Origin of the sequence: Parafrankia discariae (assembly GCF_000373365.1) — a bacterium.
GTDB classification, from domain to species: Bacteria; Actinomycetota; Actinomycetes; order Frankiales; family Frankiaceae; genus Parafrankia; species Parafrankia discariae.
On sequence record NZ_KB891148.1, the window covers coordinates 70,160 to 127,830 of the forward strand.

At 72.4% G+C, this 57,671-nt stretch carries 46 protein-coding genes and 7 pseudogenes (1 of these 53 cut by a window edge); 30 read left to right on the forward strand and 23 right to left on the reverse strand.

All coding sequences use genetic code 11. The features are described 5' to 3' along the window. From B056_RS43525 to B056_RS35725, 4 genes and pseudogenes are all read left to right on the forward strand, one after another. Positions 1–327, forward strand: a pseudogene (locus B056_RS43525) (hypothetical protein); the annotation flags it as partial. Positions 328–635: 308 nt separating this feature from the next. Beyond that, the gene (locus B056_RS0107945; RefSeq protein ID WP_018501350.1) at positions 636–1,958 is read left to right on the forward strand and encodes a glycosyltransferase; all 1,323 of its coding nucleotides are present in this window, start codon (positions 636–638) and stop codon (positions 1,956–1,958) included. 208 nt (positions 1,959–2,166) lie between these two features. Then, positions 2,167–2,943, forward strand: coding sequence for an SDR family NAD(P)-dependent oxidoreductase (locus B056_RS0107950; RefSeq protein WP_018501351.1), 777 nt, complete (start codon positions 2,167–2,169; stop codon positions 2,941–2,943). 13 nt (positions 2,944–2,956) lie between these two features. Continuing rightward, positions 2,957–3,952, forward strand: a pseudogene (locus tag B056_RS35725) (thiolase family protein). A gap of 32 nt (positions 3,953–3,984) precedes the next feature. On the opposite strand, the pseudogene B056_RS35730 reads toward B056_RS35725, so the two are convergent. Further along, a pseudogene (locus B056_RS35730) lies at positions 3,985–4,792 on the reverse strand (AMP-binding enzyme); the annotation flags it as partial. Here B056_RS35730 and B056_RS43530 point away from each other — a divergent pair. After that, positions 4,766–5,014 (forward strand): annotated as a pseudogene (locus B056_RS43530) (enoyl-CoA hydratase-related protein); the annotation flags it as partial. The pseudogenes B056_RS35730 and B056_RS43530 overlap by 27 nt on opposite strands. A gap of 64 nt (positions 5,015–5,078) precedes the next feature. Here B056_RS43530 and B056_RS44215 read toward each other — a convergent pair. From B056_RS44215 to B056_RS35745, 4 genes and pseudogenes are all read right to left on the reverse strand, one after another. Further along, on the reverse strand, positions 5,079–5,375 hold the full coding sequence (locus B056_RS44215; protein WP_018501354.1) for an SDR family oxidoreductase: 297 nt from the start codon (positions 5,373–5,375) through the stop codon (positions 5,079–5,081). Next, on the reverse strand, positions 5,279–5,674 hold the full coding sequence (locus B056_RS44220) for a Rossmann-fold NAD(P)-binding domain-containing protein (protein WP_230202892.1): 396 nt from the start codon (positions 5,672–5,674) through the stop codon (positions 5,279–5,281). The genes B056_RS44215 and B056_RS44220 overlap by 97 nt, the downstream gene beginning before the upstream one ends. Then, the gene (locus tag B056_RS35740; RefSeq protein WP_018501355.1) at positions 5,671–6,399 is read right to left on the reverse strand and encodes a hypothetical protein; all 729 of its coding nucleotides are present in this window, start codon (positions 6,397–6,399) and stop codon (positions 5,671–5,673) included. The genes B056_RS44220 and B056_RS35740 overlap by 4 nt, the downstream gene beginning before the upstream one ends. Beyond that, positions 6,396–7,462 (reverse strand): annotated as a pseudogene (locus tag B056_RS35745) (TIGR03857 family LLM class F420-dependent oxidoreductase). The gene B056_RS35740 and the pseudogene B056_RS35745 overlap by 4 nt, the downstream one beginning before the upstream one ends. Positions 7,463–7,575: 113 nt before the next feature. Between B056_RS35745 and B056_RS40415 the strand changes: the two are divergent. Further along, positions 7,576–8,217 carry a TetR/AcrR family transcriptional regulator gene (locus B056_RS40415; protein WP_018501356.1) on the forward strand — a complete coding sequence of 214 codons (642 nt, stop codon included), beginning with the start codon at positions 7,576–7,578 and terminating at the stop codon, positions 8,215–8,217. Positions 8,218–8,686: 469 nt separating this feature from the next. Here B056_RS40415 and fabG read toward each other — a convergent pair whose 3' ends face one another. The 3 genes and pseudogenes from fabG to B056_RS45710 all read right to left on the reverse strand — a co-directional run. Beyond that, entirely contained in the window at positions 8,687–9,448 is a 762-nt protein-coding gene (gene fabG, locus B056_RS0108000; RefSeq protein WP_018501358.1) for a 3-oxoacyl-ACP reductase FabG, read from the reverse strand. An 87-nt stretch (positions 9,449–9,535) separates the two neighbouring features. Further along, a pseudogene (locus tag B056_RS44225) lies at positions 9,536–9,886 on the reverse strand (acetate--CoA ligase family protein); the annotation flags it as partial. A gap of 172 nt (positions 9,887–10,058) precedes the next feature. Beyond that, positions 10,059–10,406: pseudogene (locus B056_RS45710) on the reverse strand (hypothetical protein); the annotation flags it as partial. Between B056_RS45710 and B056_RS44235 the strand changes: the two are divergent. Both B056_RS44235 and B056_RS0108015 read left to right on the forward strand, forming a co-directional pair. Further along, positions 10,405–10,689, forward strand: a complete 285-nt coding sequence (locus B056_RS44235) for a hypothetical protein (RefSeq protein ID WP_018501361.1) — start codon at positions 10,405–10,407, stop codon at positions 10,687–10,689. The pseudogene B056_RS45710 and the gene B056_RS44235 sit on opposite strands and share 2 nt — an antisense overlap. Positions 10,690–10,827: 138 nt before the next feature. Then, a complete protein-coding gene (locus tag B056_RS0108015; RefSeq protein ID WP_018501362.1) occupies positions 10,828–12,051 on the forward strand; it encodes an RtcB family protein in 1,224 nt (407 codons plus the stop codon). A 52-nt stretch (positions 12,052–12,103) separates the two neighbouring features. On the opposite strand, the gene B056_RS0108020 is transcribed toward B056_RS0108015, so the two are convergent. Continuing rightward, entirely contained in the window at positions 12,104–12,757 is a 654-nt protein-coding gene (locus B056_RS0108020; protein ID WP_020572384.1) for a TetR/AcrR family transcriptional regulator, read from the reverse strand. 1,648 nt (positions 12,758–14,405) lie between these two features. Here B056_RS0108020 and B056_RS0108025 point away from each other — a divergent pair. The 5 genes from B056_RS0108025 (at position 14,406) to B056_RS0108045 (ending at position 20,735) form a co-directional block, all read left to right on the forward strand. Continuing rightward, positions 14,406–15,359, forward strand: a complete 954-nt coding sequence (locus B056_RS0108025) for an ABC transporter permease (protein WP_026239452.1) — start codon at positions 14,406–14,408, stop codon at positions 15,357–15,359. Next, positions 15,356–16,255 carry an ABC transporter permease gene (locus B056_RS0108030; protein ID WP_018501365.1) on the forward strand — a complete coding sequence of 300 codons (900 nt, stop codon included), beginning with the start codon at positions 15,356–15,358 and terminating at the stop codon, positions 16,253–16,255. Before B056_RS0108025 ends, B056_RS0108030 begins: the two co-directional genes overlap by 4 nt. Positions 16,256–16,430: 175 nt before the next feature. Continuing rightward, complete coding sequence (locus tag B056_RS0108035; protein WP_026239453.1) at positions 16,431–17,999, forward strand: ABC transporter substrate-binding protein; 1,569 nt, start codon at positions 16,431–16,433, stop codon at positions 17,997–17,999. A gap of 38 nt (positions 18,000–18,037) precedes the next feature. Beyond that, the gene (locus tag B056_RS0108040) at positions 18,038–19,051 is read left to right on the forward strand and encodes an ABC transporter ATP-binding protein (protein WP_020572385.1); all 1,014 of its coding nucleotides are present in this window, start codon (positions 18,038–18,040) and stop codon (positions 19,049–19,051) included. Next, entirely contained in the window at positions 19,032–20,735 is a 1,704-nt protein-coding gene (locus B056_RS0108045) for an ABC transporter ATP-binding protein (protein ID WP_018501368.1), read from the forward strand. The genes B056_RS0108040 and B056_RS0108045 overlap by 20 nt, the downstream gene beginning before the upstream one ends. A 147-nt stretch (positions 20,736–20,882) precedes the next feature. On the opposite strand, the gene B056_RS0108050 is transcribed toward B056_RS0108045, so the two are convergent. Together B056_RS0108050 and B056_RS0108055 are read right to left on the reverse strand one after the other, a co-directional pair. Beyond that, positions 20,883–21,548: a nitroreductase family protein gene (locus B056_RS0108050; protein WP_018501369.1), complete on the reverse strand. Its 666-nt coding sequence runs from the start codon at positions 21,546–21,548 to the stop codon at positions 20,883–20,885. Between the two features lie 157 nt (positions 21,549–21,705). Further along, positions 21,706–22,569 carry an alpha/beta fold hydrolase gene (locus tag B056_RS0108055; RefSeq protein WP_026239454.1) on the reverse strand — a complete coding sequence of 288 codons (864 nt, stop codon included), beginning with the start codon at positions 22,567–22,569 and terminating at the stop codon, positions 21,706–21,708. Positions 22,570–22,594: 25 nt separating this feature from the next. On the opposite strand from B056_RS0108055, the gene B056_RS0108060 reads away from it, so the two are divergent. Together B056_RS0108060 and B056_RS0108065 are read left to right on the forward strand one after the other, a co-directional pair. After that, complete coding sequence (locus B056_RS0108060) at positions 22,595–23,770, forward strand: amidohydrolase family protein (protein ID WP_195905857.1); 1,176 nt, start codon at positions 22,595–22,597, stop codon at positions 23,768–23,770. Between the two features lie 119 nt (positions 23,771–23,889). Then, the gene (locus tag B056_RS0108065) at positions 23,890–25,371 is read left to right on the forward strand and encodes a CoA-acylating methylmalonate-semialdehyde dehydrogenase (RefSeq protein ID WP_018501372.1); all 1,482 of its coding nucleotides are present in this window, start codon (positions 23,890–23,892) and stop codon (positions 25,369–25,371) included. A 139-nt stretch (positions 25,372–25,510) separates the two neighbouring features. Here B056_RS0108065 and B056_RS0108070 read toward each other — a convergent pair whose 3' ends face one another. Both B056_RS0108070 and B056_RS0108075 read right to left on the reverse strand, forming a co-directional pair. Then, positions 25,511–26,317, reverse strand: a complete 807-nt coding sequence (locus tag B056_RS0108070; RefSeq protein ID WP_051105574.1) for an HpcH/HpaI aldolase/citrate lyase family protein — start codon at positions 26,315–26,317, stop codon at positions 25,511–25,513. Positions 26,318–26,365: 48 nt separating this feature from the next. Next, on the reverse strand, positions 26,366–26,878 hold the full coding sequence (locus B056_RS0108075) for a MaoC family dehydratase (protein WP_018501374.1): 513 nt from the start codon (positions 26,876–26,878) through the stop codon (positions 26,366–26,368). Positions 26,879–27,281: 403 nt separating this feature from the next. Between B056_RS0108075 and B056_RS0108080 the strand changes: the two genes are divergently transcribed. From B056_RS0108080 to B056_RS0108095, 4 genes are all read left to right on the forward strand, one after another. Next, positions 27,282–28,055, forward strand: a complete 774-nt coding sequence (locus tag B056_RS0108080; RefSeq protein WP_018501375.1) for a sugar phosphate isomerase/epimerase family protein — start codon at positions 27,282–27,284, stop codon at positions 28,053–28,055. A gap of 28 nt (positions 28,056–28,083) precedes the next feature. Further along, positions 28,084–28,833, forward strand: coding sequence for a TetR/AcrR family transcriptional regulator (locus B056_RS35765; protein ID WP_035750700.1), 750 nt, complete (start codon positions 28,084–28,086; stop codon positions 28,831–28,833). Further along, positions 28,830–29,621: an SDR family NAD(P)-dependent oxidoreductase gene (locus B056_RS0108090; protein ID WP_154676909.1), complete on the forward strand. Its 792-nt coding sequence runs from the start codon at positions 28,830–28,832 to the stop codon at positions 29,619–29,621. The genes B056_RS35765 and B056_RS0108090 overlap by 4 nt, the downstream gene beginning before the upstream one ends. 85 nt (positions 29,622–29,706) lie before the next feature. Then, positions 29,707–30,390, forward strand: a complete 684-nt coding sequence (locus B056_RS0108095; RefSeq protein ID WP_018501378.1) for a class I SAM-dependent methyltransferase — start codon at positions 29,707–29,709, stop codon at positions 30,388–30,390. Between the two features lie 187 nt (positions 30,391–30,577). Here B056_RS0108095 and B056_RS0108100 read toward each other — a convergent pair whose 3' ends face one another. The 3 genes from B056_RS0108100 to B056_RS0108110 all read right to left on the reverse strand — a co-directional run bounded on the left by B056_RS0108100 (position 30,578) and on the right by B056_RS0108110 (position 32,473). Then, positions 30,578–31,723 (reverse strand): thiolase family protein, encoded by a 1,146-nt coding sequence (locus B056_RS0108100; RefSeq protein ID WP_018501379.1) that lies wholly within the window; start codon positions 31,721–31,723, stop codon positions 30,578–30,580. A 1-nt stretch (position 31,724) separates the two neighbouring features. Next, positions 31,725–32,156, reverse strand: coding sequence for a Zn-ribbon domain-containing OB-fold protein (locus tag B056_RS0108105; protein WP_026239456.1), 432 nt, complete (start codon positions 32,154–32,156; stop codon positions 31,725–31,727). 110 nt (positions 32,157–32,266) lie between these two features. Then, complete coding sequence (locus B056_RS0108110; RefSeq protein ID WP_230202886.1) at positions 32,267–32,473, reverse strand: hypothetical protein; 207 nt, start codon at positions 32,471–32,473, stop codon at positions 32,267–32,269. Between the two features lie 323 nt (positions 32,474–32,796). On the opposite strand from B056_RS0108110, the gene B056_RS0108120 reads away from it, so the two are divergent. From B056_RS0108120 to B056_RS0108170, 10 genes are all read left to right on the forward strand, one after another. Continuing rightward, complete coding sequence (locus B056_RS0108120) at positions 32,797–33,219, forward strand: TOBE domain-containing protein (protein WP_018501382.1); 423 nt, start codon at positions 32,797–32,799, stop codon at positions 33,217–33,219. A 175-nt stretch (positions 33,220–33,394) separates the two neighbouring features. Next, positions 33,395–34,231, forward strand: coding sequence for an SDR family NAD(P)-dependent oxidoreductase (locus B056_RS0108125; protein WP_018501383.1), 837 nt, complete (start codon positions 33,395–33,397; stop codon positions 34,229–34,231). After that, positions 34,231–35,625, forward strand: coding sequence for an aminotransferase class I/II-fold pyridoxal phosphate-dependent enzyme (locus B056_RS0108130; protein ID WP_018501384.1), 1,395 nt, complete (start codon positions 34,231–34,233; stop codon positions 35,623–35,625). Before B056_RS0108125 ends, B056_RS0108130 begins: the two co-directional genes overlap by 1 nt. Position 35,626: 1 nt before the next feature. After that, positions 35,627–36,625, forward strand: a complete 999-nt coding sequence (locus tag B056_RS0108135) for a diiron oxygenase (protein WP_230202887.1) — start codon at positions 35,627–35,629, stop codon at positions 36,623–36,625. A gap of 8 nt (positions 36,626–36,633) precedes the next feature. Further along, positions 36,634–37,479 carry a tryptophan 2,3-dioxygenase family protein gene (locus tag B056_RS0108140; RefSeq protein WP_018501386.1) on the forward strand — a complete coding sequence of 282 codons (846 nt, stop codon included), beginning with the start codon at positions 36,634–36,636 and terminating at the stop codon, positions 37,477–37,479. Beyond that, complete coding sequence (locus B056_RS0108145; RefSeq protein ID WP_018501387.1) at positions 37,476–38,372, forward strand: alpha/beta hydrolase; 897 nt, start codon at positions 37,476–37,478, stop codon at positions 38,370–38,372. The genes B056_RS0108140 and B056_RS0108145 overlap by 4 nt, the downstream gene beginning before the upstream one ends. Before the next feature lie 253 nt (positions 38,373–38,625). After that, on the forward strand, positions 38,626–39,198 hold the full coding sequence (locus tag B056_RS0108150) for a heme-binding beta-barrel domain-containing protein (protein WP_018501388.1): 573 nt from the start codon (positions 38,626–38,628) through the stop codon (positions 39,196–39,198). A gap of 564 nt (positions 39,199–39,762) precedes the next feature. Continuing rightward, on the forward strand, positions 39,763–41,388 hold the full coding sequence (locus tag B056_RS0108155) for a GMC oxidoreductase (RefSeq protein WP_018501389.1): 1,626 nt from the start codon (positions 39,763–39,765) through the stop codon (positions 41,386–41,388). Positions 41,389–41,540: 152 nt separating this feature from the next. Beyond that, positions 41,541–41,945: an alpha/beta hydrolase gene (locus tag B056_RS35770; protein WP_268258360.1), complete on the forward strand. Its 405-nt coding sequence runs from the start codon at positions 41,541–41,543 to the stop codon at positions 41,943–41,945. Positions 41,946–42,349: 404 nt separating this feature from the next. Continuing rightward, positions 42,350–42,880, forward strand: coding sequence for a mycothiol transferase (locus B056_RS0108170; RefSeq protein ID WP_018501392.1), 531 nt, complete (start codon positions 42,350–42,352; stop codon positions 42,878–42,880). A 27-nt stretch (positions 42,881–42,907) separates the two neighbouring features. Here the strand turns inward: B056_RS0108170 and B056_RS0108175 are convergent, their stop codons facing one another. The 5 genes from B056_RS0108175 to B056_RS0108195 all read right to left on the reverse strand — a co-directional run bounded on the left by B056_RS0108175 (position 42,908) and on the right by B056_RS0108195 (position 49,678). After that, positions 42,908–44,131 (reverse strand): cytochrome P450, encoded by a 1,224-nt coding sequence (locus B056_RS0108175; protein ID WP_035750712.1) that lies wholly within the window; start codon positions 44,129–44,131, stop codon positions 42,908–42,910. Between the two features lie 97 nt (positions 44,132–44,228). Then, the gene (locus B056_RS0108180; protein ID WP_018501394.1) at positions 44,229–45,350 is read right to left on the reverse strand and encodes an LmeA family phospholipid-binding protein; all 1,122 of its coding nucleotides are present in this window, start codon (positions 45,348–45,350) and stop codon (positions 44,229–44,231) included. Between the two features lie 34 nt (positions 45,351–45,384). Next, positions 45,385–46,584: an ABC transporter substrate-binding protein gene (locus B056_RS0108185; RefSeq protein WP_018501395.1), complete on the reverse strand. Its 1,200-nt coding sequence runs from the start codon at positions 46,582–46,584 to the stop codon at positions 45,385–45,387. A gap of 921 nt (positions 46,585–47,505) precedes the next feature. Continuing rightward, entirely contained in the window at positions 47,506–48,318 is an 813-nt protein-coding gene (locus B056_RS0108190) for an SAM-dependent methyltransferase (RefSeq protein ID WP_018501396.1), read from the reverse strand. A gap of 199 nt (positions 48,319–48,517) precedes the next feature. Then, positions 48,518–49,678 carry a hypothetical protein gene (locus B056_RS0108195; RefSeq protein ID WP_154676911.1) on the reverse strand — a complete coding sequence of 387 codons (1,161 nt, stop codon included), beginning with the start codon at positions 49,676–49,678 and terminating at the stop codon, positions 48,518–48,520. A 414-nt stretch (positions 49,679–50,092) separates the two neighbouring features. On the opposite strand from B056_RS0108195, the gene B056_RS0108200 reads away from it, so the two are divergent. Further along, positions 50,093–50,956 (forward strand): ABC transporter permease, encoded by an 864-nt coding sequence (locus B056_RS0108200; RefSeq protein WP_018501398.1) that lies wholly within the window; start codon positions 50,093–50,095, stop codon positions 50,954–50,956. Positions 50,957–50,980: 24 nt separating this feature from the next. On the opposite strand, the gene B056_RS0108205 is transcribed toward B056_RS0108200, so the two are convergent. Both B056_RS0108205 and B056_RS35775 read right to left on the reverse strand, forming a co-directional pair. Then, the gene (locus B056_RS0108205) at positions 50,981–53,278 is read right to left on the reverse strand and encodes a type I polyketide synthase (protein WP_026239458.1); all 2,298 of its coding nucleotides are present in this window, start codon (positions 53,276–53,278) and stop codon (positions 50,981–50,983) included. Positions 53,279–53,359: 81 nt separating this feature from the next. Beyond that, positions 53,360–57,671: part of a type I polyketide synthase coding region (locus tag B056_RS35775; RefSeq protein WP_035750718.1), annotated on the reverse strand (this coding region is incomplete at its 5' end). The annotated region continues 4,349 nt past the right edge of the window; the window shows 4,312 of its 8,661 annotated nt.

A 57,671-nucleotide genomic window follows, 5' to 3' on the forward strand; every position in this document is an offset into this window, starting at 1 on the left:
GGCATCCCCGGCATCCCCGGCACCCCGGGCGCACAGGGCGCACAGGGCGACCCCGGCACCCCGGGCACACCCGGTACGCAGGGCTTCCAGGGCGCCCAGGGCGCCCAGGGTCCGGGCGCCGGGGCTCAGTCCGCCGTCGTCACCGCCATCGGCACCACGTTGGCGACCGCCTCGTGCGGGGTGGGCACCTTCGCCATCGGTGGTGGAGGGTCGGCGGCCACGCCCATCCTCAGCTCGGTGCCCTTCGGTGGATCGCCGGCGAGCGGCTGGCAGGCAGCCACCACTGCGGGCGACCCGGTCACCGCCTACGCGATCTGCGCGCCGTAAGCCACAACGGGTAGGGACCTCTGTCCCGGGTTTGTCGGGACAGCGGTGATGCTGCGTGGCGGTACCCCCACCTTCGGCCGGGTGGGGGTACCGTCCCGCGTGGCTTCCTTGTCCATGACCCGGCAACCGGCAACGTCAGGGGCGAACCGGAGCCCGGCGGAAAGCCGCAGCAATGAGAAACGGGAGCCCGAAACCCATACCGGTCAGAAAACCGGTGGAGGCCACGGCCGTCCCGGAACAGGCCGCGACACCGGGTGCGCCCACCCGTCTCACCGACCACCGACAGCCCTTCGGACAGGTATCGAAAGATGACGTCACCGACACCCAAGTTCTCCGTTTTCACCCCCAGTCACCGTGCCCGTTTCCTCGACGAGTGCCTGGAAACCCTGCAAGCGCAGACCCGCTCCGACTGGGAGTGGATTGTGCTGCTGAACAGCGGCGCCCGATGGCGCCCAGAGATTCCGGACGACCGGGTCAGAGTGGAGATAGCGGACGACATCAAGGGGGTGGGCGCGGCCAAGCGCCGGGCGTGTGAACTCGCTCTTGGCGAGATCCTCGTCGAGCTGGACCATGACGACCTGCTGGCGCGGGACTGCCTGGCGGAACTGGCGAAGGCCTTCGACGAGAATCCCGAGGTCGTCTTCGCCTACAGCAACACCGCGCAGATCACGGAGAACGGGGGCCGTGACGACAGCCGGTTCGACGCGCGGCACGGTTGGCGGTTCGAGGAGACCGACGTCGACGGCCGGCGGGTCCTGCAGGCCGTCTCGATGATGCCGACTCCGCACAATGTCTCCTACATCTGGTACGCCCCCAACCACGTTCGCGCGTTCCGCCGGGAGACCTACGAGCGGATCGGCGGCTATGACGCGAGTCGCACGGTGCTGGACGACCAGGACCTCATGTGCCGCTTCTTCCAGGCCGGCGAGTTCCACCGGATACCCCGTTGCCTCTACCTGCAGCGGATACACAGTGGCAACACCCAGCGCGACGCCGAGATCAACGCCCACATCCAGCGGGAGACCATCGCGCTGTACGACAGGTACATCGAGGCCAACGCGCTGGCCTGGGCGTCCCGGCGTGGTCTGCTGGCGCTCGACCTCGGCGCGGCGCACCGCAAGCCGCCCGGCTACCTGGGGGTGGACCAGTACCCGGGCGACGGTGTCGACATCGTCGCGACGCTGCCCGAACCGCTTGACCTCCCGGACAACTCGGTCGGGCTCATCAGGGCGGTGGACTTCCTGGAGCACGTACCGGCGAAGATTCCCCTGATCAACGAGCTGTACCGGCTGCTGGCGCCGGGCGGCATGCTGCTGACCCTGACTCCCAGCTCGGACGGCCGGGGCGCCTACCAGGACCCGACACACATCTCCTACTACAACGAGAACTCGTTCTGGTACTACACCGACGAGCGGTACCGGTCCTTCGTGCCGCAGATCCGGGCCAGGTTCCAGAGCTCGCGGCTGGTCACCTACTTCCCGTCCGACTGGCACTCCACCAACAACATCTCCTACGTGGCGGCCAACATGATCGCCGTGAAGGACGGCGCCGACCGGTGCGGCGGCCCCCTGCTGTGCGCCCCCCGCAAGCCGCTGCCGGTCGAGGGAGCGACACTCGCGGACGCGAAGTAGCGCACCGCTACGGCGCCGCGGTCGAGCAGCCAGCCGACAGATATGCATCAATCTGTTGCATAAAATCGCGGGTCGCCGGTGGCGTGGACCAGGATCGGCCGCCCGCCGCACCGCGGGTCGCGCGCGCCTGGTCACGTTCACACCCGCGGGTGCGGTGCGCGCGACGGTGACCGCACCCCGGGTCCTCCCGCCCGGAAGGAGGCCTCCAGTGGATCTGAACGGCCCGTCGGCGATCGTCACCGGAGGGGCCTCCGGGCTGGGGGCCGCGACGGCCCGCCTGCTCGCCGCGCGCGGGGCGCGGGTGGTCGTCGCGGACCGTGACGACACGCGGGGCAAGACGGTCGCCGGCGAGATCGGCGGCACGTTCGCACACGTCGACGTCACCTCGACCGCCGACATCGTCGCCGCGACCGAGGCCGCGAAGGAGTCCGGGCCGATCCGCGCGCTGGTCAACTGCGCGGGGATCGGCTGGGCCGCCCGCACCATCGGCCGCGACGGAACCTACGACTCGGCCCACGGCCTCGACGCGTTCCGCCGCGTGCTCGCGGTCAACACCGTCGGCACGTTCGACTGTGTCCGGATCGTCGCCACCGCGATGGCCGGGAACGACCCGTTGGCGGACGGCGAGCGGGGCAGCATCGTCAACACCGCGTCGCTGGCCGCGTTCGACGGCCAGATCGGCCAGGCCGCCTACGCCGCGTCCAAGGGCGGGGTGGTCGCCCTGACCCTGCCGCTGGCCCGCGACCTCTCCGTCGCCGGGATCCGGGTGAACACCATCGCCCCCGGGTTGATCGACACCCCCATCTACGGAGCGGGCCCCGGCTCCGAGGAGTTCAAGGACCGACTCCGCCGGGACGTCCTCTTCCCACGCCGGCTCGGCTCGGCGGCCGAGTTCGCCTCCCTCGCGGTCGAGGTCCTGACGAACGGCTACCTGAACGCCGAGGTCATCCGGATCGACGCCGGCACCCGCTTCCGACCCAAGTAGGCAGGAGCCGATCATGATCGACGCAGTCGTCGTCTCGACCGCGCGCACCACGATCGGACGCGCCCGCAAGGGCGGCCTCGTCGGACTAAACGCCTTCGACCTCGCCGAGACCGTCGTCCCCGACGTACTGGAACGCGCCGGGATGGAGCACGTGGTCGTCGCCGGCGGCACCGAGAGCCTCAGCAACCAGATCCTCGGCTGAAGCGAGACGCCGAGGGCACCTACCGGACGTGGATGTCGGCCCCGCACCCGGAGACGCCGCAGGCGCCCGCGTTCGACATGGCGATCACCGTCGGCGAGAACACGGCGCGCGGCCGGGCTGACCCGCCGCGACGTCGACGAGTGGACGGTCTACACCCAGGGCCGGGCGCTGGCGTCCATCGACTCCGGCGCGTTCGTCGACGAGATCGTCCCGCTCGACGTCGTCCGCCCGGACGGGACGAGGATCCGTTTCGCCACCGACGAGCACCCGCGCCGCGGCACCACCCTCGACAGGCTCGCCGCGCTCCCCCTGCTGCGCCCGGACCACCCGGACCACCCGGACGCGACCGTGACCGCCGCCAACTCGGCCGGCCTCAACGACGCCGCGGCCGTGCTGGCCCTGACCAGCGACGCCTACGCCACCGCGCACGGGCTGACCCCGCTGGCCACGGTGCGGGCCTGGGCGACGGCCGGCATCGACCCGGCCCTGACCGGGCTGGCGCCGACCCGCGCGACCCCCAAGGCACTGGACCTGGCCAATCTCACCCTCGGTGACGTCGACCTGTTCGAGATCAACGAGGCGTTCTGCTCGGTCCCGGTGGCGGCCGTCCGCGCGCTCGGGATCGGCCTCGGGGTCGTCAACGTCAACGGCAGCGGTGCCAGCCTGGACCACCCGATCGCCGCCACCGGCGCCCGGATGGTCGTCACCATGGTCAACGAGCTGCGGCGGCGGGGCGGCTCGCTCGGCTGCGTGTCGATGTGCGCCGGTGGCGGCATGGGCGCCTCCATGATCATCGGGATCGGCTGACGGGCCGGGCGGCGGCGGCCAGTCCGCCGCCGTCAGGTACTCGCCGTCAGGTACTCCGAGCGCAGCGCCCCCTTGGGGAGCTTCCCCGTGGGCATCCTCGGCAGCTCGGCGCGGAACACGACCACCCAAGGCACCTTGTAGCCGGCGAGCTGCCCGCGCAGGTGCGCGCGCAGCTCCTCGGCGAGCTCGGGTGATCCGTCCACCCCGTCGGCGGGCTGCACCACCGCGCGCACGTACTCGCCCATCTCCGGGTCCGGCAGGCCGAACACCGCCACGTCCGCGACGAGCGGATGCATGATCAGCGCCGCCTCGATCTCCGCGGGGTAGCTGTTGACGCCCCCGAGATGATCGTGAAGCTCTTCCGGTCGGTCAGGAAGAGGTAGCCGTCCGGGTCGAGGTAGCCCATGTCGCCGCAGGTCGTCCAGTTCGGGTGCCGGGGGTGCCAGCTCTCCCGGGTCTTCTCCGGATCACGGTGATACTCGAACGGCGCCTCGTCCCGCTCGAAGTAGAGCAGGCCGGGCTCGCCGGTTGCCAGCTCCCGGCCGTCGTCGCAGATGTGCGGGACGCCGACCAGGGCCCGGCCCACCGATCCGGGTGCGCCAGCCAGTCGGCGGCGCCGATGTGGGTCAGCCCGCAGCCCTCCGTCCCAAAGTAGTACTCGCCCACGATCGGGCCGAGCCAGTCGATCATCCGCTGTTTGACGTCCACCGGGCACGGCCCGGCGGCGTGCACCACGCACCGCAGCGTGGACAGGTCGTACTTCGCGCGGACGTCCGCGGGCAGCTTGAGGAACCGGACGAGCATGGTCGGCACGTCGGCCACGTGGTCCCCGCGGGCACGACGCTTGCGAAGGCACGCGAGATCGCGGAGGTGATCGCCCAGAACGGCCCGCTGGCCGTGGAGGCAGTGCTGCGGACCCTGCGGGAGACCCCGGGCCTGTCGGAGAGCGAGGCCTTCGCGCACGAGAAGCCGTACGCCGACGCGGTGTTCGGGTCCGAGGACGCGAAGGAGGGCCCGCTGGCCTTCGCGCAGAAGCGCCCGGCGGTGTTCCAGCGCCGCTGACCGCGCGACGCGCCCTGGCCGGTCGGGCACCGGGCCGTCGGGCACCGACCGGGCAGGCACCGTGTCACCCGGCCAGGGCGCTCAGGTCGGCCTGGTCGGTCAGCAGGGCGGCCTGCAGACCGGCGTCCGCGGTGATGTTGACTCCGTTGAGGTAAGACGAGGCGGTCAAGCCGAGGAACGCCAGGATCCCCGCGATCTCGGCGGCCGTCGCCGGCCGCCCGTTACCCTGGGCGACGGCCCAGTCCAGCACCGGCTCGGTCATCGTCACCTTGAAGTCCGCCAGCAGCGGTGTGCTGATCGGACCCGGGCAGACGCTGTTGATGCGCAGCCCGGCCCGGGACATCGCCCGCGCGGCGACCATGGTGTAGACCTGCGTGCCTCCTTCGACAGCGCGTGCACCGGACCGTCGACCGCCGCCGCGGCCGCGCTCACCCCCGCGGCGGTCGACAGGTCGGCCTGGACGAACCGGTGCACCGCCACGGACGGCGGATTGCGGTCGATCACGGTGATGTGCGCGACGCCGAGGTGGGTGAGCACCTCGACCAGCGCGGCACCGACACCGGAGGCCGCGCCCGCCATCACCACCCGCCGGCCCCGGTAGCCGAACGGGCCGTCCGCGGGGGCCGCCGGCACGGGGGCGGGGTTCTCGGTCACGCTCACGCGTCCTCCACCAGATCGAGCGACCCGAGGTCGCGGAAGCGCTCGACGAACTCGGTGGTCGCGATCACGTGCAGTTCGCCCATGAACGCGAGCTCGGCGTCGCCGGGGCGTTCCAGCCAGAACGCCTCGGCGTCGAGCAGCTCGCTGTTCCAGAACGGCGCGTGCAGCCCGGCGAGGTTGCGGGCCGCGTCGGCCGCCTGCCGGGCGTCGCAGCCGGCGGCCAGGCTGCCCGGCCGCGCGGGGTGCGCGTCGGCGAGCACGAGAGTGAAGCTGCGGGAGTCGGGGGTGATCGCGGCCTGCCAGCAGCGCGGAGTACGCGCCCGGGAGATCCCGGCCAGCCGCGAGTAGAAGCCGACCTCCTTGCGGTAGCCGCGGCGCGCGACGTCCCGGCCGGCCGGGTCGCCCGCGACCATCTTGACCACCACACTGGCCGGGGCCGGGGCCGGCGGATCTGTGGCGGTGGCGCTCCCGGCCCGGTCGGTGGTCCGGTCGGCGGCGTACTCCAGGTGGAACCGGTAGCTCGAGCCCATCTGGCCGGTGCCGATCGGCTCGTGGCGCAGGCCGGTCACCTCGACCGCCCCGACGTCGCCGCCCCGCAGCCCCTCGGCCATCCACTCCGGGGTGATCTCCGCCGGGTCGTCGACGACGTGCGCGGGGTGGCCGATCGCCGGGATGTCGGCGCCCTCCCCGGGCGCGCGGCGGTGTTCCGTGGTCGGGTCGCTCACGCCGACCGGCCCGGGTTCGCCGGCAGCACGGACAGCCCGGCCGGTCTGATCTTCCGGTAGGCCGCCACCACGGGGACGAGCTCGGCCGGCGTCGCCCCGCGCATGATCACCCCGGTCACCCCGAGGTCGAACTGGGCCGCGACGGCGGCGGCGCACCGCTCGGCACTGCCGGTCGCGCTGGCCGCCAGCCACTTCGGTGGGATGATCGTGGCGATGTGCTCAAACTGCGCCCTCGTCGCCTTGGCGTCGATCCCGCCCTTGACCGCCCCGACCACCTCGTCGGCCCGGAACCGGGCGAGCACCGCCGGGTCCCAGCCGTTGACCCGGACCAGGATGTCGCCCCCCTGCGGGTAGGAGCCGAGCCGCCCGACGGTCCTGAGTAACCGGAGGTCCTCGGGAATCTCGTCGAGACGGTGGCGAGGACCGACCAGACCCGCACCTCCGCCGGGTCCCGGCCGGCGGCCTTCGCGCCGCGCGCGACGGCCTCGAGCGCGGCCGCGACAGCGGCGTCGGAGAAGAAGGTGTGCAGGATGACGCCGTCCATGCACCGGCCGGCCAGCTCCAGTGACCGCGGCCCGAGCGCCGCGAGCATCACCGGGATGTCCTCGTCGAAGTCGGCGTCCTGGTGCAGGTAGGGATAGGCGCCGGCCGGCCCGTCGTGCCCGAGCACCATCTCGCCGCGCCACAGCCGGCGCATCAGCCCGACGAAGTCCTCGATCTGCGCGCCGGTGACCGGGGTGAGGCCGAGCGCGGTGAACAGCCGGTCGAAACCGCGGCCCAGCCCGAGCGCGAACCTGCCACCGGTCAGGCGGTGCGCGGTGCTGGCGAAGGTCGCGGTGACGATGGGGTGACGGGTGTTGTGGTTCGTCGCGCCGGTGGTGATCCCGATCGACTCGCTGACCGCGCCGGCCGCCCCGACGAGCGTGGCGGCGTCCTTGGTGCTGAACCGCTCGGACACGAACGTCGCGCCCAGGGCGAGGCGTTCGGCGCCCCGGACCTCGTCGATCAGATCACGCGGGGTGGAGCTGTGCCCCGCGTGGGCGTAGCAGCCCAGTTCGGTCAACCTTGTCGGCCTGCGCGTACATCGTCACCTCGTCCCTGCGACGGACTTCCGTCCGCTCGGCCACCGAGATCAGATCGTGCATAAAGTATTCTCTTCGTCGCCGCCGGGCAACGGTGCCGGCGACGGCCACCGACGACCGGAGGGGGCGCCACCCCGGGCCGCGAGGAGCACCACCCCGGGTATACATTCTCGCCAGTTACTGGAATAACTGTAAATATGAGGACGGCTCCGCCGCGGCGGAATGCCCGCGGGCACCCGACGCCGGCGCCGATCTAACAAAGGTCGCCGTCCGGCTGGGGATTAACCGCCAGACGCTCTATCTTTATTTCCCCTCGCGCGACGCACTCTTCGCCGCGGTCGCCGCCGAACAAGCCGAGGCACTGGTCGCCCGGCTCTCCGCCCATCTCACCCATTTCAGCGATCCCCGCGAGGCGCTGGTGGAGACGATGCCGCACTGCGTGCGCATGCTGCCCACGGATCCGCTGCTCTCGTTCATAGCGCGGCCCGGGCGCGCCGACGCCCTCATCACCACGCCGGCCGCACCCGAGCTCAGCCTGGACGTACTGAATAGACTGCCCGTGGACCTCGGGCACCTTGACGTGACGCAACGTGCCCTGTTGGCCGAACACATGGTGCGGCTCCTTCAGTCGCTCCTGCTGGAAGAGGCGACCGGGCAACACGAGGACTGCAACCTACGCCGTTTTCTCCACGCCTGTCTCGATCACCACCTGGCCGGGCAGACCATACATAGTTAGACGCATGTATGGTCAAGCCTTCCGGCCGCCCGCCGAGGATTCACCCGGCGGAAGTCGGCCCGCACCAGCCACCCGCGGCCGGCGTGCCCGACGTCGTGTTCGGAACGACCTCGTACGCGGTTCCGGTGGCGTTCACCCGGACCATCGCGTAGCAGGCCGCGTTCCGCCCGTCTTCCTTACAGGACGACGACGACGGCGCCGCCGACAGCCCGTGCCCGTGCACCCGACGTCCGGACGGGGCAGGCCGAACCTCTCATCGACATGGCTTTCACAGTCCGCGTGGGCCTTTCGGGGCGTAAGGAATAATATATATATATATGAAATCTCATCGGATCACAGGAGATCCGCTTCCCCGAGCCGGCCCCGGTCCCCCCGGTCCGTGCGGGGCGTGCGGGGCGTGCGGGGCGCCGGTGCTGGCGGTGCGGCGGCGCCCCCGCGCGGACGCCGACCGCCCCTCAGCCGGGCCCGATCACGCCTTCGGCCCGCCGGCGACGTAGATCACCTGGCCGGACACGAATCCCGCGCCCTCGCTCACCAGGAACGAGACGGTGTGGGCGATGTCCTCGGGCTCGCCGACCCTGGCCACCGGGATCTGGGTCGCGCGGGCGGCGGCGTACTCGTCCCACGTCCGCCCGAGCCGCTCGGCCGTCGCCCGGGTCATCTCGGTCGCGATCAGGCCGGGCGCCACGGCGTTGCAGGTGATGCCGAACTTCCCGAGCTCGATCGCCACCGTCTTCGTGAACCCCTGCAGGCCGGCCTTGGCCGCCGAGTAGTTCGCCTGGCCGCGGTTGCCCAGCGCCGAGGTGCTCGAGAGGTTCACGATCCGGCCGAAGCCCGCCTCGACCATGTGCTTCTGCACGGCCCGGGTCATCAGGAAGCTGCCCCGCAGGTGCACCCCCATGACCAGGTCCCAGTCGACCTCGGTCATCTTGAACAGCAGGTTGTCCCGGGTGATCCCGGCGTTGTTCACCAGGACGGTGGGCCCGCCGAGCTCGGCGGCCACCCGCTCCACCGCGGCCGTGACCTGCTCGGGGTCGCTCACGTCGACGCCGAGCGCGAGCGCCGTCCCACCGGCGGCCACGATCGCCTCGACGGTGCCGTTCGACGCGCTCTCCTCCAGGTCGAGCGCCGCCACGGCCATGCCGTCGGCGGCCAGCCGGCGCGCCGTGGCGGCACCGATGCCGCGCGCGGCCCCCGTGACGACAGCGACGCGGTTCTGGGCAGTGGACATGCTGGTCTCCTCTCACGATGGCGTTCGTCCGTCGGGCTGACGGCGACCGGTCCGGGCCGGTCGCGCCCCGGGTCGGCAAGCAGTCTGTCAGGCGCCGACGACCAACGCGTCCACGGCGACGCCACCCTGCCCGGCCGGCAGCACGAGCAGCGGGTTGACATCGAGTTCACAAACGGCGTCACCGACGTCCACGGCGAGCCGCCGCAGGTTCATGATCACCGACATCAGGGCGTCGACGGCGCCGGGCGGCCGGCCGCGCACCCCGGCGAGCAGCCGCGCGCCGCGGGTGCGCCCGACGATGGCGCGTGCCTCCTGCTCGTCGAACGGCGGCACCCCGAACGCGACGTCGGCGAGGACCTCGGTGAGGATCCCGCCCAGGCCGAAGGTGATGGTGGGGCCGAACGGCCGCCGGTGCGACAGTCCGAGTAGCGCCCCAGCTCCCCCAGCCCGCGCACGGCGGCGGTGAACGAGGCGACGTGCGACGCCGTCCCCCGGACATCGCGTAGACGGCCACCCCGCCGTCGCCGGGCACCTTCTCGGTGTGGCAGAACATCCCGGCGATCTCGATCGCCTCGTCCAGGTCGTCCACCCGGATCAGGCCGTACTGGCGGAAGACCGCGTCGTGCACGGCGTCGGTCCCGGTGAGATGCCCGGTGTGCGCGGCGGCCATCCGCCGCCCCGCCTCGGAACGGCCGATCTTGATGACATCCTGGTGAACAACGCCGGGATCGTCCGCGACGCGGTGATCTGGAAGATGACCGAGCAGGACTTCGACGCGGTGATCCGGGTGCACGTCAAGGGGACGGGGTCGACCTGCCACCACGCCGCGGCGAAGGCCGCCATCGTGGGCATCACCCAGACCCTGGCCCTGGCCCTGGAACTGCAGCGCATCGGGGTCACCCTCAACGCGGTCGGCCCCTCCGGGCTGACCCCGCATCACGGCGTCCATCCCGGGCATGGGTTCGGCGTTCGAGCCCGACGACGTGCCGGCGGACGGCTTCGAGCCGATGGACCCCGCGAACAGCTCGCCGCTGGTCGCCTGGCTGGCCTCCGACGAGGCCGGCCACGTCACCGGCCAGGTCCCGCGCTCCATCGAGGACCGCGCCATCTGGATGCAGGGCTGGAAGGAGCGCAAGGTGATCACCGCGGGCGGCCGACGGTGGGACGCCACCCAGCTCGGCGCGGTGATCGCGCAGGACCTGTTCGAGACCCGCGGCCCCGGCATGCGCTTCCGACAGTGATCCCGGGATCCCGACGGGCCAGCGGGATCCCGACGGGCCAGCGGAAATTGGATGGCCCGCGGCGCGGAAACCGGCCATCGTTGATCTCGGCGGCACGCGGGGCACCAGCCCCGCGCCGTGACCGAGGAGTGATGCCCTGTGACCCCCGTCCACGAGCTGGCGGGAGCGACCGCGCCGATCTGGATGTGGACACCTCCCCAGGAGGTCGAAAGCGCCGCGCTCGACCAGCTCCGCACCATCGCGGAACTCCCCTACGTCCACCACCACGTCGCCGTCATGCCGGACGTCCACCTCGGCAAGGGCGCGACGGTCGGCTCGGTGATCGCGCTGCGCGACGCCGTCTCCCCGGCCGCCGTCGGCGTCGACATCGGGTGCGGGATGGCCGCGCTGCGGACCAATCTGACCGCCGCCGACCTGCCCGACGACCTCGGGCCGGCGCGGGCGGCGGTCGAGGCGGCCATCCCCGTCGGCCACCGCGGGCACACCGAGATCTCGCGGCGGGTCCGCGGCTACGCCGACCTGTGGGGAAGCTTCGACGACCTGCACCCCAAGGTCACCGGGCGCAGCGGCGGCGTCGACCGGGTGATGGCGCAGATGGGCAGCCTCGGCTCGGGCAACCACTTCGTGGAGCTCTGCCTGGACACCGAGGACGCCGTCTGGCTCATGCTGCACTCGGGTTCGCGCAACATCGGCAAGACCCTCGCCGAGGCGCACATCGCGGCCGCGAAGAAGCTCCCGCACAACACCGGCCTGCGCGACCGGGACCTCTCGGTCTTCCTCGCCGGCACCCCCGAGATGGCCGCCTACCGGCGCGACCTCACCTGGGCGCAGAGCTACGCGCGCCGCAACCGCGAGACCATGCTCGCCCTCTACGTGGACGCGCTGCGCAAGCACCTGCCCACGCTGCGGGTGCCGACCCCGCCCGAGCACGGGCCGCACGCCGCCGACACCGCCTTCGCCGCGGTCAACTGCCACCACAACTACGTCGCCGAGGAGCACCACTACGGAGCGGACGTCCTGGTCACCCGCAAGGGCGCGATCTCGGCCCGGGCCGGCGAGTACGGGATCATCCCCGGTTCGATGGGCACCCGGTCCTACATCGTCCGCGGTCTGGGGAGTCCCGAGTCCTTCCACTCCGCCGCGCACGGCGCCGGGCGGCGGATGAGCCGCAGCCGCGCCCGCCGGGAGTTCACCACCGACGACCTCATCGCCCAGACCACCGGCGTCGAGTGCCGCAAGGACCCCGGCGTCCTCGACGAGATCCCCGCCGCCTACAAGGACATCGACGCCGTCATCGCCCACCAGAGCGATCTCGTGGACGTCGCCGCCGAGCTGCACGCCGTCCTCTGTGTGAAGGGCTGACCCGACCGGCGACGGACGGCGCGCAGGCGGAGGGCGCACGGGCGGGCGCGGGTCACAGCGGTCCGCGCCCGTCCCGGACGGCGCCCCGGATCAGTTCGATCACCCAGCCGGCGACGCGGGTCGCCTGATCGGCGTCCAGCTCCCAGACTCCGATCAGGCGTTCGAAGGACGGCACGCTCCAGAAGACGTCGAGGGCGGCGGCGACCAGCTCGCACTCGGCCGGCGACCAGCCGTCCGCGGCGGCGGTCACGGCGGCGACGAGCGCGTCGCGGCGGCGCCGGTCGACGTCCGCGAACGTCGGGTCGCCGGTCGGCCCACCGCCGGTGGGGAACGCCGACAGGTAGGAGTAGACCCGGCCGATGACGTCACCGAAGGCGTCCAGGCGCAGGGTGTCGACGTCCACCCCGGCCTCCGCCTCGAGGCGGCGCATCACCGCGTCACGCAGCCCCCGCTCACTGCCGAAGGAGCGGTAGATCGTGCTCTCGTTGACCTGGGCCCGCCGGGCGACGGCACGCACGGTCAGCTCGTGCCAGTCCCAGCTCGGGAAGCCGTGGACCATCTCGGCTCCGGCCGCGACGATGCGCTCCCTGGTCCGCTCGGCCTGCTGGCGGCGCACCGGGCTGTCGTAGGAACGGCGGCCCGGCTCCGGCTGCCCGTCCTCGGACGGCACCGCCCGCCCGTCCTCGGGCGTGCGGTCGTTGCGCATCGCGACACCTGCCTCGGCCTGGGGGCTCGGCTGCCCCGGGTGGCCAGTCTGCCAGCTCTCGGCGGGACCCCGAGCCACGTGGCGTGCCCCGGTCCGGAAGCCATCACGCCTCGAAAAGTGAGCGATTACTTTTTTGGATGGCCAATTTCAGCCAAGACCACTGGCACGAATGACGCTATGCTCCGCGGGATGCCCGTCGGACAGGCGGCGGTCGCCACGGGCGTCCGGCGCCGACACCGGACGCCGTCCGCCGACGCCGCCGGCGGACGCGGGGCGGACACCCGGGGTGCGGCTCCCCGGCCGGCTGGGAGCCAGGCGGCGGGCCGGCCCACCGCCGGTGGTCCCGGACCGAAGACGACCGAAAGTCGACCATCGACCCGTATTGCGCGTCCGGGTGGGAGCGCACTCGGCGGCATTCACCTGCCGCCGATCGACGCCTCGCCACGGTGCCACCCGGCGACCCGGGGCAGAATCATTCAACCGATTAGCTACCAGCGGTCGTGGGGCCACCAGCCGCTTCCCGACCGGGCCGGATCCGGCCTTCCCGCGGGGTTCCCGAGAAGCGCCACCGCGATTTGACCGGCGTCGTGATCAATACCGGTCCCGCATTTCCCGATGATCGTTCAGAGGGGTCCGACTAGGCCGAACCGGGGCACATATCCGTCCGGTTCACCCCCGTTCCCGGTTTGGCAGAGTCCCGTTACCGGCGGGTACGCAGGCATCGACCACGCCGCGCCGGGCGACCCCGGACCACCGTGGCCGGGCCGCCGACCGAGCCCGGCGGCCAGCCGGCGCCAGGGATCGCCACCGCCGGCGCCGCTCGACGGGGACCACACCGGGACGACCCGGCCCGGCCGCCCACGCACCTAAAACCGCTGCACCGCCAGGTTCCGCGGGCCCAGCCGCCCCGACTCGGCCCACCGCCGGAGCGACCGCCGCGGCGCCCCGGCACCGCCGACCGTGCCGATCCGGCACCACGGGGCATCCCGACCATGCGCTCCCGGTCATGACGGGCCGTCCCGGACCGCGCCGCCGCGGTGCCGCGGCGGCGGGCGTCCGCGCGACACGAACGACCCGCACCGCCACCGCACCCCAACCCGACCGCATCCAGCCGTGATGGAAATCACTGAACCTTCGTTTCGACGCGCAAGCGGAGAGTTCCGCGATCCCGTTTCCCCAACAGGGATCAGTGGCCTGGGTCACTGTTACCCCCGCACCGCCCGAACGGCGAGAGCTTCCTCGCAGCGTCATGCGCGACCCGTCGCCACCGCCACCCGACACCGCGCGAAAGAATACCCGAAAAAGAATTTTCCCGGGGACCAAAAACATACGCAGAACGGCGTTTTCAGAACGACGATATATGGGTTCCCCCCACCGGAACAACGTGTCCGATATGTCGCGACCACACCCGGAGCCACAAGATCAACATCGCCTAGGGGCACCATCGCGCCCTACTCTGGCCCACGATGGGCTGGTCGGTGACGGTGCGGACGGAGGTGACACGGGGACACCCGAAATGTTGGCAACGGCGTGATCACCAGCTATAACTCTGTCCGAGAGATATCGGCGTATTCGCCGTCGGTGACGTAACGCAGACCGGTTCAGTCGTCGCCCGCCCGACCTTCGAAGGATCAAGGAAGCGAGCTGCATGCTGCTCACTGTTGCGAGACGTGTAGGCCGTAGCCTGCTCGTCGTCTTACTCGTGACCATGGGGGCCGTGGCGCTACTGAGCCTGGCTCCGGGGTCGGCCGCCTCCGTCATCCTGGGGGAGAACGCGACACCGGACGCCATAGCCGCGCTGAACGCGAAGCTGGGACTCGACCGGCCCCTGTGGTCGCAGTACACGCACTGGCTCGGCAACGCCGTCACCGGCGACCTGGGCACCTCCCCGGTGACCAACCAGCCGGTCCTGGACGCGATCGTCGAGCGACTGCCGGTCACCCTGGAGCTCTCCGTGCTGGCGCTGGTCTTCGCGCTGCTCGTCGCCGTGCTGCTGGCCGTGGCGTCCGCGAGCTGGCCGGGCACCCCGATCGACCGGGCCATCACGGCGCTGTCCTCGGTGTTCCTCTCGGTGCCCGCCTTCATCGCGGGCCCCGTCATGATCTACTTCTTCGCGTTGCAGGCCGGGTGGTTCCCGGTGACGGGCTGGTCACGCATCAGCGAGGGCCTCGGGGACAACCTCCGCGGCGCCATCCTGCCCGTCCTCGCGATCTCCCTGACCGAGATCGCGTCCTTCCACCGGCTGCTGCGCACCGACCTGGTCAGCACGCTGCGTGAGGACTTCATCGGAGCGGCCCGCGCCAAGGGCATGAGCCCGTCCTACGTGATGTCCCGGCACGCCCTGCGGCCGTCCTCCTTCTCCCTGATCACCCTGGTGGGCATCAACCTGGGCCGGCTGATCGGCGGAACGGTGATCGTGGAGTCCCTGTTCTCACTGCCGGGCCTGGGCCAGCTCGTCGTCTACTCGATCACCGCCCGCGACATCATCACCGTGCAGGGCATCGTCGTGTTCATCGCCGTGGTCTATGTGGTCATCAACATGCTCGTGGACCTCAGCTACGGCTGGCTCGACCCGCGCGTCAGGAAGGCGGCCAACGCATGACCACCCCCGACGTGGTGGACCGCGAGGTCCACTTACCGCCGGCCCCGGCGCTGGACGCACCGATCGTCCCGGTGGTGCGCAAGCCCCGCTCGATCCTGGTGTACCTGGCCTACGCCTGGCTGATCGCGGTGATCGCGCTCGCCGCCCTGGCGGACGTGCTGCCGCTGGCGTCGTACTCGATCCCCATCGGGAAGCCCCGTCTGGGACCGGACTTCAGCTCGTTCGACCTGTGGCTGGGCACCGACCAGCAGGGCCGGTCGATCCTGTCGCGCTGCGTGTACGGCGCGCGGGTGTCCCTCCTGGTCGGAACCGTGGCGGGCCTCATCGGGGCCGTCCTCGGAACCCTGCTCGGCATGCTCGCCGGCTACCTCGGCGGGGCCGTCGACTGGATCATCCGGCTGATCACCGACGCGATGCTGGCGTTCCCGCCGCTGATCCTCCTCCTGGCGCTGTCGTCCATCCTCACGCCGAGCGTGCGCACGCTGCTGGTGGGCCTGACGCTGCTGATCGTCCCGACCTTCGTCCGGCTCGCGCTGGCCAACACCCTCGCCTGGTCGTCCCGCGAGTTCGTCACCGCCGCCCGCAACATGGGCGCGGGGCACGCGCGGATCCTGGTGAAGGAGATCCTCCCGAACCTGCTGCCGCCGCTGGGCGCGTTCCTGCCGGTCGTGATGGCCGCGCTGATCGTGGCCGAGGGGTCGCTGAGCTTCCTCGGGATGGGCATCCCGCCGCCCCAGCCGAGCTGGGGCGGCATGATCTCCGACGGCAAGGAGGCCATCGCCGACTCCCCGCACATGGTGCTGGTGCCGGCGATCGTCATCTTCTTCACCGTCTTCGCGTTGAACCAGGCGGGCGACCACCTGCGCAGCCGCTTCGACCGCACGATGCGCGACTGACGACGCGCACCGTGACGGGCGCGCACCGAGCGCGTCCCATCGGGCGTGCGCGACTCGACTGGCCTTCCCAGCGCGCACCGCTCGGGCCGTGACCGAACGGCATCGCCCCCACCCGCCGTTCACGCGACCAACCGTTCCACACTCTCCATTTTTTCATGCTGACGAAAGGTCAACGATGTTCCGTAAGTCCCGGTTAGTCGCCACCGCTGTCGTGTGCGGCGCGGCACTCGCCCTGGGGGCCTGTGGTGGAGGCGGCGATGACACCGCGACCTCGACGAACGGCGCGGCGGGCCAGCCGGTCGCCGGCGGCGAGGGCCGGATCCTGCTGCTGGGCGACCCGCGCAGCCTGGATCCCGCGACCCTCAGCAACCAGGCCGCGATCACCGCGCCGGTCGGCAACGCGCTGTACGGCACGCTGATGATCACCGACGAGGCCGGCAAGGTCAAGTACACGATGGCCGAGTCGTTCGACACGACCGACGCCGGAAAGACCTTCACCCTCAAGCTGAAGCCCGGCCTGGTGTTCTCCGACGGCAAGCCGCTCAACGCGGAGGCCGTCAAGTTCAACTGGGACCGCATCAAGGACCCGACCCTGGGCTCCTCCTACGTCGTGGACGCGCGGATGATCGAGTCGACCGAGGTGATCGACGACGTCACGCTGAAGGCCACGATGGTCAACCCCGTGCCGGCGTACGCCCAGGCCGTCCTGAACTCGTCACTGAACTGGATCGCCTCACCCGACGCCCTGAAGGCCGGCCGGGACTCCTTCGACAAGAACCCGATCGGCGCCGGGCCGTTCACCCTGGCGAGCTGGACCCGCCAGGCGGACATCAAGTTCGTCAAGAACCCCAAGTACTGGGACGCGCCCAAGCCCTACCTGGACCGCCTCACCATGCGCTCGGCGACCGACGCCACCCAGCGCCTCAACACGGTGATCAGCGGTGGCGCCGACGTCGCGATCGACACGAACACGGTCAACATCGACAAGGCTGAGACGTCCGAGCTCAACGCGGTCGTGACCACCCTCAACGGCGGCAACTTCATGGCGTTCAACTCGCGCCGGGCGCCGTTCGACGACATCCGTGCCCGCCAGGCGGTGTCGGCGGCGATCGACCTCGACGCGCTCAACCTCGCCGCCTACAACGGCACCGCTTCCCTGCCCGACACGCTGTTCGACAAGAGCTCGCCCCTCTTCTCCGACACGCCACTACACAAGACGGACAAGGCGCTCGCCCAGAAGCTCCTCGACGAGCTCGCCGCCGACGGCAAGCCGGTGAAGTTCACCTTCTCCAGCTTCCCGTCCTCGGAGAACAAGGCGATCGCGGAGAACATCCAGGCCCAGCTGAGCGCCTTCAAGAACATCACGGTCTCCGTGAAGATCGTCGACCTCGGCCAGGTCGCGGCGCTGCGCACGACCTTCGACTTCGACATGCTCGTCTCGTCCGCGTCCTTCCAGGACCCGGAGCCGCGGCTGTGGCAGGCGTTCAGCCAGGACTCCGTGGCGAACCTGCCCGGCGTCAAGGACAAGGAGCTCTCGGACGCGCTGCTCGCGGGTCGCACCGCGACGACGACGGCGGACCGCAAGGCCGCTTACGAGACGGTGCAGGAGCGGCTGGTCGCGCTGAGCCCGGTCTTGTTCTACCAGCGGTCGACGAACGCGGCGATCGGCACCGCCAAGGTCGGCGGGATCGTCCAGTACGGCAGCGGCTCGCTGCTGGTCGAGGAACTCTGGATCAAGAAGTAGCCGTAGGTCCGGAGGATGGATGAGAGGTCCCTGCGCCCATGAGTACTGATCCTGTCCTGCAGGTGCGCAATCTGCGCGCCTACATCGGCACCCCGCGTGGAGTCGTACGCGCCGTCGACGACGTCTCCCTCGACCTCGACTCCGCCCAGGCCATGGGCGTGGTCGGGGAGTCCGGGTCCGGCAAGTCGGTGATGGCCCGCGCGATCATGGGCCTGATGCCGGCACGGTCCGGGTGCTCCGGCCAGGTGGTGTTCCAGGGCCGGGACCTGCTCACCCTCCCCCGCAAGCAACGCTCCGAGATCTGGGGCAAGCAGATCGCCATGGTGTTCCAGGACCCGGGGCGATCACTCAACCCGGTGGTCCGGGTGGAACGGCAGCTCACCGAGGGAATGCGCAAGCACCTCGGCGTCGGCCGCTCCGAAGCTCGCGGCCGGGCCCTCGACCTTCTCCGGGAGGTCGGGGTGCCCGACCCCGAGCAGCGCCTGCGCAACTACCCGCACGAACTCTCCGGCGGCATGCGGCAGCGGGTCATGATCGCTACCGCCCTCGCCTGCGAGCCGACCCTGCTGATCGCCGACGAGCCGACCACCGCGCTGGACGTCACCGTCCAGCGCCAGATCCTCGACCTATTACGCCGGGTCCAGCGCAGTCACGGAATGTCCATGATCCTGATCAGCCACGACCTGGCGGTCGTCGCCGGCCGCACCGACCGGGTCGCGGTGATGTACGCCGGCCGCCTGGCCGAGGCCGGGGCGACCCGACAGGTCTTCGAGGCCCCCCGGCACCGCTACACCCACGCGCTGCTCGAGGCGACCCCGACCATCGACCACGAACGGCACGCGCCGATGCGGCTCATCGCCGGCTCGCTGCCCAACCCCATCGACCCGCCCCCGGGATGCCGGTTCGCGGCGCGCTGCGGGCACGTCGACCCCACCTGCGCCGACCCCGGGCCGCAGATGGCCTCCATCGGCCCGGATCACGACGTCGCCTGCATCAGCCCGGTGCAGGACGCCACCACGCCCGTCCCCGGAGGTGAGCTCGTTGGCCGGTAGCGGAACCGCGCATCTGCGCGGCGAGGACGCCCTGCTCAGCGTGCGTGAGCTGGTGGTCGAGTACCCGACCAAGGGCGGCGTCGTCCAGGCCGTCTCGAAGGTCAGTTTCGACGTCCTGCCCGGCGAGACGCTCGGGATCGTCGGCGAGTCCGGCTGTGGCAAGTCCACGACCGGGCGCGCCGTGCTGCGGCTGGACAGGCTGACCTCCGGCGAGATCACCTTCGCCGGCGAACGCATCGAGGGCGTCGGCGAACGCCGGATGCGCGAGCTCCGCCGCTCCATCCAAATGATCTTCCAGGACCCGGTGGCGTCGCTGAACCCCCGCCGCAGCGTCAAGGACATCGTCGTCGAGGGCCTGGCGGTCGCCCGCGCCCCGGCCGCCGAACGCGCCACCACGTCGGCGTCCGTCCTCGCCCAGGTCGGGCTGGACGGCGACCGCTTCGCCGACATGCTGCCCCGCCAGCTCTCCGGCGGTCAGGCCCAGCGGGTGGCGATCGGCCGGGCGCTCGCGTTGCACCCCCGCCTGCTGATCTGCGACGAGCCGGTCTCCGCCCTGGACGTCTCCGTGCAGGCGCAGATCCTCAACCTGATCGAGGAGCTGAAGGCCGAGTTCGACCTGACCGTCGTGTTCATCGCGCACGACCTCGGCGTCGTGCGGGCGGTCAGCGACGACGTCCTGGTGATGTACCTCGGCAAGGTGTGCGAGTTCGGTGACTCCGACCTGGTGTACGACCAGCCCGCCCACCCCTACACCCGGGCGCTGCTGGACTCCGTCCCGCTGACCGACCCGGAGCGCGGCTTCACCGGCCCCGCGCTGGAGGGCGACCTGCCCTCCCCGCTGTCCCCGCCGACGGGATGCCGGTTCCGGACCCGGTGCCCGCTGGCCGAGGAGCGCTGCGCCGCCGAGGAGCCGGAGATCCGCGAGGTCCGCCCGGGCCAGTACGTCGCCTGCCACTTCCCGCTGACCTCACCGCTGGCCGAATCGGCGGCCGCGGCAGCGGCCACGGAGGTGGTCACACCGGTCACCGTCACCCTGACCGAGACCACGCCCGACGCCACCGAGCCCCCGGCGAGCGAACTCACAGCCACCACACCCGAGGCCACCAAGCCCCCGGTCGCCGAAGAGCCCCCGGTCACCGAGCCCGCGGCCGCCAAGCTCACGCCCGGCGAACCGGCGGCTGCGACGGCGGCGGAGCCCACGGCTGTCGAGTCCAAGGTCGCCGAGCCCGTGGTGGCCGAGCCCGCGTCCGCCACGTCGGTGACCGCCGAGCCTGTACTCGCCAAGGCCGCCGCGGCACCCGCCACCACGGCCCCTGCCAGCACGGGCGACGAGGCTGCAGCCGTGGACGACCAGGCGGCGGGCGACCCGCCGACGGTCGAATCGGCCGCCGGTGAGCAGACCGCGACCGAGGCCTCGACGAAGCCGACCACCGACGAGTCAGTGGCGGCCGGGACCGCCGCCGTGCCGACCCCGGCCACCGACGACCCGGCCACGGCCGAGACCGCGACGACGCCGAGTGGCACCGCGGCGCCCGCGAGCGCCGAGCCTCCCACGGCTACAGCGACCACGGAGCAGGCCACGGACGCTGGTGATCCGCCCACCGTCGAGACGACCGTGAGCGACGACGTGGACGGCAGCGCGGACGGGGAGACGAAGAAGACCTCTGGGGGCACCACCGCCTGACCCGGAGCCGATCCCGGGTCTCCCGGGATCGGCTCCGGCAACGCCGCATCAGACCTTGGTCTGCGCCTGGGGCCTCGCTTGCCGGAGGCCCCAGGCGGTGGCATGTACGTCGGGCGAGATGAGCCGTCAGCGAGGACACCTCGGGCGTCACCCGTTGAGCAGGGGGTTGTCCCAGGTGTCGAGGGCGGCGACCTTGTGTAGCGGACGGCGGCGGACCGGCCCGTGCTTGCCGACCGGCCAGCCGACGGAGACCAGCGAGGCGATCCGCCACTCGTCGGGGATGCCGATGACCGAACGCAGCTTGTCCTCGGCGAAGGTGAACCAGGTGCTCGGGACGGTGCCCAGGCCCTCGGCACGCGCGGCGAGCAGGAAATTCTGCATCGCCGGGTAGATCGAGCCGCCCTCGATGAACTCGGGCACGAAGCCCGTCAGCCGGTAGCAGAACAGCACGTAGACGGGCACGCTCTCGAAGTTGTCGACGAGGTGCAGCATGGTGCGGGTCAGCCGGGCCTCGCGCGAGTCGTCGTCGGGCGCCGGGCGCTCGTCGGCCTGGCCGTAGATGGTGCGGACCCAGTCCCACCCCTCGCGGAACGCCGGGCCGAGCACCGCGCGGACCTCCGGGGAGCGCAGCACGACGAACCGCCAGGACTGCGCGTTGGACCCCGACGGCGCCCAGGTCGCCGCCTCCAGGCAGCGGGCGATCACCTCGTCGGAGACCGGGTCGGGCCGGAAGCGGCGCAGCGAGCGCGCGGTGCGCATGGCCTCGCGGAGCTCGATGGCGGGCGCGGCGGCTCCCGACTCCAGATCACTCATTCGGCAACTACTCCTCTGGTCCGACCCGAGACGGGTATGGCGACATGTCCACCTTCACCACACCCGTGACGCGCGTCAAACCGCCCGGAGCCCAGCGCCCGTGGCGGGGAGCCGGCGGCGCTCCCGGTGGAGCGCCGCCGTTCACCGCGAACCTCTGTCAGGCCAGATTCCGGTCAGCCCATTCCAGCAGTAGGGGAGCGAGCTTCGGCCAGTTGAAGAACAGACCTTCCTTCGCCGCCTCCGGGGTGTGTCGGTCGTTCCACTCCGTGTCCCCCCACGGCGGCTCCTTGAGTTCCGCCCTGGGCAGCAGCTGGGCGATCTGCTCGGAGGTCTCCCGCCGGTGGTGGATATCGCTGACGCCGCTGCGCAGTACGAGCGCCGGAATATCGAGCTTGCGCGCGTCGTCATCGGGAAGGCCGGGCACGAGCTCGCCTTCCCGCGGGCAGTAGACCGACATCCAGCGTTCCATGGTGGCCAGGAACTCCTGGCGGTCCTGGTCGAGAATGCGCTGGCGGTTCCCCGGGTTACGGGTGATGGGCTCGTTCCATTCCGGGAGAGCGGCGACCGCCTCCATCCCGTCGTTCCAGGCGGCGGTGAACGAGCCGCTGCCGTAGTGGACGCCGATGCTCATCAGACCGTAGACGCCGCCACTGAGCCACCAGATCGCCAGGCCGGAGGCGATGTCCCGATGCCGCGCGGCCGTGAGCAGCGACACCCTGGAGCCGCCCGAGCCACCCGCGATGACCGTGGGCCCGAGGTCGAGATGCCTGATCAGCGCGGCGAGCGTGTCCGCCTGCATCTCCGACTCGGACGTCCCGTCGAAGCTGACGTCGGACTCCCCGGTGTTAGGTCGGTCCCAGATCAGGGCCCGCCGGCCGGTCCGCGCGATCTCCTGGGCGAGCTCACGGATACCCGGCGTGTCCTTGCTGTAACGCCCACCCGGCGTGATCGCCCAGGGCTGGCCTGTCTCGCCGATCAACTCGTAGCCGACCGACAACCCGTTAACTGTTGCTCGTGTCATGAGTCACATATTAACATCGACATCCATGTCGATATCTTTGAAAGAGAGCGACCTGTTCATCGTCGATGCGGACTCGCACTGGTCAGAGCCCCCGGATCTGTTCACCAAGCGCGCTCCCGCTGCATACCGTGACCGGGTGCCTCGCGTGGAGGATGTCGACGGCACCCCGATGTGGGTCTTCGACGGTAAGCCCGTCGGGCGTTTCAGCGCAGCCGGTGTCATCGGCCGCGACGGCCGCAAGGAGAGCGCCGACACCGCGTTACACCACTGGACGATCGACCAGGTCCACGTCGGCGCGTACGACCCGGTGGTCCGCCTCGGCGTGCTCGACGAGTGCGGCATCGACGCCCAGATCATCTTCCCGAGCACGATCGGCCTCGGCGGCCAGGACCTGGGCGCGGCCGGCGACCCCGCGCTGACCCGGCTCTCGGTCGAGATCTACAACGACGCCATGGCCGAGATCCAGAGCGACTCGGGGAACCGGTTGTTACCTCTGCCGCTCATGCCGGCCTGGGACGTCGACCTGTGCGTCACCGAGGCCCGCCGGGTCCACGCCCTCGGCGCACGGGGAGTCAACATGACCTCGGATCCGCAGGATCTGGGCGCCCCCGACCTCGCGAACCCGGCCTGGGATCCGTTCTGGGAGGTGTGTACCGAGCTGGAGCTGCCGGTCCACTTCCACATCGGGGCGAGCGTGACCACGATGACGTTCTACGGTAAGTACCCGTGGGCGTCACACGACAACAACACCAAGCTCGCGATCGGCGGTACCCTGCTGTTCATCGGGAACGCCCGGGTGGTGACGAACCTGATCCTCTCCGGGATCTTCGACCGGCACCCCGGCCTGAAGACGGTGTCGGTGGAGAGCGGCGTCGGCTGGATCCCGTTCATCCTCGAGGCACTGGACTACGAGATGTCCGAGAACGCCCCCGAGGAGCTCCGTCGGATGCGCAAGCCGCCGTCCGAGTACTTCCGGAGCAACATCTACGCCACGTTCTGGTTCGAGAAGAACCGGAACAAGCTCCCGGCACTGATCGACGCGGTCGGCGAGGACAACATCCTCTTCGAGACGGACTTCCCCCACCCGACCTGCCTCTACCCCGACCCGCTGGGGACCGTCGAGCCGAAACTGGCCACGTTGTCTCCGCAGGCCCGGGCGAAGATCCTGGGAGAGAACGCCCGCAGGCTGTACCGCCTCTGAACCACCGTCATCGACCCCTCGTCCGGGGTGGCCGGGGACCCTTCCCCGGCCGTCCCGGTACGTCATGTCCACGCCGCAATCGGGCATCCGTGCAGGATGCGAGTCAGGAGTAGGAACGCGTGAAGACGATCGGGCACTGGATCAACGGCAAGTCCGCCCCCTCGGCCTCCGGCCGCGTCGGCCGCGTCTTCGACCCGGCCCGCGCGGTACAGACCGGGGAGGTCACCCTCGCCTCCGCCGCGGAGGTCGACGAGGTGGTGCGCGTCGCCCGGGACACCGCCGTGACCTGGGGCGCGTCCTCGCTCAGCAACCGCTCGACGCTGCTGTTCCGGCTGCGTGAACTGCTCGACGCCAGCCGTGACGAGCTCGCCGCCGCCGTCGCCGCCGAGCACGGCAAGGTGCACTCCGACGCCCTCGGCGAGGTCGCCCGCGGCATCGAGTGCGTCGAGTTCGCCTGCGGCATCCCGCACCTGCTCAAGGGCTCACACAGCTCGGAGGTCTCCCGGGGCGTCGACGTCCACACCGAACTGCACCCGGTCGGCGTGGTCGCGGGCATCACCCCGTTCAACTTCCCGGTCATGGTGCCGCTGTGGATGCTGGCGAACGCGGTGGCGACCGGCAACACCTTCATCCTCAAGCCCTCGGAGAAGGACCCGTCGGCCTCGCTGATCCTGGCCGACCTGGTCACCCGGGCCGGCTTCCCCGACGGCGTGTTCAACGTCCTGCAGGGCGACGCCGAGGCGGTACGTGCCCTGCTCACCCACCCCGGGGTCGACGCCATCTCCTTCGTCGGCAGCACCCCGGTCGCCCGCTCCATCTACGAGACGGGCACCGCCGCCGGCAAGCGGGTGCAGGCCCTCGGCGGCGCGAAGAACCACATGGTCGTGCTGCCCGACGCCGACATCGAGTCGGCCGCGAACGCCGCCATCTCCGCCGGCTACGGGTCCGCCGGCGAGCGCTGCATGGCGATCTCGGTCGTGGTCGCGGTCGGCGCGGTCGCCGACCCGCTGGTCGACGCGATCGCGGCGCGCATCCCCGACGTCGTCGTCGGCCCGGCCTCCGACGAGGCGTCCCAGATGGGCCCGCTGATCACCGCGGAGCACCGCGACCGGGTCCGGTCCTACGTCGTGGGCGCGGCCGACGAGGGCGCCCGCGTCGTCGTCGACGGCTCCGCCGGCCGCGACGAGGGCTACTTCGTCGGCTGCTCGCTGCTCGACGGCGTCCGGCCGGGCATGCGCGTCTACGACGACGAGATCTTCGGCCCGGTCCTGAGCGTCGTGCGGGTGGACAGCTACGACGAGGCCGTCGAACTGATCAACAGCAACCAGTACGGCAACGGCGTGGCCTTGTTCACCCAGGACGGCGGCGCCGCCCGCCGGTTCACCCGCCAGGTCGACGTCGGCATGATCGGGATCAACGTACCGATCCCGGTGCCGGTCGCCTGGCACTCGTTCGGCGGCTGGAAGGCGTCCATCTTCGGCGACGCCCCGATCTACGGCCCGGAGGGGATCCGCTTCTACACCCGGCCGAAGGTCGTCACCTCGCGCTGGCCCGAGTCGACCCCCACCGCCGTCGACCTGGTCTTCCCCGCGAACCGCTGACGGCCAATCGCTGACACCGCCGGGGGTCCGGGGGGACGGGACGCATCACACCCGCTCCCCCGGCGCCCGGCCGGGGAGACACCGTGCCGAGGGCCGGGCCGGGTCCGGGCAGGCGTACCCGTCCGGTCAGGCGTGGCGGTCAGGCGTCGGCGCGGCGCAGGATCTGGCGGGCCTGCGCGACCAGCGGCGCGTCGATCATCCGGCCGTCGAGCAGGAACACGGCGCTGCCCTCGCTGCCTGCCACCACCCGCCGGGCCCAGGTGACATCCTCGGCGGACGGCTGGAACGCCTTGCGGACCACGGCCGCCTGCGAGGGATGGATGCAGGCCTTGGCCACGAAGCCGGACGCGACGGCCTCGTCGGCCTCGGCGGTCAGGCCGGCGACGTCGGCGACGTTCAGGAAGACGGTGTCGATCGCCGGCACGCCGGACGCGGCGGCGTGCAGCAGCACGGTGGACTTCGCGTGCCGCGCGATGTCGCGGTACCGGCCGTCGGCGAGCCGACTCGAACTCCCGCCGAGCGACGCCATCAGGTCCTCGGCGCCCCACATCACGCCCGCCAGGTTCGCCGCGCGGACCACCTCGGCGCTGGCGAGGACCCCACGCGCCGTCTCGCACAGCGCGACCACCTGGTAGGGGTCCGCCTCCTCGACCTCGCGGACGTCCTCGGTCTTCGCCAGCATGATCGTGCGGTACCCGGTGCGGGCGAGTGCACGGATGTCCTCGTCGTAGTCGGCGGTCGACCGCGGGTTCACCCGGACGATCACGCGCGCCGGGTCCACCGGGTTCTCGACCAGCGCCACGCGGGCCTCGGGGCGCCGTGCGGCGGCCACCGCGTCCTCGAGGTCGAGGATCACGGTGTCCGCGGCCGCCAGCGCCTTCTGGTACCGGTCCGGCCGGTCCGCCGGGCAGAACAGAAGCGACGATCCCAGTGCCCAGTCGGTCACGCTGTCTCCCACCTCGAAACTCCCGGCAGAACCTCGGCCACCGGACGGTCAGCCGGCGTCCGGGCCGCCGGTGCCCGGCCCGCCGGCGGCCTCGCCGGCCGGCAGGCGCATCATCAGCGCGGTCCGCTCGGCCTGCGCGACGAGCACACCGCGCTGGTTGCGGGCCCGGTGCAGAAAGACGGCGATGCCGTTCGCCGGCCGGGAGCGGGAATCCCGCTTCGACAGGACCTCGGTCTCGGCGTAAATGGTGTCACCGGCGAGGACGGGCGCCGGGAAGCTGATGGCGCCGAAGCCGAGGTTCGCCACCGTCGTGCCCTGCGTCAGTTGCGGGACACTCAGCCCGACCATGACCGACAGGGTCATCATGCTGTTCACGAGCCGCTCGCCGAATTCCGTCGACGCGCTCGCGGCGGCGTCGAGATGCAGGCTCTGCGGGTTCATCGTGAGGGTGGAGAAGAAAGTGTTGTCCGCCTCACCGAGAGTGCGGCCCGGGCTGTGCACGTAGATCGCGCCGGTCTGCAGCTCCTCGAAATAAAGCCCGCGCTGCTGAATTCGCGTCACATCTCCGCCTGATCTGTCCGCCCGATTTTCGCCCGCATTATTGCACCGACGATTTTCCGGATTACCCGTCCCGCGACGAACTGTACTGTACGGACCGGCCCACTCGACTGTCAACGCGCATACCGGTGTCCACCGATACCCGGACCGACCCTTATAGCAATTTCACCCGTGCCGGTCGACTGTTAGCCGCTGATAGTGGTCGACATCGCCCGGGCCGCGCCACCGGCGGGCGCGGGGGCGGGGGCGGGAGGGGGGCCTTGCTAGTTGCCCGCGTCACATGTTTACATTGACGTCGACTTTGAACGACGGCTCGGGGCCACCGTCCCGGGACCACCGTCATCCGGCGGACACACCAGCGGCGCCGCCCCGGTCGCGCCGCCAGCGCACCAGGGCGGGACGGGCGATGACATCGAAACCGAGGGTCGAGCTGGCGCTGACGCCCGACTCACGCTGGGACGTCGACACAGCCGGCCTCGTCGCGGCGGCCGCGGGCGCCGGGTTCGAGTCAATCGGGCTCGCCGTGGGCAGCGCCGACGCCGCAGGGGCGGCCGCCCTCGCCGCGGCGGGACTGCGCTGCCACGAGGTCCTGGCCCTGATCGTGACCGACGACGAGGAGGCCACCCTCGACCAGGCGCGCCGCGTCGCCGCGGCCGCCGCCACGGTGCGCGCGCCGTGGGTCCTGACCGGCTTCCGGGTGGGGCTCGACGAGCGGAGCACGGCGCTGATCGCCCGGTGCGCGGCGTTGTTCGCCGACGCCGGGGCCGGGATGGCCGTCGAGTTCAGCCCGCTGGGCGGCGCGAAGTCGATCGCCGCCGCGGTGGACGTCGTCGAGGCCGCCGGCCCGGAGCGGGCGGGGGTGCTGATCGACACGTGGCACTTCTTCAACGGGGAGAGCACCTGGGAACAGCTCGAACAGGTGCCGCTGGACCGGATCGCCTACATCCAGTTCGACGACGCGCTCCCACCGGTCTCACCGAACGGGATCAGGGAGACGATGCACCGCCGCGCGATGCCCGGCGAGGGGATCTTCGAGCTCGACCGGTTCGCCACCACCCTGCTGGACCGGGGCTGGTCGGGCCTGGTCAGCGTCGAGGTGCTCAACGCCGAGCTGCGCGAGCTGCCCGTCCCCGAGTTCGCCCGCCGGGCCTACGAGACGACCGTCGGGTACTGGCGTTGACGTGGCGGCGCCCACCCGGGAGGCGGGCATGACCGCCACCGGCGACGGTGCCAGCGGCAGTGCCGGTGCCGGNGCCGGGGCCGGGGCCGGTGGGCCGCGTTCCCGCCGGGGCGCCGAGACGAGGGCACGTCTCGTCGACGGCGCGCAGGCGGTCTTCGCGGAGAAGGGCTACCACGAGACCCGGGTCGCGGACATCGCCGAACGCGCCGGCCTGTCGCACGGCTCCTTCTACCACTACTTCGATTCGAAGGAGCAGATCTTCCGGGAGGTCGCCGCGGTCGTCGACGCCGCCCTGAGCGCCGGGATGAAGATCATCCTCGCCCGGAACTCCCGCGCGTCGCCGCACGAGCGGCTGACCGAGGCGATCCGCGTCCACTTCGAGGCGTACCGCGCGCAGGCCCGGATCATGAGCGTGATCGAGCAGGTCTCCCGGCACGACGAGCAGGTCTACACCCTGTGGACCCAGCTGTTCGGCCGGCACTCGGACGACGTCGCCCACTCCATCGAACAGCTGCAGCGCCACCGGCTCGCCGACCCCGCGCTCGACCCGGCCGTCGCCGCCGCCGCGCTCGGCGCGATGATGTGGCGCTTCGCCGAGCAGTGGCTGGTGCAGGGCCAGCCCGGGTGCGACTTCGACGTCGGCATCGAGCAGATCACCAGGCTGTTCGTGAACGCGCTCCAGCTGCGCGACCCCGCGGAGCCGCCCGACGAGCCGCCCCACGACGGGCCGCCCAGGCCCCCGGCACCGAGACCACACACCCCAGGTGGGACCACATGACTACGCCGATGACCGACCTGCTGGACCTGACCGGCCGGGTGGCCATCGTCACCGGTGGTGGAACGGGCATCGGGGCGGCGACCGCGCGGCTGCTCGCCGCCCACGGCGCCGACGTGGCCATCGCCGCGCGCACCGTCGACGACCTGGAGCGGACCGCGGCGGACGTCCGGGCCGCCACCGACCACCGCTGCCTGCCCGTGCCGACGGACGTCAAGGACGAACAACAGGTGATCCGGCTGGTGCGGCGCACCGTCGAGGAGCTGGGCCGGGTCGACATCCTGGTCAACAACGCCGGCGGCACCCGCCTGGGCCCGCTCTCCGCGCTGCCGACCAGAGCCTGGGACGCCAGCTTCGACCTCAATGTGCGGGCGGCCTACTTCTGCACCCGGGAGGCCGGCCGCCACCTGGTGGCGCAGCGCTCGGGCGCGATCGTCAACATCTCCTCGGACGCCGGCCTGCACGGGGTCCGCGGCGGCGCGCACTACGCCTCGTCCAAGGCCGCGCTGCAGATGTTCACGACGGTCACCGCGGCCGAGTGGGGATGCCACGGGGTGCGCGCCAACTGTCTCGCCGTCGGGCCGGTCGCCTCCGAACGGGCGGTCGAGGCGTGGCGCGTCGCCGGCATCGACACGTCCGAGTTCAGCACCACCCCGCTGGGCCGCCCGGGGACGCCCGCGGAGGTCGCGAACGCGGTCCTGTTCTTCGCCAGCGACGCCGCGTCCTACATCACCGGGCAGACCCTCGCCGTCGACGGCGGCCCGAGCCTGGGCGGAATCCGTGACACCTGAGGCGCGGCGGCGGGAGGCCGAAGGGACCGGCGGGACGGGACTCGCGACAGGTCCGCTCCGCGCGTCCCACCCGTGACCATGGGGCGTGGCACGGACGACGGCTGACGGCCCGGCAGGAACGGCGGACACAGCAGGCACGGCGGGTTCGCCGGGTGGAAGCGGCCGGTTCTGGGAGGACCGCTACCGGCAGACCGACCGGATGTGGAGCGGGGCCCCCGACGAGCTGCTCGTCCGGGAGGTCGGCGGGCTGCCGCCCGCGACGGCGCTGGACCTGGGGTGTGGCGAGGGCGGTGACGCCGTCTGGCTGGCCGCTCAGGGCTGGCGGGTCACCGCGGTCGACGTCTCCCCCACCGCGCTGGCCCGGGCCGCCGGCGCCGCGACTGCCGCCGGGGTCGCCGAGCTGGTCACCTGGCGGTGCGAGGATCTGGCCGACGGCGTTCCCGAGGGCTCCTTCGACCTCGTCCTCGCCATGTTCCTGCACTCCCCGGTCGGCATGCCGCGCGCGCGGGTGCTCCGGGCCGCCGCCGGACGGGTGGCGCCCGGCGGGACGCTGCTGGTGGTCGGGCACGCCGGCGCCCCGTCCTGGGAGCCGAGGAGAAAACCCCACACCCGCCTCGCCGGTCCCGACGACGTCCTGGCCGAGCTGGGCGCGGCCACCGGGGGCTGGACGGTGGAGCTGCGGGAGATGTACGAGGCACCCATGTCCCGCCCGAACGGCCAGGTGGGCTTCCGGGTCGAGAACGCCCTGCGCCTGCGACGTCCGACCTGACCGGCGGCGTCCCCGCAACCGGCGACCGCCCGGTGCCGGGCCGGGGGCACGAACGAGAACGACCCCGTGCCCCATGGTCACGGGGCACGGGGCACGGGGCCGAACGGCCGGCCGCGGCAGCCGTCGGGTGACGCGGTCAGCCGGCGATCAGGCGATCAGGCGATCAGGTGGTCAGGTGGTCAGGTGGTCAGGTGGTCACGATCGAGACACCGGCCGTGCCGGGCGCGCCGTAGAGCTGGGCGTAGCCGACCCTCGGGTTGCCGGGCACCTGCCGGTCACCGGCCTGCCCGCGCAGCTGGAGGACCAGCTCGTGGATCTGGCGCAGGCCGGAGGCGCCGACGGGCTCGCCGTTGGCGATCAGCCCGCCGTCGGTGTTGACCGGCAGCCGGCCGCCGATCTCGGTGGCGCCCTCGGCGAGCAGCTTCTCCTGGTCTCCGTCCGCGCAGAAGCCGTTCTCCGCCATGTGCATGATCTCGGCACCGGAGTCGGTGTCCTGGACCTGGATGACGTCGACGTCCTCCGGGCCGATGCCCGCGGTCTCGTAGGCCGCCTTCGACGCGAACACCGTGGGGGCCTCGGCGTGCTCCACCGCGGCCCAGGAGCTGTGCACCTCGTGCGCGCCGTAGGTACGGGTCCGCAGCGTGCTCGCCCGCAGGTAGATGGGGTTGGACGTGTACTGCCGGGCGATGTCGGCGCGGCACAGGATGATCGCCGCGGCGCCCTCGTCCGGACTGCAGAACATGTACTTCGTCAGCGGGAAGTTGAGCATCTGCGAGGTGAGGATCTCGTCCTCGGTCAGCGCCTTGCGGCGGAAGGCGTTGGGGTTCAGCACGCCGTTGCGGTAGTTCTTCGCCGCCACCCGGGCCAGCGTCCGGTGCGAGATCCCGTGGTCGTGCATGTAGCGGTTGATCTTCATCCCGAAGAACTTCGTCGTCAGGAAGTGACCGATGTCGCCGTACCAGGGCGGGGCGCTGTAGTGGACGGGGTCGGCCGTGAAGGCGCCGAAGGCGTGCTTGTCCATGCCCACCGCGAGGCCGATGTCGTACTTGCCGTAGCGGATCGCGTCGGCGGTCAGCTCCAGCGCGGTCGCGGCGGTCGCGCAGCCGTTGTAGACGTCCATGAACGGGATCCCGGTGAGGCCGAGCAGGCCCACGACCGCGTCGGGGTTGTCCACCTCACAGCTCCCGCCGAAGGCGAACTGGACCTGCTTCCACTCGAGGCCGGCGTCGGCGAGCGCGGAGCGGACCGCCTCGGCGCCCATCTGGATCGCGGACTTGTTGCCGAAGCGCCCGAAGGGGTGGATGCCCACCCCGATGATCGCGACGTCCTCCATGTCAGTTTCCTCCCTCGGACGGCGCGAACGCGTACGACATGACCTGGGTACCGTCCTCGTCGGTACGGAACGGGTAGATCACCAGCTCGAGCCCCATCCCGAACCTGATCTCGTCGGCCTTGCTGATGGTCAGGCGGCCCTCGACACGCACGTCGTCGCCGAGCTGCACGAGGCCCACCGCGAACGGCTTGAAGGTCTCCGGCGTCTCACCGCTGGCGTAGGGCTCCTTGGGCAGGAACTCCTGGGTGGTCCACGTCCACAGCGTGCCCTCGCGCGGCAGCAGGCGCTGCTCCATCTCGAGCTTGCCGCAGCGCGGGCAGGAATCCTGCGCGGGGAATGTGACCGCCGCGCAGCTGCGGCAGCGGGAGCCGATCAGCTGTGGTTTCTCCGCGGGCCAGGTGAACACGTCGGGTGCAAAGGGAATCTGTGCCATCAGAACACTCCTAGCCTGGTGACCGGCCACGGACAGGTCACTAAAAATCATCCGGATGTCGGCCGGCGGAGGCCACGGCGCTCAGCTCGGCATCAGACGTCTTCGGCGGGTCACACCGGGGCCACCGCGCGCGGAGGCTGCGCGGACGTGGGTGGCCGGGTGCCGCCGACCGCGTGGGTCGCGGGCCGGCGCACGGCCGGGACGAGGACGAGCAACGGGATCCGGCCCTCCACATCGTGCGGATCGTGCGCCGGGCGGCCGGCGGTCAGCGGGTCGCCCGAAGGCGCGCAGCCCCCGGGTAGGGGCAGCATATGCACATTCCCGACGCACCCGCACGGGAAGCGATCGGGCTCCGGACCGGGCCCGGGGCCCGGTCCGGAGCCCGATCAGAGCCGAGCCGGATCCGGGCTGGCTGGTACGGGACGACCTCGGGATGGCGCGGGTGACGGCCGGCACGCCCACCCAAATCGACACCGCCAGTAGCGCGTACCGGCACGTCACCTCGCACTTTCGGGAATCCGCCGCGGACGGGTGACCTACGGTCATGACGAGTGCGTTCCGGCTGCTGAATGGGTAGGAAGAGCTCTCGGGTACCGCCCGGCGCCCAGCCAGCCATGCTTTCGACACGACGAGGTGGCCAGTGAGCCTTAGCATCCGCAACAAGCTGACCGGAACCGTAAGCGAGATCACCCGGGGGGCGGTGATGAGCACCGTACTGATCACGCTGCCCGGCGGGCAGAGCCTGACCGCGGCGGTGACGCTGGACGCCGTCGACGACCTCGGCCTCAAGGAGGGCTCGGGGGTCGACGTCCTGATCAAGTCCACCGAGATCTCGCTGGCCACCGGCAGTGTGGACGGCCTGAGCATCCGCAACCAGCTGCGCGGCACCGTCTCGGGCATCGAGACCGGCGGCGCCATGGCCGTGGCGCACGTCACCCTCGAGCAGGGCGGCGAGCTCACCGCGGCGATCACCCTCGCCGCCGCGACCGAGCTCGGCCTGTCCGCGGGCACCGCGGTGACCGCCCTGGTCAAGTCGACCGAGGTGGCCGTCGCCGCGGCCTGACGGGCCAGGGGGTGAGCCCCGTCCGGCCGGGGGCAGCCCCGTGGCCTCCGGGTCGCGGGGACAGCCCCAACCCACAAAAGTCCGCACCTGCGGATAAAACAAGCTGATAGCTTCGCATCCACGGACGTAGAGCAAGGTCGGGTTCAGGGGACGTTCGGCTTGGAGGGGGCGCCAGGTGCAGGACAACACTCGCTCCGCCGGCCGTACCCGGCCGCGGAACGTACTCGTGACCGGCGGGTCGAGCGGGATCGGCCGGGCCACCGTGCGCCAGTTCGCCCGGCACGGCGACACCGTCTGGTTCACCTACGCGTCCGGCCGGGAGCGTGCCGCCGCCCTCCTGGCCGAAACAGGGCGGGAGAACGGCGCCGACCTCCGTGCCTTCGAATTCCGCCAGGGTGACCGGGAAAGTCACCGGAACCTGGCAGAAGCTCTTCCCGGGCCGGTCGACATCCTCGTCAACAATGCCGCCGTCGGTACCCGGACGATAACCCGGTACGTCGCCGATCCCGAGGCTCGCGACGAGGCTTTCCTGCGCATCAACTGCCTCGGGCCGCTCTGGCTCGCCCGGCAGTTCCTGCCGGCGATGACGGAACGCGGCTACGGAAAAATCATCAACATCTCCAGTGTGGGCGGCGGGGTGACGCAGTTCCCTGGTTTCGACATCGCGGACGGCATCAGCAAGGCCGCGCTCGCCTACCTGACCCGCCATCTGGCCGCCGAGCTCGCCCACTCCCCCGTCGACGTGATGGCGCTCTGCCCCGGCGCGGTGGACACCACGATGCTGCGGGAGAGCACGCTGGACCCGCTTCCCCCGGACGCGCGCGCCGCGCTGGAGGCCGGGCTGCCGAAGGGACGACTGATCCGGCCCGAGGAGGTCGCGGCCGCCGTCTGGTGGCTGTGCCAGGACGAGTCCCGGCTGCTGCACGGCTCGGTCCTGGACGCCTCGATGGGGCTGGGCGTGCATCCCGGCCTGCTCACCGGCCGGGAGAGCGGCCGGGAGGTGACCGGCTGATGGTGTCCCGGCGCGCGGCGGCGCTCACGGCCCGGCCGCCGGCGATAGCCGCCGCCCATTTCCGCGCGCAGGCCGACCCCTACCACCCGCGGCGGCGGCCCGGCGGCTACCTCAACCTCGGCACCGCGGAGAACCGGTTGGTGTGGGATCTGCTCCGCCCCCGACTGGCCGCGCGCCGCCCGCCGGGCCCCGCCGACACCCAGTACGCGCCGCTGCACGGGGCGGCCGACTTCCGCGCGGCGCTCGCCGGTTTCCTGGGCGGCGTCTGCCGGACGGAGCTCGACCCCGACCATCTCGTCGTCGTCAGCGGGGTGAGCGCCGCGCTCGACGTCATCGCCTCGGTCCTGTGCGACCCGGGCGATGTGATCATCGTTCCGGCGCCCTACTACGGCTCGTTCGACGTCGACCTCACCGGCCGGTCCGGGGCCCGCCTGCTGCCGGTGCCGGTGCGACCCGGGCAGGCCGGTGCGGCCGGTCCGGCCGGGCAGGCCGGGCAGGCCGGGCAGGCCGGGCAGGCCGGGCAGGCCGACGGCACCGGGGCGGGCGACGACACCGGAGCTGGCGGCGGGATCGCCCGGGCGATCGACCGCGCGCTGGCCGACGCGCGGCGCCGCGGTGTCACCGTCCGCGCGGTCGCGCTGGCCTCGCCCGGCAATCCGGTCGGTCACGTGTACGGTGCGCCGCAGCTACGCGCCCTCTGCGAGGTCGCCGCCGGGTACGGGGTGGACGTCATCGCCGACGAGATCTACGCGAACTCGGTGTTCGGGCCCGCGCCGTTCGTGAGCGTCCTGGACCCGCGGGTGGACGCCGCCGGTGCCGGTACCCGCGCCCATCTGCTGTGGGGCTTCGCGAAGGACTTCGGGCTGCCCGGGTTCAAGGTCGGCGTGCTGCACTGCCCGGACCCGGAGATCCGGGCCGCGGCGCGCGCGTTCGCCTACTTCGCGCCGACCTCGACCGACACTCAGGCCGTGCTGCGGGACCTGCTCGGCGACACCGGGTGGGTCACCGGCTTCCTCGCCGAGAGCCGCCGACGGCTCGGTACCTCCTACACCCGGGCGACCGGGATGCTCACCGCGGCCGGCATCCCGTTCGTGCCCGTGGCGGCCGGGTTCTCCGTGTGGGCCGACCTGCGGGCGTGGTTGGCCGCGCCGACGTTCGCCGCCGAGCACGCGCTGTGGGAGCGGATCTTCGAGGAGCTGCGGGTGAACATCCTGCCGGGGCAGGCGTTCACCGCCCCCGAACCCGGCTGGTTCCGGATCTGCCACGCCACCGACCGGGCCGTCGTCGCCGAGGGGCTGCGGCGGATCGGTGGCCTGCCGCGGGCCGCCGGGCCCGGCCCGGCGGCGACCCCCGTCGCCACCGTGGCGGGCAGCGCCGGGCTCAGGAGGGACTGACATGCCAGGCGAACCCGCCGCGTCGACCGAACCCGCTCTGCCGGCCGGGCCCACCGCGTCGGCCGAACCCACCGCCTCGCCCGGCGGGAGCGCGTTCGGCTCCTGGTACTCCGCCGCCGGGGTCCGCGGCGGCGCCCGCCAGTTCTTCGGCCCGGAGATGGAGCGTGGCCGGGTCTTCTTCCCGGCGGAGCTCGTCCCCCACCTGTCCCACGAGGCGGTCCGGGCGCTGCCGCCGGCCCGGGTCCGCGAGCTGACCGTCCGGCATCTCTACCAGTTCCTCCTCTCCGCGACCCACCTGGAGACCCGGGTCGTCAACCGCGGGGCGGAGCGCATCGCCGCCAACCAGGCGGGCGTCGACCTGCCCACCGCGGGCCGGCTGGACGCGTACAAGATCTACTGCGACGAGGGCTACCACTCGCTCTACAGCCTCGACCTGGCCGACCAGATCGCCATCGCGACCGGCATCCCGATCCCCGGGTGCGACTACGGCGCCTTCGTCGGGGAGCTCGCCCGGACCGGCCGCGACCTGCTGCCCGGCGAGCCGGTGCTGGCCCAGCTCCTCCAGGTGATCGTCTTCGAGACCCTGATCACGGCCGTGCTCAACGAGGTCCCGAACGACCCGACCGTCGTCACGGCGGTGCGCGAGCTCACCCGGGACCACGCCCGCGACGAGGGCCGGCACCACCGCTTCTTCACCGGCTTCTTCCACGTCCTGTGGGCGCAGTTGAGCGGGTCGCTGCGGATCCGCGTCGGCGCCGCCGTCCCCGGCCTGGTCCTCGCCTGCCTGGCGGTGGACGTCGGGCCGATCCGCGTCTCGCTGCGACTCGCCGGGCTGGACGGCGCCGCCGCCGACGCCGTCGTCCGGGACGTCTACGGCGGGGCGGCCGCGACCCGCCGGAGCCGCGAGCTGGCCCGGGCGACGGTGCAGATGTGCGAGTCCGCCGGCGTGCTCGACCTCCCCGGGGCCCGGGAGCACTTCGCCACCCACGGGCTGGGGTGAGGCGCGCCGTGCCCGCTCCCGAGACCGACGGCGAGCCGCTCACCTACGCGACCTATCTGCGCCTCACCCAGCTCCTCGACCAGCAGCGGTGCCGAAGCTCACCCACCGCCCACGACGAGCTGCTGTTCATCACGATCCACCAGGTGTACGAGCTCTGGTTCAAGGTGCTGCTGTTCGAGCTCGCCGACGCGCGGGACCGCATGCTCCGCGGCGACGCCCGCGGAGCCGGGCTCCGACTGCGCCGGTGCCAGGAGATCGAACGGGTGCTGGTCGGGCAGATCGAGGTGGTCGACACGATGAGCCCGCGCGGCTTCCTGCAGTTCCGCGGGGTCCTCGGGACGTCCAGCGGCTTCCAGTCGGCGCAGTTCCGCGAGATCGAGTTCCTCTCCGGCACCCCCGACGACGGCTGGCTCGCCCGGGCGGGCTGGCTCAGCTCCGACGACCGGGCGCAGCTGTGCCGCCGCCTGGCCGAACCCGACCTGTGGGACGCCTTCCTCACCCTCGTCGGTGGCACCGGGTTCGCCGTGGCCACCGAACACCAGCGCGCGGCCGCCCTCGCCGAGATCGCCGGCGGGGACGAGTCGGCCGGCCGGAACGGGGGGCACGGTGAGCTGTGGGACCTCTCGGAGGCGCTGCTCAGCCACGACCAGATGTGGTCCGCCTGGCGCGCCCGGCACCTCACGGCGGTGGTGCGCCAGCTCGGGGAGAAGCCGGGCACCGGCGGGAGCGCGGGCGCCGGCTACCTGCGGGCGCGGGTCGATCTGAGGTTCTATCCGGAGCTGTGGGCCGCGCGGAGCCTGCTCGCCGCCGACGACGAGCCGCGGGAGACGGCCCCCGGGGCGGGGCGGCGGTGAGCGGCGCGCCCGGCCGGCGGACGTGGGAGAACGACCGGGAGCTGCGCGACCGCGCGTACTCGCCCAGCCTGACCGTGCCGGACATGGCCGGCTTCCTGCGGGAGTACGCCGCCAGGTCCGACGCGGCGCGGCGGAGCATCGCCTGGCGGGAGATCGCCTACGGGCCGACCGCCGCCGAGACCCTGCACCTGTTCCCGGCCCGGCGGGACCACGCCCCGTTGCAGGTCTTCGTCCACGGCGGCTACTGGCAGGAGCTGAGCCGGTGGGAGTCGTCGTTCGCCGCGCCGGACTTCGTCGCCCGCGGCGCGGCGTTCGCCGCGCTCGGCTACGGGCTCGCCCCCGCGCACCGGCTCGACGAGATCGTCGCCCAGGTCCGCCGAGGCGTCCACTGGCTGTTCCGGCATGCCGGCGAGCTGGGTGTCGATCCCACCCGCGTCTTCCTGAGCGGCTCGTCCGCCGGAGCCCACCTGGTCGCGATGTGCCTGCTCGACGGCTGGCTGCCGGCCCCGCTGCGCCCACGGGACGTCATCCGCGGCGCGACCCTGCTCAGCGGGATCTACGACCTCGAGCCGCTGCGGGACACCTACGTCGGGGAGGCCATCGGGCTCACCGCCGCCGAGGCCGCCCGCAACAGCCCGCTGCGCCGGGCGGGCAGCCGGCTCCCGCCGCTGGTCGTCGCGCGCGGCGAGCGGGAGACGGTGGCCTTCGCCGCCCAGCACAGCGCCTTCACCACCTCCCTGGCCGGGACGGGCACCCCGGTGACCGCGCTGGTGGCCGCGGGCCGGCACCACTTCGACCTGCCCTTCGACCTCGGCGACCCGGCCACCCTCCTCGGCCGGGCGACGCTGACGCGGATGGGCCTGGCCGTTCGCCTCCCGGCGGACGGGCGATAGCCCGACACCCCGGGGGCCGGCGACTCCCCGCCCCCGGCCGACCGGCCGGAAGTGGCGGTCACGCACCGTCACCCGCCCCGTCCCACCAGGCCGGGTCCGGCTTCGTGAGCAGGACAGACGTCCCGCCGGCGGGCCGCGGACGCGCGTCGGCGGGAACTCTCCGCAAACGGGGCGCCCGGGATCAACGGGTAATCTCGGGACGATCCGGCATCAGGCCGGCTCACGATCATGGCCGGTCAAGGAGGGATCAACGGTGGCGGAAGAGGTTGGCCCGGAGTTCGGTCCGCTGGCGGTACTGGCCGGCGAGTGGGAGGGCGACCAGGGGGTGGACGTCGCCTTCGGGAACACCGAGGGCTCGATGATCACGACCCCGTTCCGCGAGCGGGTCACCCTCAAGCCGTTCGGCCCGGTGGACAACGGCACGCAGCATCTCTACGGCCTGGACTACCACATGGCCGCCTGGCGGTTCGGTGAGGAGAAGCCGTTCCACACCGAGATCGGCTACTGGCTGTGGGACGCCGAGCTCGGGCACGTGATGCGCTGCTTCATGGTTCCCCGCGGCCAGGTGCTGATCGCCGGCGGCATCGTCGCGCCGGACGCGACCAGCTACACGCTGCGCGCGGAGGTCGGCTCGACGGAGTACGGCATCCTGTCCAACCCCTACCTGGCGCGCGCCGCGAACACGACGCTCTACGAGGTGACCATCTCCGTCGCCCCGGACGGCAGCTTCACCTACGACTCCACCACCACGATCGACCATGCGCGGGTGTCCGAACCGGTCGCCCACACCGACCACAACGTGCTGCGCCGGCTGCCCGAGGCGTAGCCGGGGCCGCCATCGCGCCCAGGCCCACCGACCACCCGCGCACACCCCCACGAACGCTCACCCCCACAACCGCACACCGCCGAGCGCCGGACTTTCCAGTCCGGCGCTCGCGCGTGCGCCGGTCCTTCCGCGCGCGGCCCCGCCCGGCCCTCCACCCGAACCGCTGGTGGCCTCGACGTCGGGCGCGACGTGAACCGGCGCGCACCACAAACAAGGCACCCCGACAAGGAATCCCGCCGGGAAACCAGGAGCCCTGTTCTCGAAGAAGCCGGCGAACCGGGCACACATCTTTCTATTGACATGTGAGCCGTTACTAACGATGCTGGGTGACGCCCGGAACGGGGCATTTCGGGTGCCCCGCCCGCTCTGAGCACGACCGTACGCGTAACCAGAGCAGCTGAATTTCCGCCCGCAGCGGACACCCCTCGGCAATTGCCCCTGCCCGCGTCCGCCCGGATTTCGTGACTTACGTCGGCGCACCCCAGCCGGCCGGTGGACCTCCCGTCCACCCGCGTGCGGCCGAAGGACGCGCACCCTGCCCGCGATTCAACTCTGGAGTCCACCATGCCCGAAAACACGCCCGACACCGTCGAATCCACCCCCGGCCTCAACCGCCGGCACTTAATCGGCACGGCGGCCATCGGTGCCGCCGCGATCGGCGGTTTCACCGCGGGGCCGGGGGCCGTCCGGGCCCGGGCCGCCACCCCCGTGCCGGCCACGGTGCAGCGGGAGCGCGCCGTGGTCATCGGCAGCGGCTTCGGCGGCGGCGTGACCGCGTTGCGGCTGGCCCAGGTCGGCGTGTCGACGCTGGTCCTGGAGCGCGGACTGCGCTGGCCCACCGGGCCGAACGCCACGACGTTCTGCCGCTTCGCCAACATCGACAACCGCTCCGCCTGGCTGACCGACCACGCCACGGTCGGCGGCGTGGTGAAGACGTGGGAGCCCTACACCGGGGTGATCGAGAGCATTCCCGGCAACGGAATCACGGTGAACTGCGGAGCGGCCGTCGGCGGCGGCTCGCTGATGTACCACGGTATGACGCTGAAACCGTCGAAGGCGAACTTCGCCGCGTCGATTCCGGTGGCCGCGAACCTCTACGACGAGCTCAACCTGTGGGCGTATCCACTGGTGGCCAGCATGCTGGGTGTCTCCACGATTCCGGCCGACATCCTGAACTCCGACCCGTACAAGTCCTCCCGGGTCTTCCGGGACGTGGCACCGGGCGCGGGCCTGGAGCCGTTCCAGGTTCCGCTGCCGATCGACTGGCAGTACGTGCGCGGCGAACTGAACGGCCAGTACCAGCCGACCTACACCACCAGCGACATCGCCTTCGGTGTCAACAACGGCGGTAAGCGCTCCATCGACGTCACCTACCTCAAGGCCGCGGAGGCCACCGGTCGGGTCCGCGTCGCGACGCTGCACGTCGTCCGCGACATCGCGCTCGACGCGAACAAGAAGTGGGTACTGACGGTCGACCGCATCAACACCGGCGGCGTCGTCCAGGAGACGAAGACCATCGTCGCGGACGCGGTGTTCCTCAACGCGGGCTCCGCCGGCACGACCCGCCTGCTGGTGAAGTCCAAGGCGAAGGGGCTGATCCCCAACCTGCCGGACGCCGTCGGCACCCAGTGGGGGAACAACGGCGACCGCATCTACCTGTGGAACGGCATGAACGGCGACATCGGGACCCAGCAGGGTGGTCCCGCCTGCGTGGGCGGCCGCGACACCACCAGCTCGATCCCGCTGACCATCATCCACGCGGGCTCCCCCATTCCGAGCACCGCCGGCAAGCTGATGACGGTCGTCGGCTTCGGGATCGTGAACCCCGCCGGTACCTGGGCCTACGACTCGGCGAAGGACGACGCCGTGCTGACCTGGCCGTCCAGCGGTGACGCCGCGCTGCAGGCGCTGATCGCCGCGCGCATGCAGAAGATCGCCCAGGTGGGCGGCGGCATCATGATCGACACGAACGCCCAGGCGAACTCGACGTGGCACGCCCTGGGCGGCGTGCCCATGGGGTCCGCGGTCGACCTCTACGGCCGGGTCATCGGCCAGAAGGGCCTCTACGTGCTCGATGGCTCCCGGATCCCGGGCTCCACCGGCGCCTGCAACCCGTCCATGACGATCGCGGCCCTCGCCGAGCACAGCATGTCCAAAATCGTTCTCCAGGACGTCGGACGCGTCTTCTAGGTTCCCGCTCCCGGCACGCCCGGGGTACCGATCCCGTGACCTGCGGGATCGGTACCCACCGGCCCGCGGAGGCGGAGCCGGCGCCCGCGCTGCCCGCCTACCACAACGACCTGATCGTGCTGGCGTAGGTTCAGGCTTCTCACCAGCATCTTTTGACAATCGGGCGGACAACGGGTCCATACCCGCGCTGCACACGCACGGCTGGGCCCCTGCGACCGCACGACGCAGCAGCGGCTCCCGTGGACCATGCCGACGCGTATATCGATCCGGAGTACTTCCACGAGCTGTTCTGCGCCGATGTCGACGCGGGGCAGGCGGCGATCATGGCCTCGAGCCAGCGCGGCTTCGCCGCGTCGTGCCTGTCGACGCCGTCGGGGTGGCGCACGATTCCGAGCTGGTATCTCGTGGCGGCGAACGACGCAACGATCCCACCGGAGGCCGAGCGGGTGACGGCGGCGCGCGCCGGCGCGCGCACGATCGAGGTGGCCAGCTCCCACGTAGCCATGGTCAGCCACCCGGCGGAGACGGCCGACCTGATCATCGCCGCCGCCAGCTGACGATCACCGAGCCCGGCCCACCGGCGGTCCCCACGTTCGGTGGACCGGGCTCGGCGCGGCTCGGGAACATCCACACCGAGCCGTTCGGCGCGGCAGAGTCCGGCGTCGGCTCACGTTGTCCGGCGTCGGCTCACGTTGAGGGGTGCCCTTGCGCAGGCCGGGGGCCTGCCAGGCCAGGACCGCGAGGCTCTCGTGCGGGCAGCGGTAGCCCATCGACTTGCTGAGCCGTTGCTCACCAGCAGCCCGCGAGGACGGACCGTCCACCTCGACGCGGGCGCCCAGCGGATCGTGGACAGCTACCGGCAGCGCGGGCTCGCCTGCCAGTTCCGCACCCGCGATGCCGAGGTCCCCGGCTACGGCGGCGGCGCGCCCGCAAGTAGGCGGGGACCTCGTACAGTACGGCCATGAGCTCCGGCGTCCCGCTCCTCACCGACGCGTTCGGGCGGATCCGGGAGATCGTGCACGGCGTCGTCGACGGCCTGACCCCGGGCGAGCTGAACCACCGGCTGGACGGCCGGGCCAACTCGATCACCTGGCTCGTCTGGCACCTCACCCGGGTGCAGGACGACCACGTCGCCGCCGCGGCCGGGTCGGAGCAGGTCTGGGTCGCGGGCGGCTGGGAGCGGCGGTTCGGGCTGGACCTCCCCACCGGGCCGCGGGACGGGTACCGGGCGATCGGCTACGGCCACAGCTCGGCCGACGTCGACGCGGTGCGCGTCACCGATCCCGGTCTGCTGCTCGGCTACCACGACGCCGTCCACGAGCGGACCGTCCGCTATGTCGGGCAGCTGGGTGACGCGGACTTCGACCGGATCGTGGACGAGGCGTGGGATCCCCCCGTCACCCTCGGTGTGCGGCTGGTGAGCGTCGTCTCGGACGACCTCCAGCACGCCGGGCAGGCGGCGTTCGTCCGCGGGCTCGTCCACCCCGGCTGACCACCCGGGCACTCCGCCAGCCCAGGGTCAGCCCGCCGGGGTCAGCCGGGGGCCCGGGGTGAAGGTGATCGGCACCGCCTGCGGCGCCCGGTTGAACGTCGAGTGGAAGTCGATGTCCGCGCCGGGCCGGAGGCGGACGTCGACGAGGCGCGTGACGATCTCCTCGAGGGCGATGCGCAGGTTCATCCGGGCCAGGTTGGAGCCGGCGCAGCGGTGCGGCCCGGCGCCGAACGCGATGTGCCGGTTACGTCCACGCTCGAGGTCGAACGTGTCGGCGTCGTCGAACTCGGACTCGTCCCGGTTCGCCGACGCCCAGTAGATGAGCACCCGCTCACCGGCATTGATCTGACGCCCGCCGAGCTCGGTGTCGTGCCGGGCCGTGCGGGCGATGCAGATGAACGAGCCGTCGAGGCGCAGCAGTTCCTCCACCGCGTCGGGGATCAGCTCCGGGTTCTCGCGCAGCCGGGCGAGGATCTCCGGGTGCCGGCAGAACCGGATCATCGACATCCCGAGCACACCGGCCGTCGTCTCCAGGCCGCCGAGGACGAGGAGCTGGACCGTCCCGACCGCCTCCGCCGGGGTGATCGGCCGGCCCTCGATGTCGGCGGCCATGACGGCGTCGACGACGTCGCCGCGCGGGCCCTCCTCGCGCCGGCGCGCCATGAGCGCTCCGATCCACGCCGCCAGCTTCCCGTGGCTCTCCCGGGACTCCGCCAGGTGCGACAGCGACGCCAGGGTCGCCCAGTGGTTGACCATCTCGAGGTCCTCGGCGGGCGCGTGCAGCGCCAGGTCGAAGAACGCGAGCCCGGGCAGCGGGCGGGCGAAGTCCGCCATGAACTCGCACTCACCGGCCTCGACGAACCCGTCGATGAGCCGGTTCACGAGCTCCCGGGTCCGCTGCTCCCACTCGGCGACGACGACCGGCCGGAAGTGGGTGTTGATCAGGCGCTTGAAGGTGCGCTGCAGCGGCGGGTCGATCGTCACCGGCAGGATCTTCATCGGCGTGGGGGTGTGCGGGACGGTGATGCCCAGCTCGGAGCTGAACGTCTCCCAGTCCTGCGCGACCCGGAGCACGTCCTCGTAGCCGGTCACCACCCAGAAGCCGTCGTACTGGTCGCTGTGCGCCACCGGGCACCGCGACCGGGCCAGGGTCAGCGCGGGGTGTGGATCGCGGGCGAGCTCAGGCGAGAGGTGGTCGAAATGGTGCTCGACCCACTGCGCATCCAACTGACCGGTAGCCACGTCCGTCATCTCCACAGCACCTCGCACACGTCCATGCCAACGTGCCCGGTCGGGCAACGGACCGGGTCGCGAGCAGCGTACCAATGAGTGAGTCCTCGCTTAGCGATTACGCCCCTGGCCTGGACGGGCACTGGCGCGGCTCGGGCTGCTCCGCCGCGGGCAGGACGACGTCGTGGGCGGTGGCGGTCAGCGACAGCCCCGCCCGGCCCGTCGACGCCTCGACGATGTCGAGGTCCAGCGGCAGCTGGCCGACCGGGATCCTGATCGGGGGCAGCAGGCCGCCCACGGGCACCGGGATCGTGGCGTTGATGGCCCCGCGCAGCGTCACCTCACTGGGGACGAGCGTGAGCACGTTGTCGCGGACCTCGAAGGTGGTAACGCCCCCGATCTCCTGGGAGCCGAACAACCACAGGTCGGTGCGCCCGGAGATCTCCACCCGCCGGCCGCCGTCGACCGGGTTCACCTGCAGGCCGCCGGGCAGCCCGGCCAGGTAGGTGTTGAGGTCGGCGTAGTCGAGCCGGACGGTCGCCCGGATGTCGTCGACGGGCACCGCGCCGACCGACCCGGAGATCATGTCCCCGAGCGGCACGTGGATGCCGGACAGCCGCGCCTGCACCGCGGAGATCCGGGGCCCCGGGGTGGGGATCCCCTCGATGGTCACCCCGATCTCCTTGAACTTGCCGAGCAGGATCTGGGTGAGGAAGGGGAAACCGCCGATGTGCACGTCGCGCACGGTCGGCACGGGAGAACCGCAGTCCAGGCTCTCCGCCACGCTGACCTCGATCTGCTTGGCCATCTGGCCCTCCGCGACCGAGACCGCGGCCCGGTCACCCACCACCAGCAGCACGAGGCCGACAACCGCCGCGATCAGGGCCCAGAGCCGCCGACGCCGCCGCCGACGGGCCGGAGCGGGTTCGTAGGCCGTCGTCGGCGGGACCGGCGGTCCTGGCGGGACCGGCGGGACCGGGTGGAACTCCCCGGCGGGGGGCGGCGGCCCGGGCGCGGGGCCCGGCTGGCCGGCATACGGGCTGGCGGCGGCCACCGCGCCGGCGTGGCGGTACAGGTCCATCGTCGGCCGGTCGCCGCCCGGCGCGGGCCACGCTCCCGGTTCGGACCGCGGCTCCGGCTCAGGCCACTCCTCCGACACCGGCCGCGCCCACGGTGAGCGGTGGGCGGGGACGTCGCCCTCGGCCGCGTGCTGGTCCGTCCCGTCGCCGCCGTGGTTCACCGGACATCTCCGCTCCGCTCGGCGTCGGCCAGGCTCAGAGCCTACTGCCGCAGAAGTCGGGGTCCACCACCTCGAGGCCCGTGCCCGCCGCGTTGACCCGGACGAAGGCGTAGCACTCGCGCAGACGCCCGAAATCCTCGGCGAAGTCGGTTCTGGTGATGAGGCCGCCAGCGTCATAGTCCTGCACCGCGCGCAGGCCGTCCATGAAGGATCGCCGGCTCGGGCACGGCCCGGCGTCCTCCAGCCCGCGGACGAGCATGTCCGCGACGACGTAGGCGCTCAGGGCGAGGGCCTGGTCCGGGTCGACGAGCTGCGGGGCGTACCGGGACACCGCCGCGCGGTAGGCGTCGAGAGCCGGCGAGTTGGCCTGGAACGGCAGGTAGTTGGCGTAGGAGGTGACCCCCGCGAGGCGGGCGCCGTAGGCCCGCAGCAGCTCCGCGCTGACCTCGCGGCCGGTCAGGATGACCTTGAGCGGTACCCCGGCCTCGCGCGCGGCGTCGACGAGCTGCGCGAGCGTCTCGGTGTCCATCGCGGCGACCAGGCTGTCGACGCCGTTGTCCACCATCCACTCGGCGATCCGGGTGGCGCTCGCCCGCCCCGGCTGGTACTCGGTGACCTGCCCCGCGGGAATCTCGACACCGGCGGCGCGCAGGCTCACGATCAGCTGGTCGGCGAACTGCATCGAGGTGCTCCCGCCGGCGTAGTCCCGGACGATCACCGCCCGGGTACCGCCCTGCGCACGGACGTACCGGCCGAACGTGTCAACCGACCGCCCGTCGGTGAAGACGTAGGAGAACGAGAACATGTTCCGGTACCGGGACCACGCGTCCTCCACCGCGAGGCCGACCACGGGCACCGCCGCATCGGCCAGGTAGGGGGCCCCACCGGAACTGGCGGTGCTCGTCTCCAGGACTCCGAAGACCCCCTCCCGCTCCACCAGCTGCCGGCTCATGGTCAGGTTCGCCGACGGGTCCGCCTGGTCGTCGCGCCACACGTAGCTGATCCGGCGCCCGTGCACTCCTCCGGAGGCGTTCGCGAGCCCGAGCCGGGCGTCGATGCCCGCCCGCGCCGCGCCGAACGAGCTGGCGAGGCCGCCCGAGTCCGGGTACAGCAGCCCCACCTTGACGACCTCCCGCGCGGTGACACCGGGCGCGACGCAGCCGTCCGCGGCGTCCGTCGTCGCGTCGCTGCCCGCGCAGCCGACCAGCGACGCGACGGATAATGCGGCCGCCACCGTACACAACACGGATCGAGCGGAGTTCACACCAGCCTCCAAACGATAATCAATGTTCGCCCCACACCGCGGAGAAACAGGCACGACCGCCAAGAGTTTTCAGTATTCGGCCGACTTTCACATATACGGGCGCCCGCCATTGCGTCGCAAAAGAAGCGTCGCCCTCCTCCGGCCGATGACGGACCGGGCGCGGGGACATCTGCCGCGCGCCCACCGGACCACAATCTCGACCTTTCCTGCACCCTAACAGGAACCGGAACCGGACGGCATCAATGTGTCCGCCCGACCAGGACGGCAGCTTCAGGACGGCATCAGCCAATCCCGGCAATTGCTGTACAACAAGTTCCGTATCGGCCGCCTACTGGCCGGAAAAGATCCGCCAGACACCGACCCCGGCACGGCCCGGACGGCCGGGTCGATCCAACGGGGATCGCCCGCCATGGCAGGAGTCCTCGGGCCACCGCCGGCGGGCGGGGCGGCGGCGCCCGCCAGGCCGGCCGCGCCCGGACGGGCCCACCGGACCCGCCCGGCGCGGAGCCGCCCGCCGAGCCGCCGGTGACATCACCGGGATAACCGGCCGCGCACTCGTCGGCCGGCCACATTGATTACCGCGGGCAGACCGGCCCGGTATCGGCGCGAAAATCTTCCCGGCTCCGGATCGACATTTCCGCATACCGGGTCGCGACACAATTGGGAACATCTCGACGAACGGCCGCGGCGAGCAGACCTGTTCCGGAGCGGGTAGGCCCTTGAACACGGCACGGCGGCCGTACTGCCGCGGAGCGGGTCGGGCGCCTCACCGACAAGACGCCCGACTTCCAGTCAGGTACTCCAGCGCACGGGACCCTGAGGCGGGGCGTCCCGTGCGCCACGTCGCGCATGGCGGCGCCGCACGTCGGCGGCGCCAGCGTGGGACGCCGGCTACGGCTTGCGGCCGACCCCGCACGACTCCAGCGGCGCGAGCGGCTCGCCCGGCTCCGGGTCGTGGCGCCAGAACGGCGGGGAGACGATGCCGGGCTCGACGAGCTCGAGGCCGTCGAAGAAACGGGTGATCTCGGCGACCGAGCGGTAGCGGTAGCCGTAACCGGTGCTGCTGACCTGGTTCATGTCCTCGACGGTGACGTCCTTGTTCGCGGCCGGCGCGGTGGTCGTGTCGTCGGAGCCGTCCTCGAGCACCAGGAAGCTGCCCGACGGCAGGGCGCCCACCATGCGCCGGGCGATCGAGTAGGCCTCGTCGAGGTCCGGGATCAGACCCATGATCGACATGAACATGAGCCCGATCGGCTTGTTGAAGTCCAGCGTCTCGGCCGCGAAGGAGAGAATCCGGTCGGGGTCGCGCGCGTCGGCGTCGAGGTAGGTCGTGACGCCCTCCGGGGAACTGGTGAGCAGCGCGCGGGCGTGGGTCAGCACCATCGGGTCGTTGTCGACGTAGACGATCCGCGATTCCGGCGCGAAGCGCTGCGCGACCTGGTGGGTGTTGTTCTCGACGGGAAGGCCTGTGCCGACGTCGAGGAACTGCCGTACGCCCTCCTCGGCGACCAGGTGGGTGATGGCGCGCGCCAGGAACGCCCGGGACGCCCGTGCCACGTCGACAATCTGCGGGAAGACCGCGATGGACTCGTCGCCGTGGGCGCGGTCGACGGGGAAGTTGTCCTTGCCACCGAGGAAGTAGTTCCAGACCCGGGCCGAGTGGGGCCGGGTGGTGTCGAAGGTCGGGGGCGGATAGTTGGTCACGGCGCGTGAGCTCCCGTTCGAGGGCCATTTCTGGCGAGGGCCGATGCTGTCTCCGTCGTAATGGCGGAATCGTAGAACCTGTTAGGAAGATCCCACCGACCGGGGAGGGCGACAACACACCGCGAGGGCGCGCCCCCTTCGGGAGCGCGCCCTCGCTGCCGACTCGAAACGGCGGGATTCCGCTGTCTGCGGGGACCAGCTACTTCAGCGAGACGGACGGGTCGATGAACTCGTCAGTGGTGACATCAGCCGCGGTCAGCCCGGCGGCGGGCGCCGTGCCGGCGGCGGTGAGGACGGGCGTCAGCCGGCCGATCAGGTCCTGGACCCGCGCGGTGTCGAAGCTCCCGAACACGCCGTCGGCCCCGTTCGCGACCAGCCCGAGCTCACGCTGCTTGCTGTTCCCGTCCTCCAGCAGGCCGCTCGACAGCTCGTAGCCCCCGGTGTCGAGCTTCGAGGTGACCTCGATCATCAGATCGTTGGCCGGCTTCGGGTCGGCCTGGTAGTCCACCATCGCCCGCTGGAACAGCGGCACCAGTGCCTTCAGGCACGCCCGGTTCGCCGCCAGCTTGTCCTTGCGGACGCCGAGCACGTTCGCGTACGCCGGGTACTCGTCCCCGACGAGGACGTACTTCACCGGCCTGGCCCACTCCTTGACGTCGTGCTCGAGCCGGTACGGCTCGTCGGTGACGAACCCGAGCTGGATGAGCTTGCCGTCCTCCGCCACGAACCGGCTGATCTCCCCGTCGTACGAGGTGTCGACCTGCGGACGCTGGAGCAGGCCCGCGCCGATGAGGACGTCCAGATAGGGCTCGTCGCTGGCGAGGACCGTCTTCCCCGACCTGCCGATGTCGGCCAACGTGGTGAAGTCGAGCGACGGGTCACCCCAGAAGAACATCAGCGGCGACTTGGCGTAGGGGGCGAGGACCGCGACCGACGGATGGTCCGCCGAGTTGCTGATCATCTCGTCCATGTCCAGGTAGCCGAGCAGGATGTCGTCGTCCGTCTCGAACAGCGACGACGCCGAGTCGAAGCCCACCGCCGGGCCGCCGGACCGGATCTCGAGGTTCACACCGGTCGCGCCGAGCGGCCCCGTCACCCGGAAGTCGCCCGCGTCGATCTTCGGATTCGCGCCGAGGAGCTGGTAGGTGGCGCCGTAGTCGACCTCGGGCCACCAGCTCGTCTGCACGACGACGGTGTCCGGGCAGACGCCCTTGAGCGGGGTGGTGTAACTCGCCCCGGCGGCCGTCCCGCCGGTGACACCGGCGTTCTCGGGCTCGTCCTGGGAGTCGCCGCAGGCGGCCAGGCCGAAGGCCAGCCCCACGGAACAGACCAGGGCCGCCACCGTACGAAGTCTCGTCACGTGTGCTGCTCTCCTCGGCGCAGGAAGGAAGGGAGGTACGCGGGACGCGGACCCAGGAGAGGCGAGTCGCCACAGTGACAACCGCGTGCTGTCTCCGTCACCTCCGATATGGGCGATAGCCTCCCACGTCCGACACCTCGGGCAGCAGGCACCTCCCGCCGCACGCCGCAGCGCGTCCCGGCCGGAGGACACCGCGGACTCGTGAACAGGTGTCTGCCGGTCCCGGCCGGACGCGCTGTCGCTCGCCCCGTGGGCCGGCCTCGGTCCGCTGTGCGGCTACGTGGCCGTCCTGCTGGCCCTCGCCGCCCACCGGCTGCGCCACCGCGACACCTAGGATTCGGACGAGGCGCACGATCGGGGGCGAATCCCCCCGAACGGGCCTCGCGACCAGACTCTCGACCGAAGGGTTCCTAGGTGCCAGACGGGGACGACGGCGGGCACACGGCGCCGGTGGGGCCGGGGGCGGCCCGCCCGCGGCGGGCGGGCGTCCTCGCCGCCCGGGCCGCGCGGACGGTGCTGCCGCCGTTCGCGGTGTTCGCGGCCGTGATCGGCGTCTGGTACGCCGTCACCTACTGGTTCCTCGCCCCCCGCCGCCGGTTCCTGCTGCCCCCGCCGCACGAGGTCGTCTCCGAGGGCTTCCTGGACCGCCGCACCGCCGACGAGATCCTCACCGCGCTCGGCGGGACGGCGAAGGTCGCGCTCACCGGCCTCGCGATCGCCGCGGGCCTCGGCATCCTCTCGGCGATCCTCATGTCGCAGGCCCGCTGGATCGAGAACTCGTTCTACCCCTGGGCCATCCTCCTGCAGACGATCCCGATCCTGGCCATCGTCCCGCTGATCGGGTTCTGGCTCGGCTACGGATTCTGGTCCCGGACGGTCGTGTGCGTCGTGATCTCGATGTTCCCGATGATCACCAACACACTGTTCGGCATCCAGTCCGTGGACGCCGGCCATCACGACCTGTTCACGCTGCGCCGGGTCGGGCGGTGGCGCCGGCTGCTGCGCCTCGAGCTCCCGAGCGCGCTGCCCGCGATCTTCGTCGGCCTGCGTATCTCCGCCGGCCTCGCGGTGATCGGCGCGATCGTCGGCGACTTCTTCTTCCGCCGTGGCGACGTCGGGATCGGCGCGCTCATCGACAACTACACCCGCGACCTGTCCTCCGGCCCGCTGTTCGCCGCGATCATCGTCTCGGCACTGTTCGGCCTGGTCGTGTTCTGGTTCTTCGGCCTGGCAGCGCGCCTGGTCGTCGGCCCGTGGCACGACTCCGCGCGTGGCTGACACCACCGCGGCGGCATCCGCCACTCAGCGCTGACCCCGCGCGCCCGCCACGCTCGGTGCGGCGGCCTGGTCAGGCTCCGCGACCTCCAGCCAGTACCGCCGGCGTTGGAAGGCGTACGTGGGCAGGTCGATCCGCCGCGCGCCGGTGCCCGCGAAGAACGCCCGCCAGTCGACGGCCTGCCCCCACCCGTACAGCACGCCGACCGCCTCGGTGACGGCGCGGGCCTCGGCGCGACCGGCTGGCAGCAGCACCCACGACCTCGCGCCGCGCGGAATGTCGACGCCGGCCGCGTCACGCCCCACGACCAGCACGTTCGTGGTGCCCGGGGGAACACGGCAGCCGGACGGCGCGCCGCGGGTCCCCGCCGCCAGCAGTGCCCGCAGGTCGTCCAGCGACAGCGCGCCCCGCACGTACGCGGCCGCGGCCTCACCAGTGCCGTGCCCGACGACGGCGTCGGGCCGCACGCCCCAGGACTCCACCAGCCGGCACAGCGCCACCTGAACGGCCATCTGAAGGGCCTCCTCCGTCTCCGCGAGAGCCGCTCGGAGGATCGTCCACTGCGCGGCGAAGGCCGGGAAGGCCGCCGCCAGTGCGCGGCCGGCGCCGCTCCCCCACCCGTTCCCACCGGGCAGCGCGAACACGATCCCGGCTCCGGCACGGCCGTCCACCTCGCCGGGAGCGGCCCCCGGGCCCGCCGGCGGGTCGGCGGCCATCGCGGTCAGGCCGAGCAGGAACTCCGCGCGGTCATCGGCGACCAGCACCGCCCGGTGCGGGAAGGCGCTGCGGCCGGTCGCGAGCGAGAACCCGACGTCGGCCGGGAGGAGATCGACCCGCTCGGTCACCAGGTCGAGCAGGCGCCGGGCCTGGGCCCGCAGCGCGGCCGGCGACCGGGCCGACAGCGGCCACGGCACCACCGACCGGTCCGCCGGCCGGTCCGCCGCGTGCCCGGCCGCCGTGTCGGCGAGCGGCGGCGGCTGGTCCTGTTCGAGGATCACGTGCGCCAGCGTGCCGTTGGCGCCGAACGAGGAGACCCCCACCCGGCGGGGCCGGCCGTCGGTGTCCGGCCAGGGCACCGGTTCGGTCAGCAGCGCCACCGTGCCCGCGGACCAGTCCGCGTGCGGGGTCGGGGCGTCGACGTGCATGCTGCGCGGCAGCACGCCGCGCCGCATGGCCAGCGCCATCTTGATGACGGCGCCGGCGCCCCCGGCGGCCTGGGTGTGGCCCAGGTTCGACTTCAGCGAACCCAGCCACAGCGGCCGGCCGGCGGGCCGGTCGCGCCCGTAGGTGGCCAGCAGGGCCGCCAGCTCGATCGGATCGCCCACCGGGGTTCCGGTGCCGTGGCCCTCCACCGCGTCGACGTCCGCCGGGGCGAGGCCGGCGTCGGCCAGCGCCCGGCTGATGAGCCGTTCCTGCGAGGCGCTGCTGGGAGCGGTGAAGCCGTTGGTCGCGCCGCCCTGCTCCACGGCGCTGCCGCGCATCACCGCCAGCACCGGATGGCCGTTGCGCCGGGCGTCGCCGAGCCGCTCCACCAGCAGGACCCCCACCCCCTCGGAGATGCCGGTGCCGTCGGCCGCCGCAGCGAAGGACTTGCATCGGCTGTCCGGGGCCAGGCCCTGCCCGTGCCGGGTCGTCTCCTCCCACAGCTCCGGGGTGGCCAGCACCGAGACCCCGCCGACCAGGGCGAGCGAGCACTCGTCGCGCCGCAGGGCCTGGCTGGCCAGGTGCAGGCCGACCAGCGAGGAGGCGCACGCGGCGTCCAGCGTCACGCAGGGCCCCTCGAGACCGAACGTGTAGGAGACGCGCCCGGACGCGATGCTGCCCGCGCTGCCGAAGTAGGCGTAGCCGTCGATGCCCGGGGGCGGTGGGCGCAGCCGGTAGCCGTAGTCGTGGAAGATCACGCCGAAGTACACGCCGGTGCGGCTGCCCCGCGCCGAATGCGGGTCGATCCCGGCGTGCTCGAAGGCCTCCCACGAGGTCTCCAGCAACAGCCGCTGCTGCGGGTCGGTGGCCAGCGCCTCGTTCTCCGACATCCCGAAGAACTCCGGGTCGAAGTCGGCCGCGTCGTGCAGGAAGCCACCCCCGAAGCAGCTGAGGGCCGAGGTGTCCCAGCCCCGGTTGGTCGGGAACGGGGTGATGGCGTCGCCGCCGGCGGCGACGAACCGCCACAGCTCGTCGGGTGAGCGCACCCCGCCCGGGAAACGGCAGGCCATCCCGATGATCGCTATCGGCTCGCCGGCCCGCGCGACCAGCCCTCGCAGCCGCTCGTTCTCCTTCATCGCAGCGCGCAGCGCCTCGACGAGGCGATCAGGGGGAACTGTCACCAGGGCCTCCGGCGGTCCATGTCGGGTCGGGTCGGGGTTGGTCGGTCGGGTCGGGTCGGGCCGAACCGGGGGCCGGGGTGGTCAGGTGCCCTCGCCGAGGGCCAGCCGGACGAGCGTCTCGGCGTCCATCTCGTCGAACGCGCTGGCCGCCGCGCCGCCGGGCCCGGCCGGCGGCACCGGATCAGGGGATCCGGTCCGGCCCGCGGCCGGCGGCTGGACCACGGATGGAGCCGCGGACGGGGCCGCGGGCTGGGCCGCGGCGGGGAACATCTGGTCCCGGAGGTGGCCGGCGATGGCCTCGGGTGTCGGGAAGTCGAAGACGAGCATCGGCCGCAGGCGCGCTCCGGTCGCCGCGGCCAGCCGGTTGCGGAACTGCACCGAGGCGAGCGAGTCGAAACCGAGCTCCCGGAACGGCCGGTCCGGTGCCACCTCCGCCGCGGAGGCGTGCCCCAGCGCGGCGGCGGCGGTGGCGCACACGACGTCGAGCAGGGCCCGGTCCCGCTCCGGGCCGCTGGCCCCCGCCAGCCGTTGGGCCAGCGTCCCGGCCGGGTCTTCGGCCTCGCCGTCGACCGACCGCCGGACCGGATGGCGGACCAGGCCGCTCAGCAGCGGCGGGACGCCCCCGGCCCGCAGCACCCGCGGGTCGAGCCGCATGGGCAGCAGGACGGGGCGGTCCGCGGTGAGCGCCGCGTCGAACAGCGCCATGCCCGCGGCGGCGGAGATCGGCCGCAGCCCGTTGGCGGCCATCCGCTGGTCGAGCGCGGCGGCGTCGAGGTGCCCGGCCAGGGCGCCGCGCGGGGCCCAGTACCCCCAGCCGAGGGCGAGCGCGGGCAGCCCGGCCGCCCGCCGGTGGTGGGCCAGGGCGTCGAGGAAGGTGTTGGCGGCCGCGTAGTTCGCCTGCCCGGCGCTGCCGAACGCCGCCGCGGACGAGGAGAACAGCACGAAGGCGGCCAGGTCGTCGCCCCGGGTGAGCTCGTGCAGGTTCAGGGCGGCGTCCATCTTGGGCCGCAGCACGGTGTCGAGGCGCTCCGGGGTCATCGCGGAGAACACCCCGTCGTCGAGGGTGCCGGCGGCGTGCACGACCGCCGTCAGGGGATGCTCCGCGGGGATCGCGGCGAGCACGCCGGCCAGCGCGGCGCGATCCGCGGTGTCGCAGGCCGCCACCGTCACCCCCGCGCCGAGCGCGGTCAGTTCGTCGGTCAGTTCCGCGGCGCCGGGCGCGCCGGCTCCGCCGCGGCTGACCAGGAGCAGGTGACGGATCCCGTAGGCGGTGACCAGGTGCCGGGCGAGCAGGCCGCCCAGCGTGCCGGTGCCACCGGTGATGAGCGCCGTGCCGTCCGGCCGCCACCCTGCCCGGCCGGGCGGCGCGCCGGTCTGGCTGGTCTGGCCGGGCGGGGCGGTACCAGAGCCGGCGACCGCCGCGCGGACCAGGCGTTGCCCCAGGACCGCGCCCTCACGCAGGGCGACCCGCGGCTCGCCGCAGGCCACCGCGGCCGGCAGGGCCCGCTCCGACGCCGCCGTCCCGTCGACGTCCACGAGCAGGAACCGGTGCGGGTTCTCCGCCTCCGCCGAGCCGAGCAGGCCCCACACCGCGGCGTCGGCGAGGCCGGTGACGTCGTCGTGCGCGCCGACGGCCACCGCCCCCCGGGTGACCACGACCAGCCGGGCGGCGGCGAACCGCTCGTCGCGCAGCCATTCCTGTGCCAGCGCGAGCACCGAGCGCAGGGCCGTGCGCGCGGCCCCGGCCAGACCGGGGCCGGCCGCGGCGGAGTCGCGGCTCACCACCACGACGTCCGGGACGGCCGGCAGGGCCGCGACCGCCGCCAGATCCGGGCAGGCCGGGGCGTGGACGCCGGCCAGCGCGAGAGCCGTGCGCAGCCCGAGCGGATCCGGCCCGAGCACCGCCCAGCCCGGCACGCCGGCACCCGACGCGCTCACACTCGGCAGCACCGGCACCCAGTCGAGGGCGAACATCGCGTCCGCCACCGAGGCGCGCAGCGCGCGCAGCCGGGCGGCGGCCAGCGGCCGGAGATCGACCGGGCCGAGAACCGCGACCGCCGCTCCGGTCCGGTCGGCCAGCTCCGTCCAGACCGGGCCGGCGCCCGAGAGGTCGACGCGCACCCGCACCGCCCACGCTCCCGTGGCGTACAGCCGCACACTCCGGTAGCCGCCGACGACCGCCACCACCGACCCCGGCTCCGTAACCGGCTCGGGCACCGCGGCCGGCTCGGCCGCGGGCGTCCCGGGCTCCGGGAGCCGTCCCCACAGGGCCAGGTGCCCGGCCGCCTCGAGCAGCCAGGGGTGCAGGCCGAACCCGGCGACCTCGTGCTCGCCGTCCAGGTCGGCCTCGGCGAACAGCTCCATCCCCGCCCGCCAGGCTCTCGTGAGCCGGGGGCCGCCCGGCCCGTGACCGGCGGCGAGCAGCTCGCCGTACAGCCGGTCGACGTCGACCGGCGCGGCGCCGGGCGGCGGCCACACCCGCGGGCCGGCCACCGACGCGGCCGGTTCCGCGGAACCGACCAGGGTCGCGGTGGCGTGCGCGGTCCAGGGCGTGTCCGCCGGAGCACCCTCGGGACGCGCGTGCACCGTCAGCGCGCGGTTCCCGGTGCCGTCCGGCGCTCCGGCGCGCAGCTGGAGCCGCAGTGCCCCGGTCTCGGGCAGCACCAGCGGCTCGGCCAAGGTCAGGTCGGCCACCTCCGGGCAGCCGCTCTCGTCGCCCGCCCGGATGGCCAGCTCCAACAGCACCCCGTCCGGCACGACCGGGACGCCGGCCATAGTCCGGCCGGCCAGCCACGGCTGCGCGGCCGGGCTGATCCGGGCCGTCAGCAGCAGGCCGCCGTCGGCCAGCGCGACGGAGCCGGTGAGCAGCGGATGAGGCGGGCCGTCGCGACCCGTCGCGGCGCCGGCATCGGCGTCGTAGCCGGCGCCGGCCGAGCGGGCCGGGGCCGGCCGCGGCCAGAACCGCCGGCGCTGGAAGGCGTAGGTGGGCAGGTCGGCCGGGTGCGCGCCGGTGCCCGTGAACGCCTCCCGCCAGTCGACGCCGACCCCGTGGACGTGCGCCTCCGCCAGCGCGGCCAGCAGGCGGTCGACACCCCCGCGGCCGCGCTGGAGCGTGCCGACGACCACGGCGTCCCGGCCAGTGTCGTGCGCCGTCTCGGCCAGCCCGAATCCCACTACCGGATGTGGGCTGACCTCGACGAACGTGTCAAAGCCGGCGGCCAGCAGCGCCCGCGCGGCGCCGTCGAGCAGCACGGGTTCCCGGGTGTTGGAGTACCAGTACCCGGCGTCCATCACCGCGGCGTCCAGCGGCCCCCCGGTCACCGTCGAGTAGACCGGGATCCGGGCGGGGGTGGGGGCCAGCGGGCGCAGGATCTCCATCAGCTCGGGACGGATGCCGTCCACCTGCGCGCAGTGCGTCGCGACCGACGACGCCACCAGCCGGGCGCGGACGCCCTGCGCGGTGAGCTCGGCGACCAGCTCGTCCAGCGCGGCGGTCTCGCCGGCGACGGTGACCTGGCGCGGCCCGTTGATCCCGCCGACGGCGAGGCGGCCACCGAAGCGGCCCAGCCGGGCGGCGACGTCCGCGGCCGGCAGTCCGACCGACGCCAGTGCTCCCCGGCCGAGCAGGCGGGTCGCCAGCAGCCTGCTGCGCAGCGCGATGATCCGGGCGGCGTCGTCCAGGGAGAGGGCGCCCGCGACGTGCGCGGCGGCGACCTCCCCCTGGCTGGTACCGACCACCGCGGCCGGAGTCACCCCGTAGGCGCGCCAGGCCGCGGCCAGCGACACCATCATCGACATCAGCGCGGGCTGGATCACCTCGATGGCCTCCAGGGGTGGCGCCCCGTCGACCCCGCGGATCACGTCCAGCAGGGACCAGTCGAGGTAGGGCTCGAACGCCACGGCGCACTCGGTCATCCGCTCGCGGAACGGCGGGCAGGACTCCAGCAGCTCACGGCCCATGCCGGCCCACTGGGACCCCTGCCCGGGGAAGACGAACACCACGCGCGGGTCGGGAACGGCCACCCCGCGCGCGACGAGGCCGCGCGACCCGTCGGCGGGATCGTGGTCGCCGGCGAGCTCCGTGAGGCCGGCCCGCAGCTCGTCGTGGTCGGCGCCGATGACGACCGCGCGGTGGTCGAAGGCGGCCCGGGTCGTCGCGGTGGCCAGCGCGACGTCCGTGGCGGCGCGGCCGGGACGGTCGTCGAGGTGAGCGGCCAGCCGGCGGGCCTGGGCCCGCAACGCCTCCCCGGTGCGCGCCGACACCAGCAGCGGCACCGGCCGCGACTCGGACCGCGGCGTAGGCCGCGACACGGGCGCCGGGGTGGGTCCGCCCGCCGCCGCGGACCCGGATGCCGGCCCCGCGGCGGCGGGGGCCTCACCGAGGATCACGTGC

Excerpts from the sequence above, each read along its gene's own strand:
- B056_RS0108055 (WP_026239454.1), bottom strand. The coding sequence starts at position 22,569 with ATGACACGAGCAACAGTTAACGGGTTGTCGGTCGGCTACGAGTTGATC.
- B056_RS0108080 (WP_018501375.1), top strand. The coding sequence starts at position 27,282 with ATGACATCGAAACCGAGGGTCGAGCTGGCGCTGACGCCCGACTCACGC.
- B056_RS0108030 (WP_018501365.1), top strand. The coding sequence starts at position 15,356 with ATGACCACCCCCGACGTGGTGGACCGCGAGGTCCACTTACCGCCGGCC.
- B056_RS0108035 (WP_026239453.1), top strand. The coding sequence starts at position 16,431 with ATGTTCCGTAAGTCCCGGTTAGTCGCCACCGCTGTCGTGTGCGGCGCG.
- B056_RS0108020 (WP_020572384.1), bottom strand. The coding sequence starts at position 12,757 with ATGCGCAACGACCGCACGCCCGAGGACGGGCGGGCGGTGCCGTCCGAG.
- B056_RS0108155 (WP_018501389.1), top strand. The coding sequence starts at position 39,763 with ATGCCCGAAAACACGCCCGACACCGTCGAATCCACCCCCGGCCTCAAC.
- fabG (WP_018501358.1), bottom strand. The coding sequence starts at position 9,448 with ATGTCCACTGCCCAGAACCGCGTCGCTGTCGTCACGGGGGCCGCGCGC.
- B056_RS0108040 (WP_020572385.1), top strand. The coding sequence starts at position 18,038 with ATGAGTACTGATCCTGTCCTGCAGGTGCGCAATCTGCGCGCCTACATC.
- B056_RS0108170 (WP_018501392.1), top strand. The coding sequence starts at position 42,350 with ATGAGCTCCGGCGTCCCGCTCCTCACCGACGCGTTCGGGCGGATCCGG.
- B056_RS0108105 (WP_026239456.1), bottom strand. The coding sequence starts at position 32,156 with ATGGCACAGATTCCCTTTGCACCCGACGTGTTCACCTGGCCCGCGGAG.
- B056_RS44215 (WP_018501354.1), bottom strand. The coding sequence starts at position 5,375 with ATGGTCGCCGCGCGGGCGATGTCCCGGGCCGGGCTGCGCATCAACAGC.
- B056_RS0108090 (WP_154676909.1), top strand. The coding sequence starts at position 28,830 with ATGACTACGCCGATGACCGACCTGCTGGACCTGACCGGCCGGGTGGCC.
- B056_RS0108135 (WP_230202887.1), top strand. The coding sequence starts at position 35,627 with ATGCCAGGCGAACCCGCCGCGTCGACCGAACCCGCTCTGCCGGCCGGG.
- B056_RS0108025 (WP_026239452.1), top strand. The coding sequence starts at position 14,406 with ATGCTGCTCACTGTTGCGAGACGTGTAGGCCGTAGCCTGCTCGTCGTC.
- B056_RS0107945 (WP_018501350.1), top strand. The coding sequence starts at position 636 with ATGACGTCACCGACACCCAAGTTCTCCGTTTTCACCCCCAGTCACCGT.
- B056_RS0108130 (WP_018501384.1), top strand. The coding sequence starts at position 34,231 with ATGGTGTCCCGGCGCGCGGCGGCGCTCACGGCCCGGCCGCCGGCGATA.
- B056_RS0108100 (WP_018501379.1), bottom strand. The coding sequence starts at position 31,723 with ATGGAGGACGTCGCGATCATCGGGGTGGGCATCCACCCCTTCGGGCGC.
- B056_RS44235 (WP_018501361.1), top strand. The coding sequence starts at position 10,405 with ATGGGTTCGGCGTTCGAGCCCGACGACGTGCCGGCGGACGGCTTCGAG.
- B056_RS0108175 (WP_035750712.1), bottom strand. The coding sequence starts at position 44,131 with ATGACGGACGTGGCTACCGGTCAGTTGGATGCGCAGTGGGTCGAGCAC.
- B056_RS0108060 (WP_195905857.1), top strand. The coding sequence starts at position 22,595 with ATGTCGATATCTTTGAAAGAGAGCGACCTGTTCATCGTCGATGCGGAC.
- B056_RS0108050 (WP_018501369.1), bottom strand. The coding sequence starts at position 21,548 with ATGAGTGATCTGGAGTCGGGAGCCGCCGCGCCCGCCATCGAGCTCCGC.